The following is a 56,385-nucleotide window of genomic DNA, read 5'->3' as shown; positions in this document are numbered from 1 at the left end:
CCCCGAGGACTACAAGGCCGACGTGCTGTTCGTCTTTGAGAACGGCCGCGCGGTGCGCGTCGCACTTGTCGGATACGTTACCAAGACCAACCGCAAGCGCCTCAAGAACGCCATCTACGGCGGCAGCAAGCTGCTATATGCCCAGGTGCTCAAGGAGGACCGCGACATCGCGCTGGTCTCGAGCGACTATCGCCTGATGAACTTCAACACGTCGCTGCTCAAAACCAAGACGACCACCAACACGCAGGGCGTCCAGGCCTTTACGGCCAAGAAGGGCCGCTCGGTCACCACCGTCGGCACGACCGAGGAGATTCTTGGCGCCGGCGTCTCGGCCGAGAAGTTCACCGCGCAGAGCCTCCCCTCAGCCGGTGCCCTCATGAAGGAAAACGACATGCCGAGCCTGTTTGACTAGGTACCACGGCAACGAGACCGTTAGATACTTCGCAAAGCGACGAGGCCCGGAGCGCAACGGCATTGCGCCCGGGACTCGTCGTTTTTCTTCTCAACTATTTCTTAACGCAGATTAATTGATTTCTGCTTATTATTCTGCGTTAAAAAATGTCAGCGTCACTGCTTCGATGCCCTTTGGTCGGTCGTTAGCAAAACTTGCAAAAATTAGCAAAACTTGCAAAAATTAGCAAAACTTGCAAAGGAGACACCATGGAGTACAGCAAGAACCCCTTTACCCCGACGTTCGGAAGTATCCCTCCCTTTCTAGCGGGTCGCGAGCATATTCTGCGTGACATCAACCGTGGTTTTATCAACGGCCCGGGAGATCCAAACCTGTCGACTATTTTTACGGGCGCAAGGGGAACGGGCAAGACGGCGCTTCTCTCGCTCCTTTCAGAAACGGCGCTTGAACACGGTTGGATCGCAGCAAATGTCTCCGCCATGCCAGGCATGCTCGAAGATATTATCGAGCGAACCAAAGAAGCCGCAGATAGCTACCTCTCACAGCCTCATGCGCGCATAAACGGCGTTCAAATTGGTCCAGTGGGCATCGATTGGACATATGCTCAAGAGGTCCAGGGCAACTGGCGCACACGCATGAATGGCATCTTTAAGCAACTCGAAAAACATGACATCGGACTTCTCATTACCATCGATGAAGTCACCGTCGATCTCGAAGAAATGCTTCAATTTGCCTCTGTTTACCAGCACTTTGTACGCGAAGGTAAAAAAGTTGCCCTACTCATGGCAGGACTGCCCTACAAAGTATCGGCGTTGCTGCGTAACGATTCCGTCTCGTTCCTCAGGCGTTCCCAATATCATCAGTTAGGACGAATCACTGACGTTGAAATTGCAAACGCGTTTCGCAAAACCGTTGAGGCCGGAGGACGTTCAATCACACCAGAAGCGCTCGAGAATGCTGTGAAGGCCGTCGACGGATTCCCCTACATGATGCAGCTCGTCGGATATCGCACTTGGGATGTTTCGGAGAACTCGCCCCAAATCAGTGCATCCGATGTCCAGCAGGGTTCCCTACTCGCACGCATGGAGCTGCATGATCGCATTCTCGAAACGACCTATCGAGAGCTTTCCGATAAAGACATTGAGTTTTTACTCGCGATGCTGCCCGATTCTGGCCCCAGCAGGGTCTCGGAGATAGCCAAACGCATGGGCGTCGCCAGCAACTACGCAAGCCAATACAAACGCCGCCTTCTCGAGGACGGCGTCATCGGGGAACGTGGGCGTGGTCTCGTTGGCTTTGACATCCCCGCATTCAGGGAGTTCCTGAGCGAGAAAGTCTCCTAGCACGCGGAGATTGTCCATAAGGACATCAACGCATGGCAATCAGTAATCCTCTTGGTAAGGGAAGTAGGCTTTCCGCCAACGCTTATTGCCATGCGTTCTTCTTGTCCTTAGGCGAGCTTGCGAGCGAGCTCTCGCACCTCTTCCAACTTGGGCGAGGAGGCCATGCTGTCGCGCTCGGTCATACCGCTGATGGCGACAATGCCCTGGTCCTCCCACTTGCAGTACGCGCAGGTTGACTTGTACATAGCGATCGCCGCATCATAGACGCCCTCGCTGTGGCTATCGAGCAAAAGGGCCGTCTTGGTGAACGGGAAGCCCGTAGCACCGAAGGCGTACAGGCGGTCGATGGCGGCCTTCTCCTGCGCAGTGATATCAAACCAGTAGATAGGCGAAGCGAAGACAACCATATCGGCGCCTTTCAGTGTCTCGACCACACCGGCCATGTCGTCCTTCTGCACGCAGGCGCCCTCATGGGCAAAGCAGTACTGACACCCCAGGCAACCAGCGATCTTTTTGCCTGCAACGCGGATGACCTCGACCGTATGGCCGACCTCGCGCGCGGTCTCGGCAAACGCCTCGACCATGGTGTCGGTATTGGCGCCCTTGCGCGGGCTACCGCTCAATACAACGATATTCATAAGAATCTCCCTTCTTCATGCCGCAGGCGCGCGGCATACATTTCGTTGTAACCAAAACGGATGGAGCTATTCAGTCGTCTGTAGATCGCATCTCTCGTTCGTGTTCTCTAGACACAATCTCATTGCCTGATAACTCCTCGGCCACCTTGATTCTCTCTCCGAGAATTGAACAGCAAATCGTTGCTCGCAAAGTATCGACTGTGAGAAAATTAGCTTGAGCTTTCTCCCTGCTCGCATAAGCGTTCGCGTGAAAGAGCCTAGCCGCATCGGCCAGGCGCAATATAGATCCGCGGAAACCGGCCTACGAACAAGGAGCGTCTTATGTATGGACAGCATGTTGCACCGCAGACCCATAACAAACGGACTAGCCTGTCTATCCGCGACGTCAAGCGTCATGCAGACGCCAGAATCGCCGCCTTCGGAGTAAGCATTCTTGTGGCAGGACTGCTTTTGCTACCCTGCGCAGCACTGGCGACAGAAATGCCCGAAACCGATGTCGCAGCACCCATTACCTGCGACGAAGCCAACGCGGAAGGCAGCCTCACGGCTACCACCGTTGTCGACCATAACTATGACCTGGAGCTCCCTCCTGCCTTTATGTTGGTCCAGAATGAGGCGTTTGTATACGATTTCCCCGACAAACCCGAAGACTTCATCTACGGGCTTAACGACACCGTCCATCTCTTCAAGATCGACACCGATACCGAAAGCCTTATAAAAACCGAGAACCCCAAAGAGGCCAGCGTCTCTATTGCCCTGACCATGATTGACAATCACGTTAGAGCAACCGTAGTCTTTACAGGCAGTTACGCCGACGACCAAATCCCTTACAGGCTGGACCTCAACAGCTCAACCTACCTTGGCACACACGTTGACCGTGACTTCGACAGCGGGCAGGGGATTATGCACGAAAGGCGGCACGATTACTACATCCGTTACGTCTTCGACAGCGACGTGCACTTGATTGCAACCGATACGAGCGGTTCCAAACCCGATCCAAGTGTTAAGCCGATCCCAGAGGTTAAACCCGAACCGGAAACCAAGCCCGAGCCCACACCGCAGCCCAAGGCAGAAAAGCCCGCGGCAAATCCCGTTTCCACCAAGGCAGTAGCGGCGGTTAAACCAGCCGGGACCACCCTACCCGCGACAGGCGACAACGGTGCGATGGCAGTCGCCCTGAGTGTTGCCGGTGGTGTAGTTGTGGCAGTTGGCATTTCCGCAACAAGGCGTCGCAACCACTAGCCAGCATTTCGTACCCCGCAGACAAAGCTCTATCCCCGCTCCGATGAGCTTTACTCACCGAGAAGTTTCTTCCCCACGGAAATGAGTTTCTTTCCAACGGCCGCCTTCACGCCATCAACGCCCCGCGAAACCGTCGAAACAGACTGTGCCGAACCGCCATCGAGCTCTACCCCATCGCAAACAGTGTCGACGGCGTCTTCTGGCAACATTTTTGGTCGCCATAGCTCCGATTCGGCAGGGCCCAGTCTCCGCTCGATCTCGAGCAAGACTTGTAAGGAGTCCACAGTCAAGATCAACTACGGGAATCGTGACGAGCCGATACCGCCCGCATGCCCCCTTCGGAATAGGCGCTGAGTAGCTCCTGGGCGTGGGCGAACTCGGGCCCTCGCCTCCAACCGAGCAGGCGGTTGACCGCGAGATTTCCCTGGACGTTGTGGACGAAGAGCAGAGAGGCGTCTGCCAGCCCCAGCTCCCGGGTCGCCCGGTGAAGGCGAGGAAAAAGGGCACGAAGGGAGCGAAGAGCGTTCCGTCGGAAAGTCGGAACGCTCTGTTTGCATTTTTGGGATCGTCCCAAACCCTTGCCAGCTCTGTGGCGGATGCCGAAAGCTGCAGATCGATTATCTGCGGATTGTATTAATCCATGCCTGAATATCTTTCTCAGAAGTACGGAGCATGGATTCATCGAACTGCACATCGAGGCCCGGCTTCACGATTGCGCCTTTGCAGGCTTCCTCAAAGTCCTTCAGCGCGTGTCCCAGCCAGCCGCCATTGGTGGCAAACGGATACACGATCTTCCCGGTCAGGTCAGCCCGCTCCAGGAAACTGCGCATGGCGGGCGCAAAGGTGTACCACCAGACAGGAGAACCCAGGATGATGGCGTCGTAATCTCTCCAGCCAATGTTCAGCGGCTTCAGTTCCGGGCAATAACCCTCGGCAATCTCACGCTGCCCCTGATTGACGACTTCATCATAATCGCCATCGTAGGGAACAACCGTATCCATACGAGCAATATCCCCGCCGATTTCCCTCTGGATCATCTCGGCGATGCGCTTCGTGTTGCCTCCATAGGAGTAGTACAGAATCAAGGTTTTCATTTCACGCTTTCTCCTCATGCAAGAGGCTTTCCGCTGAACACGGGAAATGCGCTGAATTCACCATAGTTGGCGATGCGCTCCATGTTCTTGAGGGTTTCCATGTCTTCCTCGGAGATCGCGAAATCCACGTCCGCGTTGCTTTCCATGTGGGCGGGATCTGCCGTCTTGGGAAGCGCGACGGCTCCAAGCTGAAGGACATAGCGGATGCAGAGCTGGGCGGCAGATACGCCGTACTTCTCTGCCATCTTAACGATCGCCGGATTCTTCAGCGCCTCGCCGTGGGCGATGGGAGAGTATGCCTCCACTTGAATGCCCTGCGCCTTGCAGAAGTCCACCAATGCCGAATCGGTGTTGGTGATGTGCAGGAGGATCTGATTGACCATGGGCATCACGCGGCAAGAGCTCAGGAGGTTCTCAAGGTCATCTTGCAGGAAGTTGGACACGCCGATTACCTTGACCTTGCCCGCCGCCCGCGCATCCTCCAACGCACGCCAGACCTCCTTGTTCTCCTCGAAATAGCGCTTCTCCACACGGAACTCGCTCCACGGCTGGGGAGAGTGGATGATCATCTGGTCGAGGTAGCCGAGCCCCATCCTCTCCAGCGTCTCATCGATGGACTTCGCCGCATCCTCGTAGGTCTTCAGCTCTGCCGCGATCTTGCTGGCGACGAAAAGCTCTTCCCGGCGAACGCCGCAGGTGCGCACGCCCTCGCCGACGCCGCGTTCGTTTCCGTAGGCCTGCGCGGTGTCGATCAGGCGATAGCCCCGCTTTACCGCCTCGCGAACGGCTTCCGCCGCCTCGGCATCGTCGATGAACCAGGTGCCCAGTCCCAGCTTGGGAACCTGGACTCCGTTTGCCAACGGGTAGGTTTCATTCAAGATCATCGTTCTACTCCTCGCCCCAGACATCCTTTGCCATGCGGAAAACCGCCCACGCCTTGGGCCAGCCGCAGTAGAAGGCTGCATGGGTCACGACCTCCGCGATTTCTTCTTTTGTAATACCGTTCTTCTTTGCCTCCGCCAGGTGATAGCGGAAGCTCTCATCGGTAAGTCCCTGAGCCATCAGCGCGACGACGGTCACGAGGGAGCGGTCGCGGAGGCTGAGCTGCCCCTCTCGGCTCCAGACCTCTCCGAAGAGCACGTCATCGTTCAGTTCCGCGAATTTCGGGGCGAATTCGCCCAGGGCATCTCTGCCTGCCGTCTGCTTGACTGCCATGTTTCGTTCCTCCCTACAGCCTTGCGTACTCTTCATGGGATACCGGCTCGCACCACTCGTTCTCGCAATTCTCGCCGGGAACCTCCACGGCGATATGGCTGAACCAGCTGTCCTTCTTCGCTCCGTGCCAGTGCTTGACGTTGGCGGGGATCATCACGACGGAGCCCTCGTGCAGGCTGACGGCGGCCTTGCCTTCCTCCTGGTACCAGCCCTCGCCAGCCGTGCAGAGCAGGAGCTGGCCGCCTCCTTTGTCCGCGTGGTGGATATGCCAGTTGTTGCGGCATCCCGGCTCGAAGGTCACGTTGGCGGCGAACAGGCCGCCTTCCGGATCGGTCAGCGGATTCAGGAACGAATCGCCGGTGAAGTACTGGGCATAGGCGGTGTTCGCCGTTCCCGTGCCGAATGCGTTGACCTTCTCGAACTGCTCTTTTCGTTCATACCTCATAATTGAAACCTCCTGCTAAGTTTGAACTTCATGTGCATCCTAGAACTTAAAGTTAACTTTAAGTCAAGGGGATTCTGGAATAATTCGGAGGGGTTTTCAGATGGTCTATACGGTGGGGGAAATGGCGAAACTGCTGGGGGTTGCGGCGTCCACCTTACGCTACTACGACAAGGAGGGGCTGCTGCCCTTCGTGGAGCGCTCCTCCGGTGGCATTCGCATGTTCCGAGAATCGGATATCGAATGGCTGCAGGTGATCGGCTGCATGAAGAAAGCCGGGATGTCCATCAAGGACATCCGGCAGTACATTGAGATGGCGCTGCAAGGAGACGACACCATCGATTTGCGCCTTGCCATGTTCCGGCGCCAACAAGAAGTTCTGAAACAGCAGATGGCGGAATTGCAGCACACCATGGAGATGGTGGATTATAAGTGCTGGTATTACGAAACGGCGAAGGAAGCGGGTACGGTCGATGCCCCGCAGAAGATGGAGCTTGCCGAAGTCCCGGAACGCTTTCGGAAGATTCGGCAGGAGCTGCGCACTGCGCCGGGGACTGCGGCAACGATATAACAAGACTGCTTAGGCAACGGCAGTCAACCGCTTGATAATCACGGTAACTTTACCGTTCAAAAAAGTACTACCAACAAACGACCACCCCGGCTATCCGCTGTTCGCGGAAGAGCAGGGGAGCTCTTGTCGCCGGGATGGAACCTTTTCAACTCGCAGAATAGCAGAATCGCCTCGCAAGCCAGAATCAGCACGGGACGGCAGCGGGCAGAACCGCCACCGCTAAATTACCCTCACGCTGTCACTGGCAGCCCTGATTAAATATGCTAGGTATCTCGGGATAATGCTATCGGTCGCATACGCGCAAGAGTGTCCGCTGATTGCAGCCGGTTGTTCCCCTTCCTACGCCAATGGTGTGCAGACATCTTCGATATTCTTGCTCGTTCTGGCGAAAATCGCGTCTCCAGGGTTTGCCTTTTTCGATTTAGCGTATTGCTCTTCAGATCATCGTGGTGTGCTCGTAGCCGCGCTCCACGAGGAGCCGCTCGGCAACGTCGAGAATCTTCTCGACCGTCTCCTCCAGGTACTTATTGCGTGCCACGGGCACCTCCATCCTTGTTATCGCGTAAACATACCATGAGTGGCGTACGGGTCGAGAAGGGCTGGCGTCAAAAGAGCCCAACGGCCGTTACGGCTTCGTTAGAAACGCGTCCCACCATGGATGGTGAACCCGAAAGGTAAGGCGCGCGGGCACGGCGACTCGGCCCGCGCGCCCGGAAGAGAAAGGACGAACCCATGGGTTACATGCTCGAGACGCGCGGGCTCACCAAGCGCTTCGGCCGCGGCGACCAGGCGCAGGATGCCGTGGCCGACGTGAGCCTTCATATCCGCGAGGGCGAGGTGTACGGGCTGCTCGGCCCCAACGGCGCCGGCAAGTCGACAACGCTCAAGATGATCTGCGGGATGCTGCGGCCGACGGCCGGGGAGATCCTCTTTGCCGGGCACGCCTGGCGCCGCGAGGACCTCTACGCAATCGGCAGCCTCATCGAGGAGGCGCCGCTCTACCCCAACCTCACCGCGCGCGAGAACCTGCGCGTGCGCACCACGCTGCTGGGCCTTCCCGAGAGCCGCGTAGATGAGGTGCTCGCCGCCGTGGACCTCGCGGACACCGGGAAGAAGCGCGCCGGGCGCTTCTCGATGGGCATGCGGCAGCGCCTGGGGCTCGCGCTGGCGCTGATCGCCCGGCCACGCCTGCTCGTGCTCGACGAGCCCACTAACGGCCTCGACCCCATCGGCATCGAGGAGCTGCGCGACCAGATCCGCGGCTTCGCGGCGGCGGGTACGACGGTGATCGTCTCGAGCCACATCCTCTCCGAGGTGCAGCAGATGGCGGACACCATCGGCATCATCTACGGGGGGCGCCTCGCCTACGAGGATGCGCTTCGACCTGGGCAGGACCTCGAGGAACTCTTCATGAGCGTCTGCCGGGAGGGGCGTCGAGCGCGCGGGGAGGTGGCGGCATGACGGGCGAGAAAGGCGGCCTGCTCGCGGGCCTGCGCGCCGAGGCCCTGAAGTCGCGCCACGCGGCACCGGTTCGCCTGGCCGTGCTCATGGCGCTGCCGATGCCGCTGCTCGGCGCGATGCCCTACCGGGGCGTGCAGATCTTCAGCGCGTGGAACTACTGGTACGCGCTCTTCCTGCCCGTGGCTCTCTCGCTCGTGGTGGCGTGCGTCGCGCGGGCGGACGCGCGCACGCGGATGCGGGGGCTTCTGGGCCTGGGCTTCCCGCTCGGGCGCGCCTGGTGGGCCAAGGCGCTCTGGTGCCTCGCGCTCTGCACGCTCTCGAACCTCGTGGTCTTCGGCATCTACCTCGCGGGCTCGGCGTTCTCCTCGCAGGGCCTCACGGCCGCGGGCACGCTCACGATGCTCCTCTGCGCGCTCACCAACACGGTGACCGCGGCGTGGATGATCCCCGCAGGGCTCTTCCTCACGGCGCGGCTTGGCATGCTCGCGGGCATCTTCTGCCCGCTCGCCGCGCAGCTCGTGGGTGGGTTCGCCTGGTCGCTGGTGCCGCTGCCGCAGCTCTTTCCGCCGTCGGCGAGCATGGTCATCCCCACGAACTTCATCCCCGTGCTGCCGAGCGGCGAGCCACTCGCGGCGGACATGGCGCTCGGCGGGGCGCTCACGGCGGACGGCATGCTCACACTGGCGGGCCTTGCGGTCTGCGCGCTCGCGTTCGCCGCGCTCACGGCGGCGGGCGCGGCCTGGTTCGCGCGCTCCGAGGAGAGGTGATGGCCGTGACACGACTCTCCGACCCGACGCCACGCATGACTCTCCCGCGGGCCCTGCTCTCCGAGGCCCTGCGCCTGGCGCGCTCCCCGCTCACGGCGGTGCACCTCGTCTGCGGCCTGGCAGCCGGTCTTGCCTGCGGCGAGTACTTCTCCATAACCCGATGGGACCCGGCGCTGGGCGCGGACGCCTACGCCCAGTTCCTCGGCGCCCTCATGCCGCTCATGTCCGCCATCGTCTGCGGGCTCGCCGTGGACGAGGAGCGCGCTGCCGGGCGCCTCGCCAACCTCACGGCGGTCCCCTCGCGCGGGCGCGCCCTCGCGGCGAAGCTACTCGCCCTTGCGGCGCTCGGCGCGGGCGCGCTGGCCGTGGCGCTCAGCGTGTTCGGGGCCGTGCTCGCCATCGCCGGGCGCCTGCCGCTCGGGCCCGCTCCGCTTGCGGCCGCCTGGGCGGGCATCGTGCTGGGCAGCCTGCCCCTCTACGCGCTGGGGCTCGGCGTGGCCCTGCGCTTCGGCCGCAACGCCACCATCTGCGCCGGCGCGGCGGGGATGCTCCTCGCGTTCTTCTCAGTGGGCGGACTTGCGCACGGCCTCATGACCGGCGAGCTCACCGGTGCCCTGGCGACGCCCCTGAGCTGGGTGCCGCTCGCCTGGCCCGCGCGCCTGGGGTCGCTCGGGGTGGAGGCCTTCATCGACGCCGCACGCGCGGCGGGCCCTCTCCTCACGACTGCGCTCGCTGGCCTCGTGCTCACCCTGGCAACCGCCGCCGTCCTTATCGCCTGGTTCTACCGCTTCGAGGACGGGAGGGCAGATGCGTAGGAAGCCGCTCGCCGCCGTGCTCGCCCTCCTCTCCGCAGCGCTCGTCCTGGGCGGGAATGCCCTGCTCGACGCCGGCTGGGGGTCGGCGCTGCGCTCGATCGCCGACCGCGTGCTGCCCAACCCTGAGATCACCATGTGGACGCCCGCGTGTTAGCGCTACTGTAAAAACGACCATTTTGACCATCGCGCACTAGCCAATTCCACCAATGCAATCCCGCCATTTACGCCAACGCATTTTCACCATTTCCACCAACGCCGGGGCTTACGCTTCGACCGACAAGCAAGCGATGCTTTCGGGAGGAGCGGGCTGTGGCGGAGAAGAACCTGATCGGAGAGTTGGACATGTACAGGGAAGCGGGCATAAAGCCCAACTTCAGCGACATAGCGAAGCGCTACGGCAAGGACAGGCACACCGTGGCGTCGTACTGGAGGGCCGATGGCGGGCGGCCCCACGACGGGCGCGGCGACAGGGCGGGCTCGTTCGACGCGCACATCGAGGAGGTGGCCGCCAAGGCGCAGCTGCCGGGAGTCACCAAGAAGGGCATACACGAGTGGCTGCTGCACAGGTATCCCGGCGAGAGCCTGGCCGGCTACAACGCCTTCACCCAGTTCATGCGCAAGAACGGCATCTCCGTCGGGGCCTCCGGCGGCCCGGAGCCGCACCCGCGCTTCGAGACGCCGCCCGGGCTGCAGCTGCAGTTCGACTGGAAGGAGTCCGTCAAGATGGCCAACCGCGACGGCGAGCTGTTCGAGTTCAACGTGTTCGCGGCGACGCTGGGCCATTCCCGCAGGCACGTATTCATCCGGTCGGGGACCAGGACGACCGACGACCTGGTCAGGTGCATGTACGCCACGATCGCGAGGCTCGGCGGCGTGCCGCGCGAGTGGGTCACGGACAACATGTCCGCCCTGGTGACGATCAAGGGCGGCAGGCGGCTCAAGGTCCAGCGCGCATACGAGTTCGCCAGGGCCGCCGGCTTCGAGCTCAAGCTGTGCCGCCCGCGCAGCCCCCAGACCAAGGGCAAGGTCGAGTCGTCGAACCGCTTCCTGTCGCGGCTCATGGCCTACCAGGGCGACTTCGACGGCTGGGACGACATCGACGAGATCATCGCGCGGATCGAGGACGCCAGCAACTCCGAGCCCAACGAGACCACGGGGCTGCCGCCGTCGGTGCTGTTCATGGAGGAGAAGGACGCGCTGCCGCCCGTCGGCAACCTGCGCGCCCTCGAGGAGGCGATGGGCGACGTGGTGCGCGTGGCCAGGGTGCCGGCCACGATGCTGGTGAGCGCGCACGGCGAGCCCATGTCGGTGCCCAGGCGCTGCATCGGCAGGCCGGCCCGCATCGTCTGCATGCCCGGCGGCGCGATGGACTGCTACGTCGGCGGCGAGCTGGTGGCCACGCACGTGGCGGGCGGGCCCGCCTACGACCCGGCCCACTACGCCGAGGCCATGGCCGGGAAGCGCTGGTTCGGCGACGCCGCCGGCGACATCGAGGCGGCCGCCGCGGCCAACCTCGGGCTGCTCGACTCGATAGGAGGCTCGCTGTGAGCGCCGCCGTGCAGGCCAGCCCGCTCAACCGCCTGGCGGCCAACCTCGAGGAGCTGGGGCTCGAGGGCATGGCGTCGTCGGTGCCCGAGTACGTCAGGCTCGTCGCCGACGGCAGGAAGAGCCTGGTCGACGCCATGCTCGAGCTCACCGACGCCCAGATAGCCCTCAAGCGGCGCGCCGACGACGACCGCCGCACGAGGATGGCCAACTTCCCCTACATAAAGACGCTGGCCGACTTCGACTGGGGCTTCCAGCCGAGCGTGCCGCGCGGGCTCGTCGAGCAGCTGGCCACGCTCGAGTTCGTCGACCGCGGCGACAACGTCGTGCTCGTCGGCAGCCCCGGCGTCGGCAAGACCCACCTGTCGATAGCCATAGGCTACGAGGCGGTGATGGCGCGCAAGCAGGTGTACTTCGCCGACTGCTCGAGGCTGGTCGAGGACCTCAAGCACGCCTCGGCGAAGGAGGCGCTGGCGCGCAGGATGCGCTTCTACGAGCACTGCAGCCTGCTGATAATAGACGAGCTGGGCTACCTCGATATCGGGAAGGAGGGCGCCGACCTGCTGTTCCAGCTGGTGAACAGGCGCTACGCGCTCAAGCGGTCGACCATCGTCACGACCAACGTGCCGGTCGGCAGGTGGGGCGACGTGTTCGGCAGCAACGTCACGGCCTCGGCGGTCGCCGACAGGCTGTGCCACCACTGCGCGATGATCAAGATAACGGGCCGGTCGTACCGCCTGAAGGACGTGTCGATTGGCGGCGAGGACGGGAAGGAGGAGGGCGCCTAGGCGCCGAAAGCGGCGCATCCGCGTTGGCAAATCCGGCGCATCCGCGTTGGCGCGATTGGTGAAAATACGTTGGTGAAAATGGTGAAAATTATATTGACGCTAACACACCCACTTGAACACGGCGCGGAACAGCCAGACGAAAAAGCCCAGCGTGACCTTAAGCGCCGCCATGAGGAACCTACCAAGCCTCTTCATCGACGTCACCCCAATCTTCCTTGACCTTGCGGGCGCCCTCGTCGGCGCCCTCTTCCTTCTCTTCCGCGAGCAGCCTCGCCAGCCCGTCGGGCACGCCCGGGACCTCCGCCCTCCCCAGCGTGCGCTGCAGGTCCCTTATCTGCGACTTCAGCGGTTTTGAGGGAGGGCCCACGTGCTCGCGGTAGCAAGCGGAAATCGCAGCGGCATCACATAGATATCCCCGCACACGGGCGAACACCTCGTCGCCGTCGAGCAGGACGCGCCGGGCGCGCCCGAGCTCGGCCTCCGATGCCAGCATGAAGCGCCAGCCGCGGGACCTGCGCGCGGCCGGTATGCCGTCCGCGGGCGCGTCGACACGCCAGTCGTCGCGCACCTGGTGCCAGTTCGCCGTGAGCCAGAGCCCCTTCTCGGGCTCATCCCTCATCTCGAGCTCGAACTCCGTGAGCATGTTCGCGCCGGTAAACGGCGACCCCTCCGTGAACGAGAGCGTGTCGAACAGCGTCGTCCTGCCGCCCTCGTACTCTATCCTCACCATCATCTCCGGCCCCTCTCCCTGCGATGCTCCTGCTGGGCCCGCTGCCGCTCGGCGGCGAGGATTCGCTGCTGCTCGTCCTCTCGGCGGCCGTCGCGCGAGTTTCCTTCGGCAGCACCACGCCCGCGATCGTCCTCGTAGCGGGTCTTGAGCGGCATGAGCCCGTTCATCGCCATGTAGTCGCGCGCAGCCTCGAGGCGGCGGTACCCCTCGCCGCCCGCCTGGCCGCGCCGCTCGAGCGTCGACATCCTGAGACCGAACTCCTCAATGGACTCGACGTCGAACTTCGCGCAGGTCTCGAGCGCCGAGGAGAGCCTGCTCAGCTCCGAGAGGTCGTTGAGCTCGAGGGCGTGCTCGGCGGCCTCGCGGATGCGCGCGGCGCTCGCGTCCGTGGGGCGGTAAGCCCCCTCGCGCTCGAAGCGGCGGCGGAGCATCTCCTTGCCGTAGACGAACCCCAGGCGCTCGCCGGTTACCTTCTTGGACGGCTCCTCGGCCAGGCTGAACACCCAGTCGTCCCGCCGCGCCTTGGCCGAGTTGTCGGCGACGTGCACGCCCAGGGCGTCGAGGACGCCGAGGAACTCCGCCTCGTCGCGCGCCGTGGTCTTGGCGAGCGCGACGCGGGCGCGGATGTCGCCGACCCACGAGTAGCCGCCAGAGCGCATGATCTCCTTCTCGGCCCGGCCCAGGTAGATGCTCCTGCGGCTCCTGGGTCCGCCCGCACCTGCCCGCCCGCGCGCCTTCGAGGGGGATTCGGGCGCCCGGTCGTTGGAGAGACCCGACAGCCCGCGCCCGTGCGCCATGTCCTGCAGGTCTCGGTTGAGGTCCTCGGGGTGCTGGGTCTGCATGCGGTAGCCGGTGCGGAGGTTGGCGTTGTTCACGACGATGTGCGCGTGCGGTATGCCGCGGGCGTTGTCGTCGTGGTAGACGATGGCGATCTCGTGGTCGCCGAAGTGCTTGAGCGCCCACGAGCACGCGAGCTCGCGCAGCGCAGCCAGGTCGATGTCGTCGCCGGGGTCCGGCGAGAGCACGAAGTGCTTGAACGTGCGCGCGGGCTTTCCCCGCCATGGGGCGTCCGTGCCGAACGCGGCGCGCGTGGCGTCCATCTCGGCGTCCCAGGCGCAGGCCTCCTTGGCCTCGTCTCCCAGCGCGCCGGCGTCGCGCTCGTCGTAGCTCAGGTTGAACAGGTCGCGTGCGAGGGCGCGGCCTCCCTTCTCGAGGTAGCGGCGGATGCCTCCGGTCGCGCCGTGGCCGCTTATCGGCTTCAGGATCGGCATGGCGACCCCTCCACGAGCGAGTCGGCTCCGATGCGCCCGAGCTCGGCCGCCATCTCGCGGGCCGCGGCGTTCACGTCGGCGAGCTCGCGCTCGATCGTAGGGACGCTCTCCGCCACGAGGTCGCGGTCGACGCGCCCGTGGCGGGCGTGGAAGTTGATGAGGTTCATCGCGTGCACGGCCTGGTTGTAGTGATAGCCCCACTTCGTGAGCTCGCGCGACATCGCCCACAGGGCCCTGCGGTCCACGAGTATGCGGTGCTCGTCTCCCGCGTTGGCCTCCGTCGACAGAGGTATGCGCACGAGGTAGCGCAGGTACTCCGACTTGCTGAGGCCGGCGCGCTCGCACCGCTCGCAGAGCGCGTCGTAGTCGCCTCCCTCCATGCGGAACGTGACGCGGCGCTCCTTGCTTTTGGCGGCGCCGGCTTCCTCTTCCATGGCGGATTCCTTTCCTCGGGCCCGCCGCGCGGCGGGCGCGTCTCTCTAGGGGCGCGGGGGATCCCCCGCAGGCGGCGGCCCGGCTCGGGCGCCGCCTCTGGGACCGGGCCTCGCGAAAGCGGGGTCTTAAACGGCCCGCGGCATGACGGGTCCGAGGCCGCCCGGTCCCCAAGTGCTATGGACGCCCGACCGAAGTGTCGGACGCCATAGGCTACTTGCTGGATTTCGAATGCGAGGCCCTTCTTCGAACCTTCCGGGCCCCTGCGCCCGCCTCCGCGTAGGGCGCGGTCATGAGCGCCATCTCCCGCAGCAGCGAGAGGTCGGCCGCGCTCGGGCTCTCGGGCGGGCTCTCGAGGAAGTCGGCCACGAGCCTCGCTGCCTTGGAGATGCGCCCGTCGGGGCCGGCCTGTGTTTTGCCCTCGCTCCTCACGTAGTCGGAGAGCTCCCGCTTGGTGCGCCGCCAGGGCTCCATCGCGGCGTGCATCTCCGCCTGGCGCTCCTTCGGCATGCCCGCGAGCGAGCGCACCGCCTCGGCGCTGAGGTTGCCTCGGTCGGCCTCGGCGGCCCACTCGGGCGAGAGGTCCTCGGCGATACGGCGGGCCAGCCTCTCCTCGCGCGCGATGGTCTTGCCGGAGACCTTGCGGCCCGTCTGCCGCTCGATGATGGCGGCCTTCACGTCGTCGACGCGCATGCCGGAAAGCGACGGGTCCTCGGAGCGCAGGCGCACGGCGTCGCCCCTGAGCGCCTCCGTCGCGGCGGCGCGCTCGGTCACGGTGAGCGCGCGGGTGAAGTAGTTCGCGGCGTGGAGCAGCGTTACCGCCCGCTCGTCGTCGATGTCCTCTATCACGCGGCAGGGCATCCTCTCGTAGGCGGGGTCGTCCTTCGCGAGCAGCGCGTAGGCGGCCTTGCGCCGGTGCCCGGAGACCATCTGCCACGAGCCGTCGCCGACCTTTCGCACGAGCGGCAGGTCGGTGAGGCCGTCCTCGCGTATGGACTCGGCGAGCTCGGCTATGCCGGCCGGGTCCATGGAGTACGCGGCGTTCGCCGGGTGGTCGGCGATGTCGGCCACCGCGATCTCGGACACCGGGTAGCGCCCGCGGGTGCGCGACGCGCCGTCGAGAAGCCCCGTGATGGTGAAGCCCGCGGCCACCTGCCTAGGCGAGCTCACGGCATACCTCGTCTGCGAGCGCCTCGTAGTCGCGCGCGGGGCGGCTCCCCGGCTCGAAGGCCGCCACCGGCTTCCATTGCCAGCTGCCCTCGCAGACCTTGCTGCTCGCGTGGATGACCGTCTCGAACTGCTCTTCCGGGAAGAACCCGTCGAGCACGGCCGCGCCCGTGGCCTCGGCGTTGGTCATGCGGCCGGGCACGCAGGTGCGGAGAATCTTCCAGCGGGGCGTGGGCATGCGGAGCGCGTCGGCGATGGAGCGCGTCGCCTCCACGGTGAGCGCCGTGCCGCGCATCACGGTGGAGTCGAGCTTCACGGGGATGACGACCATGCCGCCCTCCGCCGCGGCGAGGTAGGCGTTGAAGGCGAGCCTGCGCATCACGGGGCTGCAGTCGATCAGGCAGGCGTCGTAGGAGCCCGAGGCGTCGTCGAGGGCGAACTTGAGTCGCTGCTCGCGCAGGAGCATCTCGTTCTGGTCGACGAGGTCGATAGTCGAGGCCACCACGTCGAGGTTCTCCCCGGCGGCGTAGGCGACCTCCTCCACGGGCGCACCGCCGTAGAGCAGCTCGACCGATGTGCGCCGCTCGGATGCGGCCCGGTCGTAGAGGCCGAAGAAGTCGGTTGCCGACGCCTGCGGGTCGAGGTCGACGAGCAGGGTCCGGAGGCCCCGGGCGGCGAAGATCGTCGTCAGGTTCACGGCGGTAGTCGTCTTGCCGACGCCGCCCTTGTAGTTGGAAATGGCTATCGTGCGCATGGGTCGCGTCCTCTCTAGCGTGTAGCGTGGGGCGCGCCTCGCCGCATCCGGTCCGGCGCGCCCCGAGTCTCGGAGCGTCGGGACAAAACCGTACGGATTTGTCCGACAAGCGGAGTGTACCACGAAAACGTACGAATATGTACGCTTTCGTGGTACAGGGACCGGATTCGGGGAAACCCGGCCCCGGGAGCCCGGGGCCGGGCGCGCCGCCTAGGAGAGCGGCTCCATCTCGCCGAAGCAGTTGACGTGGTGGCGCAGGAGCGCTCGGTTCTCCTTGACGACCATCATCGCCACCTCGTCGAAGCGGACCGGCGTGTCGGCGTAGTCGTCGCCGTTGCCGGCGAGCCACGTCGCCGCCAGCGCCTCGCGCAGCCCGCGCGCCCTGTGGGCCTCGGGGAAGCCGTCCGTCCCGATCCGGACCGTGGCGTCGACGAAGACCAGGGTTCCGTCCTCGTCCACCGCCACGAGGTCGATCCCGCCGATGCCCTCGGGCCCCTGCCAGGCCTCGTCGACGATCTCGTAGCCCTTGCGCTCGAGGAAGGCCTTGACCGCGCCCATCGCCTTTTCCTTCATGTCGTTCATGTCTTGCTCCTTAGACTCTGAGGCCCGCCCCTGTGGCGTGCCTTGCGTCGCGTGAGTCGCATGCAGCGCGGGCGCGCCGGCAAGGGAGGAAGCGAAGTCGGGCGTGGTTATAGAAATCTCCCGACGTCAGTTTTTCGCGTTGTTCGCGCGGGAGCGCATGGGGCGAAGAACCCGAAAAAGTGTCGCGGCCCTTGCTGGCCGCCCGCCGGCGTGCGACCCTGCGCGTCCAAGGAGCGCCAGGGCGGGTTTCGAGTCGGAGGGGCGGAGGCGTGCGGTATGGAATCAGGCATGGGCGCCGGGGCTTCCGGACATGGGATGCGATCTGTCGGCGATTGCTGGGGCGCTCGCGAGGGTTACGTCGGGACGTCGCGTGGAGGACGGAGGCGCGTTTCCGAGTCGCGGCGCCGCTACCCTAATCGGGACGGCCTCTCCCGTACCGCTCACGGTCGATATGCTCACGGGGCCGCTGGCGGCGAGGCGGCTCTCCATGCGGAACGGCTACGGTGCTGCGCAGCACGTCCGTCGGAAGAAGGAGGACGGCTGATGATGGGCATCAACGAGAAGGACGAGCGTCGCGAGCTGCTCGACGCGGTGGCAGATGCGGGAAGGCTGGCGAGGGGGCTGGACCAGCTGCTCGAGTCCATGGCGCACGCCGACCAGCTGGACCCTCTCGACGTCGAGGGCATACTGGCCCTGAGGTCGATAAGCGAGAGATGCGCCGAGCGCATCGAGGACGCCGCGCGCATCCTGGAGGCTGCAGAACGAGGTCTTTTATGCCGAACTCTCAACGCCGCCCGTCGAAAAGGAACGCTCCGCTCTCGGCGGGGAAGCCGTCGCGTTGCCCGCCCCGCCTCTTCGATTCTGGCAGGCGCCCGGAATTGGGGCGCCCTTGGTCAGCTTAGCCCGTTGATGGTCTCCTCGAGCTCCACCATGTAGGCGACTATCTCATCGATGCTCGGGTAGCTGCCGAACAGCATCGGCCTCATCGAGGCGTAATCGGCTGCCAGCTCGTCGAGCCTGCCCTTTGGAGGGGCGAGCCTGAGCGTGCCGGGCCTCGCGTCGGCCAGCTTGGCCCACGGCGTGCGGTAGAACTTCTCTTTGAACCTGACGACCTGTTCGAGGAGGCCAGGCTGCGCTACGGCGCGGCCGAGCACGAACGAGTGGCCGAGGCGGTACATGTCGTAGTAATGGCGGGAGTAGCGCCTGGGCATAGCCTTGCCCTCGGGCCTGTTGGCCTCCTGGTGCAGGATGGTGGCCTTCTCCCAAAACGTGCGCTCGGGACTCGCGGTGCGCACCGTGGTCGACAGCTCGGGCCCGAACGGAACCACGTCCGCCGCGTACGGGGTTATCGCCGCCTCCTCGGAGGGCGACCATGCCGCCATGGGTCCTATCTCCAGCTTGATGGTGTCGAGCGTGCCCGCCGACTCGTAGGAGCGCGGGTAGTCGAAGTACACGGTCTCCTCCTCGGCCCCGCACCTAACGGATGCTTCGGTGCCGAGGGACTCGGAGAGCGTGGCCCTGAGCTTCGGAGCAAAGGCGTCGGCCAGGAAGGCGTTCGTGCGCTCGATGCTGTCGGCCTTGAACCGCTCCTGCGCCGAGTTGCTGCGCGGCTCCCACGGTTCGTCCTCGCCGTAGCCCAGGAGTCGCCAATCGAGTATGAGGTCGATGTCCTCCGAGAAGCGCTCGATGAGCCCGAAAGCCTTCGACAGGCTCGTGCCGCCCTTGAACACCATGGACTCGGCGAAGCCGCTTCTGTGGAAAAGGTGGTCCAAGGTGTAGCACACCCAGAAGTCCTTCTCGACGACGGCCGGCGCAAGCGCCATCCTCTGCGCGGCGGCCTCGAAGACCAGCCTGCGCTCGCCGGTCGAGGCCCTAGCGATCCTGTCCATGCTTCGCCTCCCATATCTTCTTCGCGGCGTCGGCGACCCAGGAGGTGAGCCCCGCCGACTCTTCCAGGAACGCGCCGACCTGCCCTTCCGTGAGGTTGCGCGCGAGCGTTCCGATTTCCTCGTCGCCCACGTTCTCGCGTCCGAGCGCCTTGAGGGCCTGCACGATGGTGCAGGTGATCTGCGAGCAGTCGAGCAGGTCGCGGTTGGCGCGGTGCCGGAGCTCGATATCGTACGGCCCGTACTCGTAGCGCTTGTACGGACCGCTGCTGACGTAGACGAGCTTTGCGGGCACCTGCGTGTCGAGGCCCAGCGCATTGAGCGCCGCGTCGCCGGACGGTGCGACGATCCACTTGTTGGCACGGGCGACGGCGCGCACGACCTCGTCGGCGCTGGCCGGCACCTCGGTGCCCATGAGCGCGCTGCGCTCCGGCGCGTAGTAGACGCCGCGGATGGCGCGGGCGATCCCTCCCTTTGCATGCAAGCGCCCGAGCGCGTTGGCGGCATTGCGCCGGCCTGCGACGTCGGAGAAGTCGGCGGCTGTGAAGGCCCTGCCGGCGCCGAAGCTCTCTATGCGCTTAGCGATGGCCTCTGCTTCTGTCATAGCGTTCCTCCTTTTTGATGAAAATAGTATATACCTTTTTCATCAAATTGCCTCTGATTGCCTTGGTCGCCCACGCATTACGCCTGCGGCCCCTCGCCGCGCCGGCACGCGCGCGTGCGCTCGGAAGCGGTTGCGCCTCCCAATCGCGGCCCGGGATTAGCATCGAGACATCCCGAAGAGATCGTCGCTGGGCCCCTTCTCGCGCTTTGCGCGCCTTCCGGGCGGCGGTGCCTCGCCGAACCCGTTGAAGATCTCCATGACCAGGGCGAGCTGCCTTTGGAGGTCCGCATCGAGCTCATCGGCGTCGCACACGGCGAGGAGCCGCTCCGCCAGGCTCTTCATGGAGTCGCGCAGCGCCCGTTGCGTCCGCGACGACGGCCTCACCGTTATCTCGGTCCCGGTCAGCCTCGCCATGATGTAGTCCTGCCTGCTCATGCCGCTCCAGGCGGCCATGTTGGCGATCAGCTCGTACTCCTCCGGGGTGCAGCGGAACGCCATCGTCTTGCTGCGCTTGCGGGCGCTGTTCTCGCACGGCATCCTATTCGCTCCTCAGCTCGGAGAGCGCGTCGGCGATCTGCGCGCGCTTGGCGGGGAAAAGGTGCGCGTAGCGGTATGTGATGTCGATGGCCTCGTGTCCCACGCGCTCGGCGATGTCGAGGGCGGAGAAGCCCATGTTGATGAGCAGGCTCACGTGGCTGTGGCGAAGGTCGTGGATGCGTATCCGTTTGACGCCCGACGCCTTGCAGCCGCGGTCCATCTCGTGCACGAGGAAGTGCTTCGTGAAGCCGAAGAGCCGCTCGTCGGGCGCCACGTCATCGCGCATCTCGATGAACTCCGCCATCTCGTCGCGGAGGAACGCGGGCATCTTGATCGTACGCACCGATTTGCGCGTCTTCGGCTTCGTGACCACGTCCTCGCCGCGCAGGCGCTGGTAGGACTTGTTTATGCGCAGCTCCGACGTCTCCATCAGGAAGTCCGAGGGCGTGAGCGCCATGAGCTCGCCGCAGCGTATGCCCATCCAGTAGAGCACCTCGAAAGCGTAGAAGGCGAGTGGTTTGTCGGAGATGGCCTCCGAGAAGCGGAGGTACTCGTCCTTGGTCCAGAACTGCATCTCGCCAGCCTCCTTGCTGCCCATCTTGTCCACCTTGTGAACGGGGTTCTTCTCCAGGTTGTAGTAGCGCTCGGCGTGGTTGAAGATGGCGTTTAGCTGGTTGTTGATGATCCTCAGGTAAGTGGGCTTGAAGCCGTCGCCGTCCGCCCTTGTTGATCCAGTGAGGGAGTTCTGCCACCTGACGATGTCGACGGGCCGTATGTCGCACATGCGCATGTCGCCGAAGAACGGCAGGAGCTTGCTCTGGATGATGTTCTCCTTGGTGAGCCAGGTGTGCTCGCGGACCCTCGGCCTCACCTCCGCCTCGTAGACCTTGCAGAAGTCGGCGAAGGTCATGTCCATGGCGTCGTCCTTGAGGGCCTTGAAGTTCTTCTCCCACAGAAGCGCCTCGAGTTCGGTCTGGAAACCTTTCTTCGTCTTGTGCCGCTTGGCCCCGCGCGCGTCGCGGTAGTAGAACTGCACGTAGAAGAGCCCCGTCTTCTTGTCCTTATAGGCTGGCATCGTCCACCTCCGGGAAGTAGCGGGCATCGAACAGGTCGCTGCGGACGCGTCCGCGGATCACCACGCGCCCGAGGGCCTCCTGCTCCTTGTTCATTTGGCGGATGACCTCGTAGGCGCTGCCTTTCTTGATCTTCAGGCGCTCCGCCACCTCGTCGGCGGTGAGCATGCTCGGCCTCGGTGTCTTTGCCACCGGCTGTTCCATCTTGGACCTCCTATCTATCCGTACGTATGCGTACGCTCGTATTCCCGAGAATAATCGTACGTATCTGTACTGTCAATAGAATTGCGTACAAACTCGTACGCTGATAGAATGGTCGCCGACGAAATCTATAGGAGGGCACATGGCGACAGGCGACAACATTCGGCGGCATCGCAAGGCGAAGGGCTTTACGCAGGCCCAGCTCGCCGATGCCGTAGGGCTCACCGAGGGTGCGATCAGGCACTACGAGAGCGGCATCCGCGCGGTTAAGCCCGAGCTGCTCGAGAAGATCGCGAAGGCGCTCGAGGTCTCCGAGGGCGCGCTCAAGGACTACGGCGTCGAGACGTCTCGAGACCTCATGGCCCTGCTGCTGCAGCTTGAGGAGGGCTACGGTCTCGTCCCCAGCGAGGACGGCATGGGCCTGACGGTCGACCCCAGGGCGCCGCATGCCCCCAAGCTCGCGCAGTCGATCAAAACCTGGGCCGAAAAGCGTGCCGAGCTCGAACGCGGCGAACTCGACGAGGACGCTTACGCCGGCTGGAAGGCCTCTTTCTGACATCTTCCCAGGTGAATTGACGTTTTCTTGCGAACAGCCTCCGGTTCTCCGGAGGCTGTTCCATTATTCCCGTATGAAATCGGCACCCCTGAAGCCCCGTTCGAGGAATAATTGCGCGCTAAAATACAGCAAGATACACGGCGTTATTCGGCGGCATTCGGGGTTGTCGAAACTGCGGAAACCGATTTCCGCGTTTCTTTATTCCCGTTTGTTGACCTGGGCAAATACAATTGAAAAGGGTTTGAATCCGCCTCGCAGTTTCAACTCAGTTTCGACCGTTCGAAACCGGCCTTCGGGGGACCCGAATTGTGAATTATTCCCGCAGGGCCTAATTATTCCCGTACCGCCGAGTACTCCGCTGTACCGCCCAGTAGGGATAGACGGGAATAATTGGATCGTTTTCCCAGGTAGAGATGCAAAAAGAAAGCCCTCGAACCAGAGGGTTCGAGGGCTGTTATTCCCACTATTTCGCTGGTGGCTTCGTCCTGCGGCGATGCCGAAACAGTATCAGGCGGTACTCGGCAGCACCAAAACGCGAGTTCAGAAGCCAGTTCCCGTTATTCCCACTCGATCGTCGCGGGCGGCTTGGACGTGATGTCGTAGCACACGCGGTTGGCGCCGGGAACCTCGGCAACGATGCGGCCGGAGATGCGGGCCAGCACGTCGTAGGGCAGTTTGGCCCAGTCGGCGGTCATGGCATCGCTGGACTCGACGGCACGCAGGATGATCGGGCGCTGATAGGTGCGCTCGTCGCCCATAACGCCGACGGACTTAATGTCGGGCAGGACCGCAAAATACTGCCAGCAGCTGTGCTCGGAGTTGCGCTCACCGGTCTGCTCAAACAGGCGCTGGTTGTAGGCGTCGAGCTCCTCGCGCACGATGGCGTCGGCGTTCTTGAGGATCTCGAGCTTTTCCTTGTCGACCGCGCCGATGATGCGGATGGCCAGACCCGGGCCCGGGAAAGGCTGACGGAACACGATGTGACCCGGCAGGCCAAGCGCCAGACCAAGTGCGCGGACCTCGTCCTTAAAGAAGTGGTCGAGCGGCTCGATAAGGTCGAAGTGCACGCCCTCGGGGAACGGGATCAGGTTGTGGTGGCTCTTGATGGTGGCCGTCTTGCCGCCCGTCTTGCGAGCGCCGGACTCGATGATGTCGGGGTAGATGGTACCCTGAGCCAGGTACTTGACCGGCTTGCCATCGGTCTCAAGCTGCTGCGCCACGGCGAAGAACTCTTTCCAGAACTGCGTACCGATGATGCGGCGCTTCTCCTCGGGCTCGGTCACGCCGGCCAGAAGCTCGGCATAGCGGTCCTCGGCGTGGACGTGGATAAAGTCGACATCGAACTGCTTGGTGAAGACCTCCTCCACCTGCTCGGGCTCGCCCTTGCGCAGCAGACCGTGGTTGATGAACACGCAGGTCATCTGCTTGCCCACGGCGCGAGCGCCCAGCGCAGCCACGACGGAGGAGTCGACGCCACCGGACAGGGCCAGAATCACGCGGTCGTCGCCGACCTTCTCGCGGAACTCGGCCGTCATGGTCTCGACCAGGTTGTCCATACTCCAGTTGGGCTCCAGGCCGCAGATCTCAAACAGGAAGTTGCTCAGCAGCTGCTGACCGTACTCGGAGTGCTTGACCTCGGGGTGGAACTGCGTGGTGAAGATCTTGCGCTCGGGGCACTCCATGGCGGCAACCGGGCACACGTCGGTGCTGGCGGTAACGGTAAAGCCCTCGGGCACCTCGGACACGGCGTCGCGGTGGCTCATCCACACGGTCTGCTCCATAGGCGTGGAGTTAAAGAGCTTGGCGCCAGCCGTGCGCGTGATAGTGGCGCGGCCGTACTCGCCCACCTCGGAGTGGCCGACCTTGCCGCCGAGCGTCACGGCCGTGATCTGATGGCCGTAGCAAAAGCCCAGGACGGGAAGGCCCAGGTCAAAGATGGCGGGATCGATGGACGGAGCGTCCTCGGCATACACGGAAGCCGGGCCGCCGGAAAGGATGAGCGCAGAGGCGTTCATCTCGCGAATCTCGTCGGCCGAGATGTCGCAGGGGACGATCTCGGAATACACGTTGAGGTCGCGGACGCGACGGGCAATGAGCTGACCGTACTGCGCACCAAAGTCGAGTACGAGGACCTTTGCGGAAGCCTTTTGATCCATGGTTTCCCCCTCTTGTTGGCGGGGAGCCGGTGCCCACCCGCGTGAATGAACGAAAATAACCTCCATAGTGTACACGTTATATGGGGTTTCTCGCCCCTCGCAGCCATCAGCGCACGGCAAACGCACGACCTGGGCCCCTATTTGACGGCAATTGAAGTGTTACCAAACGTTACAGATGATGTAATACGTTTGAACATTGGACGCCCTGTGCCACAATACTGCCGAACGACTCCGCCCTTGCGGCGGCAAATACGATAGGAATACCAGCATGAAGCGCATCCTTCTCATCGCCACGGGCGGCACCATCGCATCGACCGAGGACGGCAACGGCCTCTCCCCCGCCCTGACCGGTGAGGAGCTCGCCCAGAGCGTCCCCGAGATCTCGGGCCTCTGCGAGCTCGACGTGGTGCAGCCCATGAACATCGACAGCACCAATATGCGCCCGAGCGACTGGATGCGTATCCGCGACGTCATCGTCAAGGGCTATGCCGACCACGACGGCTTCGTGATTCTGCACGGCACCGACACCATGAGCTACACCGCGGCAGCACTTTCCTACCTGATTCAGGACAGCCCCAAGCCCATCGTGCTCACCGGCTCGCAAAAGCCCATGGGCAACCCTTTTACTGATGCCAAACTCAACCTGTACCAGAGCCTGCTCTATGCGCTCGACGAGCACTCGCACGACGTATCGATCGTGTTTGGCGGCGTCGCCATTGCCGGCACGCGAGCCCGCAAGCAGCGCACCATGAGCTTTAACGCGTTCATTAGCGTCAACTATCCGCCCATTGCCTACATCCGCAACGACCGCATCGTGCGCAACGGGCTCCACGGCACTCATCAGGGCGAAAACCCGGTGCGTTTCTACGACAGCATCGACCCGCGCGTATTTGTACTCAAGCTTACGCCCGGCGTAAACCCGGGCATCCTCGACGCCCTTGCCGATAGCTACGATGCTGTAATCCTTGAGACCTTTGGCATTGGCGGTATTCCCGAGTTTGGCGAGTCCGGCGATTCGTTCCAAGAGGCAATTTTCCGCTGGGTCGATTCGGGTCGAACCGTCGTTATGACCACGCAGGTCCCCGAAGAGGGCCTAGATCTGGGCGTTTATGAGGTCGGCCGTGCTTACGCCGATCATCCGGGCATTCTGCGCGGCGACGACATGACCACCGAGACGCTCGTGGCCAAGACCATGTGGGCACTCGGCCAGTCACGTGATGCCACCGAAATCCAGCGCCTGTTCTACAGCCAAGTCAACCACGACCGCATCCCGATGGCGTAATCCCTAAGGCAGCTCCACTTATCGCAGCCTTAAACGACAGGTGGTCCCCCTCGGGCCGTGCAAAAATCGGAGTATTCTGCAATTTCTCCTCCGGACGCATAGAATCGGCCGATTATTAGACGAACTTTTAGGACGAAGGGTCCGTTTAGTAAATATTTATTCCTCATTTTTATTTAGCGTGTGGATTATCTACTGTCAAAAAGGCAAAGCCAGCCGCTCGAGCTACCATCTACGGCCGAACTGGTGCTGAATACTCGCGATTTTGCACATCGCAACCAGGGGGACCCGCCCAAAGAGCGTCAAATACAGCGGGGGAACGCCCTATTCGATACCCTCGAGAAGTTCTGACACCGTCATGCCGAGTGCGGGTGCGATCTTAAATAGAACCTTGAGCGTGAAATTTGCCGTCCCATCTTCGATTCGGTCGAGGTAGGGTCGGCTGATTCCTGTCGCCACACAAAAATCAACCTTGGAGATACCAAGGTCCCTGCGTGTCTCTTCGACCCGCCTGCCAAGAATCTGTTTCGCACGTTCGTCCATGCAGCCGAGTTTGAAATGGAGCCGAACATAAACGTAAACTATAGTTTACGTTTTGCCGAATACACAGGAGTTTTCTATGTCGGGTTCTTCGGTCCGCATGTACCGAGCCACGCTTCGCACAAACAGCGCACCGCCCAAGCTCGTCGTCGTTGAAGCAGAATGCCTTTCGCCCGATGAGCGCACAGCATTTGCATTGCTATCAAGTCGCGTCGCCGCTGTTCTGGTCCCTTGCTCGGCGCAAGGTGAACTTGCCATCCAATGCCAAGCGCACAGCTGCTCGCTCAATCAGGCTGCCGTAATCGCAACCAGCCAACGCGGTCTGCCCCTTCTCCTGGAAGCCGGCATCGCACTCGCCCTTCGCGGTGCCGGATACGAGAACGAGGCCGCCGCCGACATGGTCTTTAAACCACGATCGAGCGGCGGCCTCGCAGCAGCCATTGAATATATGTGCAGGCTCGTTGCCTAAAAGGACAAGCTAGAAACCAAGGCCAAAGCCCGTTCCGGTAATCGCCGAGTACATAAAGTAAACGTTGACCACGTTGAGGAACACACCCGTGATGCAACCGTTGCGCAGGTAGCGCTCGCACACGATGCGAGCCATGGCGGCGGAGTCATCATTGTTTTTAGCCTGGCGTCCCGCCGTAAAGTACGTCGCCACGCTCAGCAGCAGGTTGAGCACCGGCAGTGCCAGCAACTCGTAGCTCTTGCCCCAGCGCGTCGCCTCGCCGGCGGCATTAAACTTCGTTGCCACCTCGGGACCAATGCTGGGGATCACAAACGCCGCTACCACCAGCGGAAGCACTGCAAGCACCAGCAGCGCGATGCCCATGTAGCCGGCTTTTTTTCCATATTTAAACATGCGCGTCGTCCTTACACGTTAAAGCGGAAGTGCACGACGTCGCCATCGGCCATGACATAGTCCTTGCCCTCAATACGCAGCTTGCCGGCGGCCTTTGCGCCCTGCTCGCCGCCGAGCTCGATGTAGTCGTCGTAGCCAATGACCTCGGCCTTAATAAAGCCGCGCTCAAAGTCGGTGTGGATGACACCGGCGGCCTGCGGGGCGGTCGCGCCCTGACGCACCGTCCAGGCCTTGACCTCCATCTCGCCGGCCGTAAAGAACGACTGCAGGCCAAGCAGCTTGTAGGCGGCCTGCGCGAGCACGTCCAGACCGGGCTGCTCCAGGCCCAGGCTCTCCAGGTAGTCGGCAGCGTCCTCGGGATCGAGCTCGGAAAGCTCGGCCTCGATCTTGGCGCAGATGGGCAGCGGCTTAACACCATCGATGGGCGCCAGATCGTCGTTGAGCATATCCTCGTCCACGTTGGCCACATACAGGATGGGCTTCATGGTGAGCAGGAACAGGCCCTTGGCGGCGGCACGCTCCTCATCGGTCATCTCCATGGATGCGGCGCGCTTGCCCTCGTTGAGCCAGGCAAGCAGGCGCTTAGCGACCTCGAACTTGGGCATGAGCTCCTTGTCGCGCTTGGCCTCCTTCTCGAGCTTGGGCAGCTGCTTCTCAAGCGTGCCCATGTCGGCCAGGATGAGCTCGGTCATGATGGTGTCGGCATCGCCGGCGGGATCGACGAACTCGCCCGTGCGGCCCACCTCACGCATGACGTTGGGATCCTTAAAGTAGCGCACGACCTCGCAGATGGCATCGGTCTCGCGGATGTTTGCCAAGAACTGGTTGCCCAGGCCCTCGCCTTCGTTGGCGCCCTTCACCAGGCCCGCGATGTCGACGAACTCGACCGTCGCCGGCACAATGCGGCCCGGGTTGACGATGTCGGCGAGCTTTTGCAGGCGGCTATCGGGCACGTCGACGATACCCACGTTGGGGTCGATCGTGGCGAACGGGTAGTTGGCGGCAAGGCCGGTCTTTTTGGTAAGCGCGGTGAACAGCGTCGACTTGCCCACGTTGGGCAGGCCCACGATACCGATGGAAAGGGACACGACAGCTCCTTTTGGTACAGGTACTTCAAACTGCATAAGTATAGCGCCGCCGCAGCATCCGGGCGAATCCGGACGCCGCGGCGGCGCAAATGAAGCAGAGATGTGTGAGGGTTCGAGACAGTAGTCCTTACTTAAGCTCAGGCCAGAAATCCTTGTTGGCCTCGATGAGCTCGTCCAGGATCTGCTTAGCAACGCTTGCCGAAGGAATGGTCTTGGAGAGCGTGAGCGCCTGCCAGAGCTTCTGGTAGCTGCCCTCGACCCAAGCCTGGACAACGAGCTTCTCGACGGAAACCTGCTGCTCCATCAGGCCCTTCTGGAACTGCGGAATCGGGCCCTGGCAGATCTTCTCAAAGCCGTTGGAACCGACGATGCAAGGCACCTCGACCATGGCCGTCGGGTCGAAGTTGGGCACAGCGCCATCGTTGGGGACGATCAGCAGGAAGCGCTCGAGCGTGTTCTCGGCCAGTGCGCAGGCAAGGTCGACGATGTAGTTGGCATGTACATCCGGCTCAAAGCCGCCGTCCTTGGCAGTACCCTTGGCGATGATGTCGCGGCAAGCGCCAAAGACCTTCTTCTCGCGGCCGTCCATAACCTCATTGGCGCGAGTGTAGTTGGGGTCAGACGTCTCGACGACATAGTCCGGGTACAGGTAATACTTGAGGTAGGTATTGGGAATCGTCTCGGGATCGACAGCATAGACATCCTTGGCCTTGCCGAAGGTGTGAATCCAGCTCTCCTCGACATGCTGCTCCTTACCGGCCTCGTGCTCGATGCCGTCCAGGTAGCCGTTCTTAGCCATGTGCTCCTTAATCTGCGGCATGAGGTCGTTGCCGTCCTTGTCGTAGATCTTGCTCCACCAACCAAAGTGGTTGAGGCCGTAGTAGCTATACTGCAGCTCGCGACGATCCTTGATGCCGCACATACGGCTCATCTTATCCATGAGGTCAATCGGCATGTCGCAGATGTTGATGATGCGGCTGTTGGGGCGCAGCACGCGGCAGGCCTCGGCGACGATGGCCGCGGGGTTGGAGTAGTTGAGCATCCAGGCGTTGGGGCTGTACTTCTCCATGTAGTCGAGGATCTCGATGACACCACCGATGGAGCGCATGCCGTAGGCGATACCGCCGGCACCGCAGGTCTCTTGACCAACGCAGCCGTACTTGAGAGGAATCTTCTCGTCGAGCTCACGCATGGCGTACAGGCCGACGCGGATGTGAGCAAGGACGAAATCGGTCCCGGTGAATGCGGTCTCGGGGTCGGTGGTGTAGCTAAACTCAACCTCGGGGGCGTTCTCGTGGAAGTAGATCTCGCAGGCCTTGGCCACGGTCTCCTGGCGCTCGGCGTTGTTATCGTAGAAGGTCACCTTGTTGACCGGAAAGCGGTCGCGCTCCTCAAGCAGCATCAGAGCGATGCCCGGGGTGAAGGTAGAGCCACCGCCGGCAATGGTCACGGCATAGTTTTTCTTGGACATGATGTCCTCCTCATTCTGGCCGCTTGCTCAATCCATCCCCGTACGCGGCCTGCACGGTTTGGAATTGTTACCTAGAAGTGGAGTTTTTTATCTCTAGAATCGGCCTTGCGGTGCATACCGGCTCTGCAAGGCCGATTGTTTCGATGGACGATGGTTTACAGAAGAGTCTCGAACTTCAGAAGACTCTCGAACTTCTCGCGAACCTGCGGGACGCTAAGGCCGACGATGACCTGGATTGACTGACCTTGGACCACCAAGCCATGCGTACCGATCGCCTTGAAGGAAGCCTCGGGTGCAACGACGCTCTTGTCCTTGACGTTAACGCGCAGACGGGTAGCGCAGTTCGTTACATCGATGATGTTATCCGTGCCACCGAGCAGATCGAGGATGTTCTCGGCAAGCACCAAGCGCTCATCATCTTTACTCTGGGCGGCCGATTTGCCAGCAGCAGCACCGCCCTGCTTTTGCTTGTAGTCGGCCTTGGACTTGAGCTCGACCTCAACATCGTCATCCTCGCGACCGGGGGTCTTAAAGTCGAACTTGACGATCAGGAAACGGAAGACCACAACCCAAAGAGCGGTAAAGCACAGACCGACAAGGATGGAGATGGCGTACTGCAGACCGTGTGCGGCCCAAAGGGGCAGCCAGTCCCACGAGAGCATCGAGATGATGCCGCCGTCGAAGATACCCACGACGCCAAGGAGGTTTTGAGCCATGCAGCCAAGCGCTCCGAGCACGCAGTGGACGACGAACAGGCCGGGCGCGATGAACAGGAAGGTGAAGTCAAGCGGCTCGGTAATACCGCAAAGCATAGCGGTAAGGGTGACGGGAATGAGCAGAGCCTTGACGCGCTGCTTGCGCTCGGGTTTGGCGGTCATATAAAACGCAATGGCAACGCCAAGCGAGCCGAAGACCTTAGTCCAACCAGGGCAGGTATAGGCAGCCCAGGGTGCGGCATCCTTAAGAGCAATGCTCGGATCGGCAGCCAGTTGGGGCAGGATGTTGGCCCAAGCAGCAAAGATGCCGCCGTTGACCGCCGCGTTGTCGTAATAGAACGGCGTATAGATAAAGTGGTGCAGGCCTGTAGGGATCAGCACGCGCTCGAAGAAAGCAAAGACGCCAACGCCGAACGTACCGGCGGAAAGGATGAATCCCTGGAAGGCGGAGATAGCAGCCTGAACATGCGGCCACACCAGGCAGGCGATAAGAGCGACCGGAACCATAACGAAGAAACCGATCATATAGATGAACACAGAGCCCGAGAACACGCCCAGCCACTCAGGAAGTTCGGTGTCGAAGAACTTGTTATGCAGCATCGTGGCGATACCAGAGATAATAAGCGCGCCCATGATGCCCATGTCAAGCGTTTTGATGCTTGCGATAGTGGCAAGACCAGTACCGCTGCCCGCCTCGACAGAATAGTCGACACCAAAGACAGGGCCCCACTGCCCCAAGATTGTGCTTACAAAGTAGTTGAAGGTAAGGTAGATGGCCAAAGCCTCCATGCAGCAGCGAGCGTTCTGCTTGTTCGCGAGCGAGATTGGCAACGCTACGCAAAACAGCAACGGCATCTGGTTAAAGAGCGTCCAACCACCCTGGAGCAGCACATTCCAGCAATCAAACCAAAGATGGCCCGCAGTGGCCATCTCGCCAAAGATCGCCTCGGTGGTAAACAACGTACCCAGGCCGACGACGATTCCGGAAAATGCGAAAAGAATTGCAGGCGTGTACATTGCACCGCCGAAACGTTGTATCTTTTGCATCATGACGGGGAATCCCCCTCTCTTCATTCGGAGCGACTGCGGTTTTGGCTTCACTCGAGACCGCAGACGCGCCGTTTGCGTGTACCTCGTGCAATAGGACGGGTGGGCCCGCTTCCCTGACTTCTTGCGCTTCTATTTTTTTCATATCGCTTATCTAGACAAGTTAGCATAAATACTACGGTCGGTAAACGGTTGATTATTGGCCGTAAACGGTATATGTCCAGTATTTCGCCTGTTAAATCTGACATAGCTGATGGCTGCATAAAAAATTTCTTTTCTACTTGTCTAGATGTGCTTGTCTATATCTATAGACATACCTATACTTCATTACAACATTCACCGCTACGTTAAGGAGTCACCATGAAAAGCGCGGTCTTCTATGGAAAGCACGATCTCAGGGTCGAGGATTCGACAAAACCGACCGTGGGCAAGCGTGACGTTCTGATCAACGTCAAAGCTTGCGGCGTCTGCGGCACCGACGTGCATATCTATGAAGGCGACAAGGGTGCAGCCGACGTTACCCCGCCCACGATCCTTGGTCATGAGTTTGCGGGCGTTGTCGAGGCCGTGGGCAGCGATGTCACCGGCTTTAAACCGGGCGATCGCGTGTGCATCGACCCAAACCATCCCTGCGGCTGCTGCGAACCCTGCCGCGACGGAATCAACCACTACTGCGAGCATATGACCGGTTACGGCACCACCGTTAACGGCGGCTTTGCCGAGTACTGCTCCGTCGATATGCAGCAAGTCTACAAGTTGGGCGATCACACCAGCTTTGAGCAGGGCGCCATGACCGAGCCCGTCGCCTGCTGCCTGCACGGCATCGATATGTGCAACATCAAGCCCGGCAGCACAGTTGTCGTTATCGGCGGTGGCATGATCGGTCTGCTCATGATGCAGCTCGCCAAAAACGCCGGCGCCACCAAGGTCGTCTTGCTCGAGCCTGTCGAAGGCAAGCGCGAGGTTGCGCTCAAACTCGGCGCCGACCTGGCAATTGATTCCATCCACGAGGATGTCCCGGCCCGCCTGAAGCAGGAGGGCGTCGGCAACGTCGATGTCGTTATCGAGTGTGTTGGCAAGCCCGTCACCATCGAGCAGGCCATCCAGATTGCCGGCCACAAGGCTACGGTCATGATGTTCGGCCTCACCAAGCCCGATGAGACAATCACCGTCAAGCCCTTCGAGGTCTTCCAGAAGGAGCTTGTGCTTACCTCGTCCTACATCAACCCTTATACGCAGCGTCGCGCGCTCGAGCTCATCGACTCTGGCAGGCTCGACGTATCCTCGATGGTCGCCAAGGTGGCTTCCCTCGACGAACTCGGCGCCATCCTGTCAGACCCAGCTCTGCGTGCCATGGGTAAATATATAATCGACCCCAGCAAGTAAATCGATCGACACCTGCGCGAGCGGTCCTCATCCACCGCTCGCGCACTCAGCTCTAGGAGACCGTCGTGGCGCGAGCCATCTTCCAAACTATTTATGACAACGTGAAGCAGTCGATTGACGACGGCACTTACGCCTATCAGAGTTATCTGCCTTCGGAGACTGAGCTCACGCAGCTGTTTGACTGTTCGCGTATGACGGTCCGTCGCGCCATCTCGATGCTTGCGGCAGATGGTTACGTGCTCCCCCAGCAAGGCAAAGGCATGCGCGTCATTCGCAACATCAGTGACGAGAAGAGTCGTGGTGGTGGCGGCGGACTCGAGACCTTTAAGGAAATCGCGGCCAGCCGAGGCTTTGAGCTCAAAACGGTTACTACTGTCTTTGAGCTCCTCGTCTGCAACAAGGCGCTCTCCAAGATTACCGGGTTTCCTGAAGGCTGTGAGCTCACGCGTGCCAAACGCATCCGTTATGCAGACGGACGGGCCGTGTGCTCCGACGACTCCTATTACCTAAGCTCACAGGTACCGGGGCTGACACCCGAGATTGTCAACGACTCGATCTATCGTTACCTCGAAGAAGATCTTGGCATTAAGATTGCCACGGGCAAACGCGATGTAACGATTGAGCATCCCACGCCCGAAGATGCGCGTGTGCTCGATCTCGACGACTTTAACGCACTCGCCGTTATACGCGGACAGACCTACAACGCCGACGGCATCCTTATGGAATACATCGAGACAAAGCAGGTTCCCAGCTTCTTTTTACTCCACGAAACGGTCACCCGCCGCAATAACGGCAGCGAGACCCATCAGAGCAGCATGAGCTAACCATCTATTAGTTGCGGTGGAATAGTTCCTAGAATGGCCAGCTTAAGGGCAAAACAGGAACTATTCCACCGCAACTTTTTTGGCCGGCGGGGCAGCACCTGTCCCACCGGCCATCATGTACGCTCTTTTAGCTACTCCGCGAGCTTTTCTACCTGATCGAGCATCTTGTCAAGCTTGGCCTTTGCCTCGGCCTTGACCTTCTCAGCTTCTTCGTGAGCCTTGGCCTTCTGGGCAGCCTTTTCCTCGGCCTCGGGATCGACGACCACCAGATTGGACGCGTCATGCTCAACCAACTTGAGTGCATGCTCGGGGCACACCTTGACGCAGGCACCGCAGCCCAAGCAATACGTCGACTCCAACGCAAAGCGGCCGCTTCCCACCAAATCGCAGGCGAACGTGGGGCATACGTTGACACACTCGCCACATGACGTGCACTTGTCAAAATCGCACTCCGGCGTGTTCACCTGCATGTTCTGGGCAAGCTCGGGGTGGTTTTGCAGCGTCGAGAGCACCAGCTGCCGCCCGTGCGTGAGCGAACGGCGACGTTTGGTCGTCGTGGTGCCGCACATGGTGTTGAGCGTGCGCTCCAGCTGGGTAATCTGATGGCGATGGGCCTTGAGCTTTTGCGTCACCGAGGCCAGCGCCGCCGTCGCCGGATTGAGCTTGGTCACCGTCAGGCCCGTGGTGCGGGCAATCTTTTCCATGTACTCCTTGCGTTCGTACTCGCGAAGCTTATGGCACTTGAGGCTCTTGGGGTCGACCTCCAAGCCCATACCCATGCCGGACCACTCCTCGGCCTTCGCAATCGCCTCGCCCAGAATATCCTCACCGCCGGTGTTGCGGCATTTATCGCACACGCCCAGCGGCAGGTACACACTCACGTTGGGATAGTCCGCCAGTACCGAGAACCAAGTCTCGGCCGTAATATCGCCCACGCAGGCAACGACGACCTCGTTTTCGCGCGGCATGCGCTTGAGGGCGCGCGTGCAGGTGACGTAGGCGGTCTCGTGGCTCGTAGCGGCAGAGACGATATCGTCATACAGGTTTTTAGGCGCCAGGCGCGGCGAGATAATCGCCTCGGTCGGGCAGGCAGCGGCGCACAGACCGCACTTGCGGCAGGAGTCGAGGATCTCAATGGCGTCTTCCTCGACCTCGATAGCGTTGACCGGGCACACGTCCATGCACGCGGTACAGCCGCTCTTTTCGTTTTTGCAGGTCAGGCACGGAATGGTATTGCCGCGCGGGCGCTCCTTGTAGTCGGCAGGATTCCACTGCGGCGCCGACGGATCGAGTGCATCGGTCACGCCGCCAAGCGGGTTTTTAAGAAAGTCGAAACCCTTGCTGATCTCGATAATGTCATCAAACAGATCGTGTTCCTGCGCCATGCGCGGCCCCTCCCTGAGCAGTGCAAACAAGCAAGAGATAATGATACGCTATCGGCCCGTGCCTCGGGCAAATTACACGCGGAGCACCTTTGAGGCAAATAGTCTATGGCTTATCTCCGCCTCGATTGCACAAGGTCAATCAAGCGCCAAGCTATGCCTCGCACATGAGCTGCACGAGCTTTTGTTTGGTCACCTTGGCCTGCTCGTTGGCCATATTGCGCTCGTTTCTAAAGACCGCATTTGCAACACCCTGCAAATCGGCATCGGAAATCTCGCTGCACGGACCGTCCATCGAAGCCGCCGTGGGGCATACGCACAACGGCAACTCGGCATAAAACGCAACGGCCTTGGCGATATCGAGCATCTTGCCGCCGCCAATACCCACTACCATGTCGCAATACTCGGCCTGGGCTTCCTTAGCCATTTCGACAACGACCTCTTCCGTACACGGACCGTCATAAATCTTAAAGAACGGCTCGCTTAGATCTTCGTCCAGAAATCCATCGACGATCTGCCTGCACAGCCGATCCTCGGTGCCCTGGTCAAACAAGACATAGGCAGCGCAGCCCAACCATGACAAATATCTGCCTTGACGCGACAGTTCGCCCGGCCCCTGAACATACCGGCCGGGACCGCCGTAAACCATAGGAAGCGCCATACGAGAATCCGTCCTTCATCAAACAACGATTGGTGCAAAGTAACCTGACCCCTTTGCACCATAGCAAAAAGGGGCAAAGCCATCTGTTGGCTTTGCCCCTTCCTTAGCTTGATTTACTCATCCATGAGATAGTAGTGACCCAGTGCGTCGGCACCCAGAATGGCGTTTGCAACCATCTCGGGCGTCACCTCAAACGGCATGTTGCACATGGTGTCCTCGGGCGCGCAGGCGGCCTCGGCAACAATCATGGCCTTCTCGCGCGTAAGCTCGGCAACGCCAAGTTCCTTCATCGTGACCGGCAGACCCAGCTCAATGCAGAAGCCCAAGACTTCCTCGAGTTTCTCAGTCGGGACATCCTCGAGTACCAGCTGGACGATGGTGCCGAAGGCGACCTTCTCGCCGTGATACATGCTGTGGCACTCGGGCAGCATCGTCAAGCCATTATGGATGGCATGGGCCGCAGCGAGACCCGAGCTCTCAAAGCCAATGCCCGAAAGCAGCGTATTGGCCTCGATGATATGCTCGACGGCAGGCGTGAGCGCACCCTTCTCCAGCGCAACCTTGGCCTTGACGCCATCGGCCATAAGCGTCTCGTAGCAGAGCTTGGCGAGCGCCAGACCAGCCATGCCGCCCTTGCCGCCAGCGCAGGTGCCGCCGTCGGCATCGTGCGTCGCCTGGGCCTCGAAGTAGGTTGCGAGCGCATCGCCCATACCGGAAACCGTCAGGCGCACCGGGCTCGCCGCGATAACCGTCGTATCCATCAGGACGATATTGGGGTTTGCCTTAAGGAAGAGGTACTTATCGAACTGGCCGTCATCGGTGTAAAGCACCGAAAGTGCCGAGCACGGTGCATCGGTCGAGGCAATGGTGGGGCAAATGATAACCGGGGACTCCAGGTAATAGGCGACGGCCTTCGCGGTGTCGAGGATCTTGCCGCCACCGACGCCGACGACGATATCGCAACCGTTGTCGCGAGCGAGCGCAACCAGGCGATCGACCTCGCCCTTGGAGCACTCGCCGTTAAAGTCCTCAAACAGCAGCTCGGCCTTGGCCTCGGCAAAGCCGCCCTCGATCTTGGCACCGACGCGCTTCTTGCCCGAAGGCGTCACGATGACGAGGGCCTTAGCGCCGAGCGGCTCGACATAGGAGCCGAGCTTGGCGAGCTCGTCCGGACCCTGGATGTACTTGCTGGGGCTATTGAAAATTGCAGCCATAACTATCCCATTCTCTAAAAAAGAAAGGGGCTCCGTACGGATACGTGCGGAGCCCCTCGTTACGATAACAAGAGTCGATTAGAAATCGATGTCGGTGTCGTAGTAGCAGGCCTTGAGGATCTTCTCGAAGTCGGCAGCCTTGGTCTCACGCGGGTTCTCGGGCGTGCAGGCGTCCTGCTCGGCGTTCGCGGCGATCTCGGGCAGCTTGGCGAGGAACTCCTCCTCGGAAACCATCTGCGGGTTCTCAGCGTCGACCTTCACGCCACCATTCGCGTAATCCTTGATGGACTGCGGAATGTTGAGCTGGTCGTTGAGGTCGCGGATCTTCTGGACGAGCGCAGCGATGAGCTCCTCGTTGGTCTCGCCGGGAAGGTGCAGGATCTCCTTGGCCACGTAAGCGTAACGCTCGGCAGCACGGGGATCCTTGGAGTTCCACTGGATGACCTTGCCCAGGTACATGGCGTTAGCGGCACCGTGGATGATGTGGCCGTTCTCGAAGGCAGCACCGGTCTTGTGAGCCATGGAGTGAACGATGCCGAGCAGGCCCGAGGAGAAGGCGATACCGGCGATGCACTGAGCCTCGTGCATGTGCTGACGGGCCTCATGGTCGCCAGCATAGGACTTGGGCAGCCACTCGACGATCTCGCGGATGCCGTGCAGAGCGTTGGCGTCGGTGAACATAGAGGCGCAGGTGGAAACGTAGGCCTCCATGCAGTGGGTCAGAGCGTCCATGCCGGTATGAGCGCACAGCTTGGCGGGCATGGTGTAGGTGAGCTCGGGGTCGACGATGGCGACATCAGGGGTGATGTTGAAGTCGGCCAGCGGGTACTTGATGCCCTTGGCGTAGTCGGTGATGACGGAGAAGGCAGTGACCTCGGTAGCGGTGCCGGAGGTAGAGGAGATGGCGCAGAAGTGAGCCTTCTGACGCAGCTCGGGGAAGCTGAACGGCTGGATGATGTTATCGAAGGACTCCTCGGGATACTCGTAGAAGACCCACATGGCCTTAGCGGCATCGATGGGCGAGCCGCCGCCGATGGCGATAATCCAGTCGGGCTCGAACTCGCGCATGGCCTCGGCGCCCTTCATGACCGTCTCGATGGACGGGTCGGACTCGACGCCCTCGAACAGCTTGACCTCGAAACCGCCTTCCTTAAGGTCGGCCTCAACGTCCTGCAGGAACCCGCCGCGGCGCATAGAGCTGCCGCCAGAAACGATGATGGCCTTCTTGCCCTTGAGGTTCTTCACCTCGTGGCGAGCGCCCTCACCAAAGTACAGATCGCGAGGATTGGTAAAACGTCCCATACTGTGCCTCCTAAACAAGCCCCTCTTAGACTTGCGTATATAACGGAGCACCCAATTGGCTCCGTTAGGACCGGTTTGCGCGTTGCCGGCGATGGCAATGCACGATGTCCAAACGTCTCAACGCTCAGACAAACATTATTTTACCGTTCTGGTTGGTCAGTTATTCACCTAAAGCCGACAATGATGAAACGTTTTTTCTATCCCTGAAGACTCTTGTGGGGCATTCGTACCCCAAGCTGGGCAAACGTTTTATCAAGGTTGACTACATATCCCGGGCAGGGCTGTGCCCCTCAAAAATGTGCCCCGTTCGCCGCCAAAAATCGACCGTTTACGGCACTGTGATACCACCCGCGCACCCGAGGTGCCGACATTTGTGCGACATCCGTCTTCGTGGTGCAAAGGTGCAAGTCCAAGTGCGGCACCCCCGGTGTGCCACATGCGGGTAAACTAGAACTTTATATAGAGACATTTGAACCCTAACCGCAGCAAAGGAGGCCCCATGGCATTCGATCCCATTCAAGAGGATTGCCATCGCCTCGTTCTTGAGGCCTTGCGCCGCAACAATATTCCACTCACCGACGGCCCCGCCGTAGAGCGTCTGATGGAGCAATTCACCCGCAACCCCGCACCGCTCATCGTGCACGATCGCGACCGCGCCGGGCACCTCATCGCCAAGGTCGTCGAAGCTGTCGACTACCGCATCCCCTTTATCCCCGACGACGCCCAGGCAGAGCAAGAAGAGGCAGCCGCCGAGAACATGCTCCGCGAGGCAGCCGCGCTCGATCCGGCCAACTGGGATGCCCAGCGCATGCTGACGGCGCTCACAGCCGAATCCAACGAGGAATACGTGCAGTATCTGGTGTCCAAGTGCGACGAGGTGGAGCACGACCTGGCGCTCAAGATTGCCTCGGCGCAGGACCCCTACGAGCGTGAGGCCGCAGGCGACCTGACCCGCCGTCCCTACCTGCGCTGGCTTGCTGCCTTGGCATCGCGCGCGCTCATTAGCGGCCGCTACCGCATGTCGCTGGATGCCGCGAATCGCAGCCTGGACTTTGCACCCAACGACCCCGCTGGCGTCCGTCATACCGCGATGCTTGCCATGGCAAAGCTCGAATACCCCGCCGAGGAGCTCAAGCGCTTTCGCTCTGCCCACTCCGTACCGCACCTCGCGAATACCCCGCTGCGCCGCCGTCCCAAGGATGCAGAGCGCGACTTGGACCCGTGGACGCTCATCGCGCTGATGAGCGCAGCCTGGCGCGAGCTGGATTACGAGGGCGCCGAGCACTACCTGCGCATCCTGGTGCGCTCATGCCCGCACGCAGCCGAGGCGCTCTACTTCCAAACCGAGTTTCCCGATGGCGTCTATGCCCGCGTCAACGTAGGTCCGGGCTCCACCGATGAGCTTGTCCTTGCCCTGTCCGAGGCGACGCCGGTGCTGCAGGAGGGCCTAGGCGCGCCCGACAACGCCAGCTTTGCCGCCTGGGTCGCCACCAACGACATCGTGCGCTCCCAGATCGACGAGCGCATCCTACGCGCGGCCGAGCAGGGATTGCCGTTTAAGGGAGGAGACCTCTAATGGATCCGAGCGTCTACATCCCCGCCTACCTGGAGCGCACCTATCTGGCGTCGCACCCCGAACTCACCGATGCAGCACGCGAGCTTGTCCATAACGACATCAGCGCAAACCCTCACAAGTATGCGCAGACCGAGCATGCCCAGGCGCTGCTGTCCTATGCCGGCGTTCATCGTCATTTGCTTGACGAGCTTCGTCGCATCGAAGACATGGGCAGCGACGAGGAGTTTGAGCAGACGCGCAACCGTCTGTTCGACGATATGCGCGATGAGCTGCTCAAGATCGTCCGCGTCGATGCACTTGCCGTCGATGCGCAGTTGCTCGCCATCATCCTGGCGGACACGCCCGTCGATGCTTGCCTGGGCGACCTGATGAAGCTCGAGGCGAGCACGGCCGACTACCTGCAACAGAGCGTGCCCGGGTTTGATATGGAGGCTCCGCACTACTGGGCCAATAGTGTTTTGGCCGACGGTGTCACCGCAGCAGACCTTACCGTGAGCGAGCCGGCGCTTATTGGCTGGCTTCACACGCTCGAGGCCATCTCGCAGCTGTGCATGGCGAGCGCTCGTTACCGTGCTGCTGCCAACTACGCCCGCCGCGTCCTTAAGGCAGAAGGTTATCCCACCCGAGCTGCCGGCACCGTGTTGCTCGCCCTCGCCCGCTTGGAAGACCAGGACGGCTTTTTTGCCCTGGCACATCAGCTCGAGGAACAGATGGGGGCAGACGCACTCGAAAACTCTCCTTGGTACCTGCTCGCCCGCACGATCCTGCTGTTCAAAACAAACAAGATGCGCCCGGCGACGCGCGCGCTGCGTGAGTTCGCTAACCGTTGCGAGGGCGGCGCGTTCTTCTTGCTGAATCCGGTGTACCAGACGCCGTACCTTCCCTGCCGACCCGAGCCACGCGACCCCTGGGACCTCTCGCACCAGGCGGTTTGGGAAGCCGACGGCATTATCTCGGACACCCCCGACTTTGCCCCCTGGGCCAACGCCTGCGAAGACGTATCGCAGCTTGCCCAGGAATTTGCGCGCCGCTACGGCTTTTAGCGACGCGATCGCCCCGACCATGTCATCTATGTTAGGAACGGCTTCATGAACTTCCGCTCATCTCTCGCCTGCACCTCGAGCGATATCGCCCGCTGGGGACTGCGCTCCATCCTCAAGCGCCAGGGCGGCGTGCTTCCCGGCCGCATCGCTATGAAGATCGACCCCGGGCTGCTAAGCGACCTCGCGAGCCTGGTCGACCGCAGCGTAGTGATCACCGGCACTAATGGCAAGACCACCACCTCCAACCTCATCGCCGACGCCGTTGCTGCCAGCGGTGCTACCGTGGTGTGCAACCGTGCCGGCAACAATATGGAGCCTGGTGTGGTGGGCGCACTGCTCGAAGCGCGCAGCGGCCTCAAGCGAGCCGGCGGCGGCAAGCGCGTGGGCGTCTTTGAGTGCGACGAGCTCTACACCGTACGCGTTCTGCCCAAGCTCAAGCCGACGTACTTCGTGCTGCTCAACCTGTTCCGCGACCAGCTAGATCGCTATGGCGAGATCGATCACACCCAGGAGGTCATCGCCCACGCGCTGGAGCTTTCGCCGGCAACGACGCTCATCTACAACGCCGACGACCCGCTGTGCGCCTCGATTGCCGCGCGCGTTCCCAATGCGAGTATTGCCTTTGGCATCGACGGCGCCACCGACACCGAGTCCGACCGCATTAGCGACTCGCGCTTTTGCTCGCAGTGCAACGCCCCGTTGGAGTACGACTATGTGCAGTATGGTCAACTCGGCGCCTACCATTGCCCCTCGTGCGGTTGGGCACGCCCCGCACTGGTCCGCCGTGTGACGGGCGTGGAGCTTGGCTGCGACGGCTACGGCTTTGACCTGGTCTTTGGATCTGCGCCCGACGCGGCTGCCGCACACATCGCCACACGCTACAACGGCCTGTACATGGTCTACAACGTTGCCGCCGCCTTCTTTGCGGCGCGCGAGCTGGGCGTAGACGCCGCACGCCTGCAGCCCACGCTCGACGCCTACGTGCCAGCAGGTGGTCGCATGGGCCGTTGGAATATCGCCGGCCGTACCGTCGAGGCAAACCTGGCCAAGAATCCCGTGGGCTTCGATCGCCAGATCCAGTCCATTAAAACAGCAGGTGGCAGGCTCTGCGCCTTTTTCCTGAACGACAACGATGCCGATGGCCACGATGTCTCGTGGATCTACGACGTCGACTTTGAGCGCATCGCCGATACAACGGGGCTTGTCGCCTTTGCCGGCGGCACGCGTGCACATGATATGCAGGTACGCCTCAAGTACGCCGGCATTGACGCCGTCATCATCTCGAATATCGAGCAGGCGATCGGTGCCGTTGCGGATGAAGCCGCCGGCGACACTTTCTATGCCGTTGCCAACTACACGGCCTTTCCGCCGCTGGTCAAAGAACTCGATGGGCTGAAGGGTGCCGATGCAGCCACGGTTGCTGCCCGCGCTGCAACGTGTGCCGATGGCAGTGCCGTCCCCGTCGGCATCGCGCCAGTCGAGCTTTCGCGCCCGCTGCGCATCGTATACCTGTATCCCGATGCCCTTAACCTCTACGGCGACGGCGGCAACGTCATCGCCCTCGAGCGCCGCTGCGCCTGGCGTGGCATTCCCGTGCGCGTGGACGAGGTCCGTATGGGCGAAACGCTTGATTTGACCGATGCCGATATCGTCATGATGGGCGGTGGCTCCGACCGCGACCAGCTAGCCGTGGCACACGAGCTGCTCGCTCAAAAAGACAAGGTCGCATCCTATGTTGAGGATGGCGGTTCGCTGCTCGCCATCTGCGGCAGCTATCAGCTGCTCGGCCGTTCGTACTATATGGGTGAGAATCGCATTGAGGGTCTGGGGGTCATTGCCGCCGAAACCGTACGCGGCTCCGACCGCCTGATCGGCAACGTAGCCGTCAAAACCGACCTGGCACCCGAGCCCTTTGTGGGATTCGAGAACCATGGCGGCCGCACGCTTTTGGACGCCGATGCCACGCCGCTCGGAACGTCCGTCGTCACGGGCACCGGCAACAACGGCGATGATGGTCTTGAGGGCCTCATCTACAAGGGCGTCATCGGCACGTACCTGCACGGACCGGCACTGCCCAAGAACCCCGAACTCGCCGACTGGCTCATTACCCACGCCCTCGAGCGCCGTGGCGACGCGCAGGCCACAGCCCTGCTGCCGCTCACGCCCCTCGACGACACCTACGAGCACGCCGCCCACGACGCGGCCATGAAGCTCCTCCCCTAGCACCTCACAACCACAAAGGGGACAGGCACCTTTGTGGTGGTTTTGACCCATCCCAGCGGTCTGTCTCAATCTGTAACATCTAGACCGTTAAAAGTCGTCTTACTGTTACAGAATGAGATGTTCGTCCCGACGTCTGCCTTTTGTCTCGATCTGTAACACATAGAGCCGATTTGCCCGCCCAGATGTTACAGATTGAGATATTTGAAAATCGGAATAGAAGCCTACTCCTTTGTGGTGGTTTTCCAGTTTGCCAACGATATACGCGCCGGCAAAAAAGTCTGCTATACTCTTTCCCGCTGTCCCCATCGTCTAGCGGCCAAGGACGCCACCCTTTCAAGGTGGATATCGCGGGTTCGAATCCCGCTGGGGGCACCACAAAATCTGAGAAGCCCGTTACCAATTCGGTGGCGGGCTTTTTGCTACCCATGCGCCGGGATTCGAACCCGACAGGGTGCGGAGCTGAGGAAACGCGAAGCGTTTTCCAGCGCAGCACGCAAGGAGCGAAGCGACGCGGCGAAAGCGGGCGGCGTCAGCCGCACGCGGACATCCCGCTGGGGGCACCATTTGAATTGAAGAGCCCGTTACCCTCGCGGTAGCGGGCTTTTTGCTATCCATGTACCGGGATTCGAACCCGACAGGGTGCGGATCCCGACCCATCGGCGGCAAAACGGGCTTCAAAGCGTCCTTCGCAAACAAAAACCGGGGCCCGCACGATGCGGACCCCGGCTCAATGCCGTGACGATATGTCAGTTACGCTCTACACGTAGAACAGGATGTCGTCGTAGGTCGGGACCGGCCAGTAGTCGGCTGCCACGATCTCTTCCATGGCGTCCACGGCGGCGCGCAGCGTATCCATAGCGGGAACGACCTCGTGTGCATACACATTGGCCTGCTCCTGACCATCGAGGGCTTCGGCCTTCTGATGCACGGCGTCGAGCGCCTTGATGGAGTCGTTGATGGTGGTGATACCGTTGCAGAGCTTGTTGAGCGTGTTCTGCTCGCACTGCATGGCGGCCTCGGCACCGGCGGCACGAATAGTCTCAAGGCCCTTAGCGACCTTGGTGGCATAGGCGGTAATGACCGGGCGATAGGTACGACGCGCCTCGCGAACCATCGTGGTAGCCTCGATGTTCATGAGCTTGTTGTACTTCTCGAGCTTGCAGTCGTAGCGGCACTGAGCCTCGGCCTTGGTCAGGACACCCGTCTCCTCGAAGAGCGCGATAGCCTTATCGGAAACAAAGGCGGGCAGGGCATCGGCCGTGGTCTTGTTGTTGGCAAGGCCTCGCTTCTCGGCCTCAATGGGCCACTCGTCGGAGTAACCGTCGCCGGAGAACAGGATGCGCTGGTGATCGGTCAACACCTTCTTGCAGTACTCGAGCGCGGCATCCTGGAACTCATCCTCGGGCGTACCCTCAAGCGCGTCGGCGAAGGACTTGAGCGACTTGGCCACGGCGGCATCGAGCACCAGGTTGGAGTCGGAGACGTTCTGCTCGGAGCCGCAGGCACGGAACTCGAACTTGTTGCCGGTGAAGGCGAACGGGGAGGTGCGGTTGCGGTCGGTGTTGTCCTGCATCAGCTTGGGCAGGGTATCGGCGCCCAGGTCGAGCACGCCGCGCGTGGCATGGACGGAAGCCTTGCCATCGATGATCTTCTCGACGACCTCGGTAAGCTGGTCGCCCAGGAAGATGGACATAATCGCCGGAGGAGCCTCGTTGGCGCCCAGACGATGGTCGTTGCCGGCCGAGGCAACAGAGGCACGCAGGAGCTCCTGATAGTTATCGACGGCCTCGATCACCGCGGTGAGGAAGACGATGAACTGCAGGTTGTCGAGCGGGGTGTCGCCCGGATCGAGCAGGTTCTCGGACTCGGTGCCAAGCGACCAGTTGTTGTGCTTGCCCGAACCATTGATGCCCTCAAAGGGCTTCTCGTGCAGCAGGCAGACCAAGTCGTGGCGGGAGGCGATGAGCTTCATCTTCTCCATCATGACCAGGTTCTGGTCGATGGCCTCGTTGACCTCGCCGTAGACGGGGGCGAGCTCATGCTGGCAAGGTGCGACCTCGTTGTGCTTGGTCTTGGCGGGAATGCCAAGCGCCCACAGTTCATCGTCCAGGTCCTTCATATAGGCCGAGACGGTGGGGCGGATAGCGCCAAAGTAGTGCTCCTCGAGCTCCTGGCCCTTGCATGGAGCAGCACCAAAGAGGGTGCGGCCGGTGATGACCAGGTCCTTGCGCTTGCGGTAAGCGTCCTTCTTGATCAGGAAGTACTCCTGCTCGTCGCCCACGGAAGGAACGACCTTCTTGGGGGTCTTACCGAACAGCGCCAAAACGCGCTTAGACTCACGCGAGAGCGCGGTCATGGAGCGCAGCAGCGGGGTCTTCTTGTCCAGGGCCTCGCCCGTGTAGGAGCAGAAAGCCGTGGGGATACACAGGACATCGTCCTTGATAAAGGCGGGGCTGGTGGGATCCCAAGCGGTGTAGCCACGGGCCTCGAAGGTGGCGCGCAGGCCGCCGTTGGGGAAGCTGGAAGCGTCCGGCTCGCCCTGGATGAGGTTCTTGCCCGTAAACTTGGTAATGGCGGTGCCGTCGTGGTTGGGCTCCAAGAAGCTGTCGTGCTTCTCGGAAGTAATGCCCGAAAGCGGCTGGAACCAGTGCGCGTAGTGCGTCGCGCCCTTGGAGATGGCCCAGACCTTCATGGCATGGGCAACGGCGTTGGCCACATCCAGGTCGAGCGGCTCACCGCCCTCGAGGGTTGCAGCAAGGCGCTTCCAAATGTCCTTGGGGAGGTAGTCCTTCATGACTTCCTCAGAGAACACCATGGTCCCGAAGCGGTCAGTAAGTTCGGCCATACGGAACTCCCTTCGTATCGGCACCGCGTGAGAAGCGGTGTTGATTACTAACGAACGAGTCATAGCTTAGACTCGCCGTGTTTCCGCGACATTACCGTTATGTTGCTGTCGCGAAACCAATCAATGAGGTTACCCTATCGAGGCGGCGTTGCCACCCTCAACAGCCAATCAACTGCATAAATTGCAGACCTCTCTCCATGGTTTAAGGGTAGTCAATTTGGGATGGAGCTCTATTAACTGGTATTTTGCATCAGATACCAGTCTTTATAGTCCGTGCCTAGATTAGCCGCTCTGTTATAGAGAAAGCCGATAGCAAGGCATCTTTGATTGGTATCCTCAAATAGCGAGTGAAACTCCACCGTGGCACAGTGGTGCTGTAGAATCCTTACAACACATCACACTATTACGTATCTAGAGGAGCACGATATGCGCGTCGACGAGGTTTTTAAGCAGGCAGCATCCCAGGGCACCGCGCCCATTTCGTTTGAGATGTTCCCGCCCAAGGGCGAGCTGACCCTCGACACGGCTCGCGAAGTGGCAGGCAATCTGTGCAAGCTTTCGCCGAGCTTTGTCTCGGTCACCTGCTCGGCCGGCGGCTCGGGCAACGGTGCCGCCACCGCCCCCATCGCGCATATGATTACGAGCGAATTCGACACGCCCTCGGTGGCACACCTTACCTGCGTGGGCCGGTCGCACGCCGATATCGCCGCCAAGATCGACGAGTATCGCACCGCCGGCGTGGAAAACATCCTGGCCCTGCGTGGCGATCTCCCTGCCGGCGCGACCGAGGACGACAAGCCCGCCTCGGACTACGCCTACGCCCGCGACCTCATCCCCGAGCTCGTCGACGCCGGCTTTTGCGTGGGCGCCGCAGCCTACCCCGAGGGCCACATTGCCTGTGAGGATCTCAACCTCTCGGTCGAACACCTCAAGCAAAAACAGGACGCTGGCGCGAGCTTCTTTGTGACGCAGCTCTTCTTTGATAACGAGTGCTTCTATCGCTTCCGCGAGCTTGCCGACAAGGCCGGTATCACCGTACCCATTACCGCGGGCATCATGCCGTTTATGGGCAAGTCGCAGATCAGCCGCATGGTCTTTATGTGCGGCGCGTCGCTGCCCTCCCCCGTCATCAAGATTCTCGCCAAGTACGAGAACGACCCCGAGAGCCTGCAGGCAGCCGGTGTAGATTATGCCGCCCGCCAGCTTTGCGACCTCAAGGAGCACGGCGCCGACGGTCTGCACCTGTACACTATGAACCGTCCTGCGATCGCCGCGACCATTATGGAGCGCCTGGGGTAATGGAAAAACCGCACATCGATACAACCGCTGTCGAAGTGCCGGCCGACCTTGCGTCGCCGGCGCTTTACCGTGTCGATGCCGCGCACCATCCCCGTGTCGACCGTGCCGAGATGCTGCGGTATCTGGGTTACGGCGGCCAGCAGATTGAGCCCGAACTGTCACGACGTATTGAGCTTGTCGTTGAACGTCTGGAACTGGACATTGAGCCCCGTGGCGTGCGCCGCGTATTTGCCATCGATGCCACGGGCGTCGACGAACAGGGCGAGCCCAGCATCCGTCTGGTTGGCACCAACGTTGAGCTGCGAGGTCGCGATATCTATCGACATCTCAAAGATGCCCGCTTTGCCGCGCTCATGGCATGCACCCTCGGCATGGACGCCGAGCGTCGTCTGCGCACCACGGGAGCCCAACATCCCCTGGAGGGCGCCGTGCTCGACGCCGCGTGCTCCGCTTACGTGGAAGCCGCCGTTGAGCAAATGGACCAGCAGGTCAAGACGGACGCCGCCGTTCATGGGCTCGCCGGCAACTGGCGCTTTAGTCCCGGCTATGGCGACTGCCCGCTCTCGGCCCAGCGCTCGATTGTCAATGCGCTCAACGCCACGCGGCTCATCGGCCTGACCGTCACGCCCACCAGCCTGCTCATGCCCACCAAGAGCGTGACCGCGGTAATTGGTCTGTTCGACGGCGAAGTCCACGACGCCCAGAGCCGCCCCACCTGCAATATCTGCCGCATGCGCGAGCACTGCCGCTTCCGCGCCGCCCACACCACCTGCTATTCCAGCCATTAGGAGCCCTCGATGTTTACTCCGCTTATCACTCATGATTCTGACGGCACTGCATTGGCGGCACCCGTTGATGCCGCACGTCGCAACGGTGCCACGTACAAGACGCGCACGATCGACGATCTGCGCATTAAGGACGATCGCCTGCGCGCCGCCATCGAGGGCACGGGACACCTGCTGTTCGACGGCGGCATGGGCACCATGTTGCAGGCCGCTGGCATGAAGGCGGGCGCCCTGCCCGAGCTGCTCAACTTTGAGGAGCCCCAGGTTATCACTGATATCCAACGTCAATATGTCGAGGCCGGCTGCGACGTGATTACCGCCAACACCTTTGGCGCCAACGCCCACAAGCTCGACGGCGCCGCCACCGTGGCAGATGTCTTTGCTGCCGCTGTCGCCTGTGCCCGCGCGGCCGGCGCCCGCTACGTCGCCGGCGACATCGGCCCCATCGGCGCGTTGCTTCGCCCCTTGGGTACCCTCAGCTTCGACGAGGCCTATGACCTCTTTGCCGAGGAGGTGCGCGCCGGCGTCGCCGCGGGCGTGGACCTCTTTATTATCGAGACCATGACCGACCTTGCCGAGATCAAGGCGGCTGTCCTCGCCTGCCGCGAGAACTCCGACCTGCCCGTCTTTGCCACCATGACCTTCGAGGAAGACGGTCGCACCTTCCTGGGCACGAGTCCCGAGGTGGCCGCCATCACGCTCGACGCCATCGGTGCCGACGTTTTGGGCATCAACTGCAGCCAAGGACCGGCCGAGCTCCGAGGACTCGCCGCACGTATGCTCACCGTTACCGACAAGCCCGTTATGGTGCAGGCCAACGCAGGACTGCCCCATGTGGACGACGACGGCAACACCGTCTTTGATATCCAGGCCCCCGAATACGCCGAGGCCGTCGCCGGCATGATCGCCGACGGCGTGAGCGTCGTGGGCGGCTGCTGCGGCACCACGCCGGCGCACATGGCGGCCCTGCGCACGCTTATCGACAACCACACGCCCAGCCCGCGCCGCCGCAAGCCCAGCATGTCGGTCACGAGCGCCCAAACGGTCGTGGACCTTCCCTGCGACGGCCACAAGATCGCCGTCATCGGCGAGCGCATCAACCCCACCGGTAAAAAGCGCCTGCAGCAGGCCCTGCGCGACGGCGACCTGGACTACGTCGTGAGCCAGGGCATCAGCCAGCAGGAACAGGGCGCCGACATCCTGGACGTCAACGTGGGCCTACCCGAGATCGACGAGGTCAAGATTATCCAACAGGCCACCGAGCAGCTCCAAGGCTCCACGCTGCTGCCGCTGCAGATCGACTCCACCGATCCCGCCGCCGTCGAGGCCGCCGTGCGCCGCTATGCCGGCAAGCCCATCATCAACTCGGTCAATGGCAAGCAGCAGATCATGGATGAGATCTTTCCGCTGGTCGCCCACTACGGCACCAACGTCGTCGGCCTTACGCTCGACGAAGGCGGCATCCCCGATACCGCCGAGGCTCGCTTCGCCATCGCCGAGCGCATCGTGGCCGGGGCTGCCCGCTACGGCATCGGACCGGACCGCATCCTCATCGACTGCCTGGTCATGACCGCCTCGACCAATCAACGCCAGGCCGAGCAGATCCTGCGCGCCATGTCCCTGTGCAAGGAGCGTCTGGGCGTCAAATGCGCACTCGGCGTGTCGAACATCAGCTTTGGCCTGCCCGCTCGCCCGCTGCTGGGTTCGGTCTTTTTGGCCGCCGCCTTTGGCGCGGGCCTGGACGCCCCCATCATGAACCCGGGCTCCAAGCGCTTTATGGATACCGTCTACAGCTATCGCGTCCTGAGCGTTGAGGACGAGGGCTCGACCGGATACATCGAGCGCTACGCCGGCTGGACCGATCCGTACAAGATCGCCGCAAACCCGGCAGCGGCTCAGGCCGCATCGAGTGATGCCGCGCCTGCCGCGGGCACCGCCGGCGCCGACGGCAACGACGACCCCATCCGCCACATGGTCGTCTCGGGCCGCAAAGGCGAGATCGCTGCCGAAACCGAGCGTCTGCTGGCAGACCACGACGCCATGGACCTCATCAACAATCACTTTATCCCCGCCCTCGACGAGGTTGGCGTCCTCTTTGACCAGGGCAAGTTCTTCTTGCCGCAGCTCATGGCCTCGGCCGAAGCCGCACGCGTGGGCTTCGACACCATCAAGCGCCTGATGCCCGCCGGCGAGATTGCCGACAAGGGCAAGATCTGCGTGGCCACCGTCAAGGGCGACATCCACGATATTGGCAAGAACATCGTCAAAATGCTGCTCGACAACTACGGCTACACCGTCTTTGACCTGGGCCGCGACGTCGATCCGCAGGAGGTACTCAAGACCGTCAAGGAGCGCGATATCAAACTCGTCGGCCTCTCGGCGCTTATGACCACCACCGTCGTCGCCATGGAAGAGACCATCAAGTTGCTCCATGCCGAGGTTCCGGGCGTCAAGATCATCGTGGGCGGCGCCGTGCTCACCCCCGAATACGCCAAGCAGATCGGTGCGGACTACTACGCCAAGGACGCCGCCGAAAGCGCTCGTATCGCCGAAGAGGTCTTTGGGCAGTAACACAACGGAAACAACCGAGCACCAAAACGTGCCGCATGCGCCACTTGGCACGTGCGGCACGTTAGAATAGATAAGACTATGCTCGTTTTGGCAGATAGGAGCGCAAGGATGGCGATCACGCCCGCAGAAATCGCGGAAACCCGCGGCATGGTTGAGGAGCAGAACCTCGACATCAGGACCATCACCATGGGTGTTTCGCTCATGGGTTGCGGCGACGAGAACCTCGACCGCATGTGCACGAAGATCTACGACCACGTGACGCACACGGCTGAGCATCTGGTCGAGACCGCCGAGAACCTCGAGCGCGAGTACGGTATCCCCATCGTCAACAAGCGTGTTTCCGTCACCCCGGTGGCGCAGATCGCCGCGTGCTGCAAGGATGAGGACCTCACCCCCATCGCGCATGCCCTCGACCGCGCGGCCGAGACGCTCGGCATCGATTACCTGGGCGGCTTCTCCGCGCTCGTCCAGAAGGGCATCGGCGACGCCGACCGCCGCGTCATCCAGTCCATCCCCCAGGCGCTCGCCACCACGAGCCGCGTCTGCTCCAGCGTCAACGTCGCCAGCCTGCGCGCCGGTATCAACATGGATGCCGTGCTCATGGCCGCCCAGACCATCATCGATGCCGCCAAGCTCACGGCCGACCAGGACTCCGTCGGCGCCTCCAAATTTGTCTGCTTTGCCAACATGGTCGAGGACTCCCCGTTTATGGCGGGCGCCGTTCACGGCGGTGGCGAGGCCGACGCCGTCATCAACGTAGGCGTCTCGGGCCCCGGCGTTATGGCCGCAGCCCTGGAGACGCTGCCCGACTCCGCATCGATGATGGAAGTCGCCGAGAAGATTAAGCAGACCGCCTTTAAGATCACCCGCGCCGGCGAGCTCATGAGCCGCGAGGCCGCCCATCGTCTGGGTGTCGAGAAGGGCATTGTCGACCTGTCGCTGGCTCCCACGCCTGCCATCGGCGACTCCGTTGCCCGTATCCTCGAGATCATCGGCGTGGGCACCTGCGGCGGCCCGGGCACGACCTGCGCGCTCGCCATGCTCAACGATGCCGTCAAGAAGGGCGGTGTCATGGCCAGCTCCAGCGTGGGCGGTCTCTCCGGCGCTTTCATCCCCGTGTCCGAGGATGCCGGCATGATCGCCGCCGTCGAGGCCGGTGCGCTTTCGCTCGAGAAGCTCGAGGCCATGACCTGCGTGTGCTCCGTTGGCCTGGACATGATCGCCATCCCCGGCGACACTCCAGTCGAGACCATCGCCGGCATCATCGCCGACGAGATGGCCATCGGCGTCATCAACAACAAGACCACGGCCGTCCGCGTGATTCCTGCCATCGGCAAGGGCGTGGGCGACTGCGTCGAGTACGGCGGCCTGTTTGGCCGTGCGCCCATCATGCCGGTGAACCCCAACGCCGGCACCGTGCTTGCCCACCGTGGTGGACGCTTCCCGGCACCGCTGAACTCGCTCAAGAACTAGCTGAGGGGTTCGGGCGAGGAGCCCCGGGGAGGGCAAATATATAAGGTCGCCTGCTCGGACAGTCCTGACTCGCACGGAGAGCACATTAAGTGCTCTCCGGCTCGTGCGGAACTCGCGATCGACCTTATATATTTGCCCTCCCCGGGGCTCCCGCACAACGGGACCTCGGTTGGGTTCTATCCCTTTGGCAGTCGCTTCGCTTCTGCCCTACTTTGCTGGTATGGCGGTTTGGCGTTGGATCGGTTCTTTCTGATATATGCTTGTTGCGGCTCTTCTTTTGGGAGGAGTCGCTTTTTTGTTGTGAGGGAGATGGCCCGTGGCTGATGGTGTAATTCAATCTGAGCTGCTTGCTGCGGATTGGAATGGCGAATGGATGCGTCTGCAGGCCGCTCGGCATCGGGCTGATGATTCTTTTGAATGGGATAAGCGGGCTCGGCATTTTCGGCCGCTTGAAACTGCCCCGTATGCCCGGGACTTTATGAAGCTGTTGGCGTTAAAGCCTGGTGAATCCGTGCTTGATATGGGGTGTGGGGCTGGGTCGATTGCTATTCCGCTTGCTCAGGCTGGGCATCCTGTGATTGCGGCTGATTTCTCCCCTGCCATGTTGGGCACGCTTGATGCCGGCATTGAGTACTATGGGCTCGAGGACCTGATTACGCCGCTTGAGCTTGCTTGGGACGATGATTGGGATTTGGTTGGGCCGGTTGCCAAGACTGTGGATGTTGCCTTTGCCAGTCGTTCCGTCACCACAAATGACCTAAAAGGCGCGCTTGCCAAGCTCGATCGTACGGCTCGTCGGCGTTGTGCTGTCACGATGGTCGCCAACTCCAGCCCACGCTATGATCTGCACTTGATGAACGCTATCGGCGCCTCGGTTACCTGCAGTAATGGCTTTGTGTATGCTTTTAATATCCTCATTCAGATGGGTGCGTTGCCGCAGGTTACGTACTTTGAATCGCCTCGTCGCGATACCTTCGATAACCTCGAGGCAGGCGTGACGGACTTCTCCCGTATGCTCGAGCGTGGCAACGAGGATAAGATCGACCGCCTGCGCGACTACATCGCCCAACACATGATTGAGAACCCCCATGCCGGTGAGCCGGGCTCCAAGGGCGTGCCGCAGGGGCGCTATATGCTCGATCATGTCCGTAAGGTTCGTTGGGCGTTTATTGCATGGGAGCCGGTCTCTGCACCCCGCTCATAGCCTGTTCGCAGCCCGCACCGCCCACTCACTCGGCATCCGCATTCTTTTTGAACTGGGCAAACGCGCTCCACACCGCGCCGTTCCTGCGCTATCGTGGGACAGCTCACGTAGATTAAGGCCCCGTCGCGGGGCGCCCCATACATAGAAAGCGAGAACCCATGGCACTGACAGGAGCCCAGGTCAAGCAGCTTCGCAGCATGGCCCATCACCTCAACCCCGCCATCATCATCGGCAAGTCCGATGTCAACGAGGGCACCGTCGAGCAGACGGTCGCCTACCTGGAGAAGCACGAGCTCGTTAAGTGCTCCGTGCTCGATGGCTCCAGTCTTTCCGCCCGCGAGGCCGCCGAAGAGCTCGCTGAGCGCTGCCACGCCGAGGTCGTCCAGGTCATCGGCCGCAAGTTCTCGCTGTATCGCGAGTCTTCGCGCAAGGACATCGAGAAGATCAAGCTCGTCTAAGAGCCAATGATCCGGCGAGCCAACACATAGCAAGCTTACGGGTGCCCAAGTACTTCGGGCGCCCGTTTTTTATCGCTCGACCAGCACGCGATTGAGCCGCCCCTCCACCAAGCGCTCGTATAGACGCCGCGTCTCGGGCTCGGGCACGCCATTGACCTGCTCCCTCAGATGGTGCATATGCCCGCTGTACAGCTCGACGATATCGCGCCGCCGCCCCGCCGCACTGTAGACGTGCATGGCGCAGCGCACCATATCCTCACGCGCCGTTTCCTGCCGAAGCCCCGACTCCGCCAGCCAAATCGCCGACTGCAGATCGTTTTCTTCTAGAGCGGCATTTGCTCCCTTAATCATGCAATCGATGTACTTTGACTGCATGATGCGTCGCATACGCAAAAAGTAGGTGGGATTACAGCCATTGGGAACATACAGCGGTCCGGCATAAAGCTGCTCAATCTTAAGGCACAACTCGACCAGATGGGGCCCGCGCGCACCCGTGCGATTTCCCAAAATCTCGCGGCTTATCTGGTCAAACAGCCGTACATCGGTCTTGACGTAGTCACCGTTGAGTCCGATGCATTCATTTTGGATGAGCACACACGACTTGCCATCCGGCGTCGGCCCCAAAGCCGACCGCAAGCGCGATATCGTCGAGTACAGGTTATTGCGGGCGCTATTGAACTCGGCATGGGGCCACAGCTCCATGGCCAGCGTCTCACGATCGACGAGCGCATCCATGCCCAGCGCAAGCCGCTCGGCAAGCGTCGCCGCCTTCTTGCGGCGCCACATTTTGTCCGTGATGGGAAACCCGTCGCGCTCGGCGCGAAACGCACCAAACATGCGAATCTCGATATGGTCGATGGTATCAACGGCTTCAACCTCGCCGGCCTGGAACAGGCGCTCGCCCTCCCCTTCCAAATCGTTGCGCAGCGAGTACCGCGACAGTTCGCGCACGGGAAGCTTCTTGCGTATCCTGCCCGCCGGCTCGCCCAGACAATGCATGGCAAGGCGCGCAAAGAGCCGATACGATGGCTTTAGAATCCCCGCACGATTCATGGACATCCAGGCCGCAAGGTCGCTATCTCGGCCCGCACAGGCCAAATGCAGCGCCACCATCCAGGCTTCTGCGCCACCAACCTGCGTCTGGCTTATATCGAGCAACTCCGCTTCCTCGCGCACCGAAACCATCGAGGTGTTACGCAGATATGCCGCGCGTTCCAGCAGCAATGCGTTATCGCGCATGTACGCAATCGACTCCTCGGCAAGTTTAAGCACTTGGACCGCACGGAACTTTGCATTGACCGGCCGTCCCTCTGCCAGCGACTGCCAGCCTTCTAGCAACAGGCCAAACAGCTGAATCTGGTTGTCGCGCATGCGCACGGCAAAACGATCGAGCTCGTTGAACGCCGCATCGTCGGTTACCGGCAAGCCGGAAAGGAGCCGCCGTGCCGCCAACACCATGCGCACCCAGATAGCCATCGCCTTAAGCCCACGTACGTCGAGCGCCTCCCGCACCACCGTCATCTCGTCGTCGCGCTCGTCGGTTCCCGAAAACGACCCGTCAAAGAGCTCCACCAGCATGCTATCGGCCCGTATAACAATCCCCGCGATGTCGAGCTCGCAGTCGTAGGCCTTGCTCGTTTTGAGCTGCTGTAGAACGCCGCCGTCATCTCCCCGTTCGGTCAGGCATCGCTTGACCTCGATATGCGCAGACAACATGTCGAGTGCGGTGTGGGACGTCTCTATTTCTGGCACGGCCAGGTTCGTAGGAAGCCCAAGCCCGTTGTCCCCATAGCAAACAGCCGTCAGTGTCTGGGCCACCCTCCATGAAACAGGGTCTATTTCGCAGGCCGCCCGTTCGCCCCCGCGCTCGATGACCGATGCCATATAGCGAGCGAGCTTTGTATTAGACACACTGACCGCTGCCAGATATACGCCGAGTGCCTCGGCAGGCGTTGGCTCTGGAGCCGGATCGTCGGCATCGATCGTGCCCAGCGCTGCTCGGCAGATATCGGCCCCGTGCCCCGTCAGAGCAAGATCGACCCCATACTGTCCAGCAAGTTCAAGGACCGCTTCACGGTCCAAAAAGGCGTCCGCCAGGCCCATCGCCGCATCGCATCTACCCGCCTTAAGCAAAATCCGGGCCGCCCTCGGAACAAGTTCGGGGCGAGCCTCGGCCACCAACTTACGCAAGCGCAAGCGTCCGTTATCCTCCGTGCCCAGACACGTAAAACTCCGCTCGGCGGGGTCCAAGCCAAAGATCGGGTAGTCGCGTACAAAGTAGGACTGGTCGACCATCGACAACCTCACCCCACAAGCCTCGAGTTCTGCGATATTGCCCTCGCCCATCAAAACCATGAGGCATGCCACGCAAAACAGCGCATTATTGTCGAGCGAAGCCAGATCGACAAGTGCCGCGCCATATACGTTGACAATCTCGTTTTCGAGCAGACCGGCTACGTCGCCTTGGCCATACAGACCCGTCTGCAATGCCGAAACGAGCTCGGGCACGCCCTGCGTGAGCTGATAAAAGTCGAGCGATGTGCTGATCGAAAACGCCGATGCCCACGCCGAATACTCATAGGCATGCACCTTGAGCATCTGCGCATTGATCTTAACCGAATCGCCCAGCCCGTGAATCAGCTGACGATTTGAAGGACGGCAGGAAATAAAGACCCCTACCCCCATAGCTGAACTGCCTCCCATTTCTTGGACATGAGAAATGGGAGGCTTTTTATGCGTGTCGACTTGAGGGTGAAGCACGACATCGTGGCCAGGAAGGCGGCGATCGGGCTCTTCGAGCGAGGCCACGGCTCCGAGTCGGCGGCGAAGGCGCTGTCGGTCCCGCGCGACACCG

General features: G+C 61.7%; 54 protein-coding genes and 1 tRNA gene (1 of these 55 only partly in view). 26 read left to right on the top strand and 29 right to left on the bottom strand.

Going from position 1 to position 56,385, the window contains the following annotated elements:
• On the top strand, positions 1-412 hold the end of the coding sequence (locus GDJ93_RS09845; RefSeq protein WP_152068651.1) for a DNA gyrase subunit A. Its footprint begins 1,829 nt before the window's first position; 412 of the gene's 2,241 nt are visible here — the last part of the coding sequence; the start codon falls outside the window, past its left edge; its stop codon occupies positions 410-412.
• A 248-nt stretch (positions 413-660) separates the two neighbouring features.
• A complete protein-coding gene (locus GDJ93_RS09840) occupies positions 661-1,755 on the top strand; it encodes a DUF8462 domain-containing protein (protein WP_152068650.1) in 1,095 nt (364 codons plus the stop codon).
• A gap of 107 nt (positions 1,756-1,862) precedes the next feature.
• On the opposite strand, the gene GDJ93_RS09835 is transcribed toward GDJ93_RS09840, so the two are convergent.
• Positions 1,863-2,393: a flavodoxin family protein gene (locus tag GDJ93_RS09835; protein ID WP_152068649.1), complete on the bottom strand. Its 531-nt coding sequence runs from the start codon at positions 2,391-2,393 to the stop codon at positions 1,863-1,865.
• Positions 2,394-2,714: 321 nt separating this feature from the next.
• Between GDJ93_RS09835 and GDJ93_RS09830 the strand changes: the two genes are divergently transcribed.
• Positions 2,715-3,635, top strand: coding sequence for an LPXTG cell wall anchor domain-containing protein (locus GDJ93_RS09830; RefSeq protein WP_152068648.1), 921 nt, complete (start codon positions 2,715-2,717; stop codon positions 3,633-3,635).
• A gap of 617 nt (positions 3,636-4,252) precedes the next feature.
• On the opposite strand, the gene GDJ93_RS09825 is transcribed toward GDJ93_RS09830, so the two are convergent.
• The 4 genes from GDJ93_RS09825 to GDJ93_RS09810 are packed head-to-tail and all read right to left on the bottom strand — an operon-like array spanning position 4,253 to position 6,389.
• A complete protein-coding gene (locus GDJ93_RS09825) occupies positions 4,253-4,729 on the bottom strand; it encodes a flavodoxin (protein WP_226812589.1) in 477 nt (158 codons plus the stop codon).
• A 14-nt stretch (positions 4,730-4,743) separates the two neighbouring features.
• Positions 4,744-5,613, bottom strand: a complete 870-nt coding sequence (locus GDJ93_RS09820; RefSeq protein WP_193221525.1) for an aldo/keto reductase — start codon at positions 5,611-5,613, stop codon at positions 4,744-4,746.
• 4 nt (positions 5,614-5,617) lie between these two features.
• The gene (locus GDJ93_RS09815; RefSeq protein ID WP_152068646.1) at positions 5,618-5,944 is read right to left on the bottom strand and encodes a carboxymuconolactone decarboxylase family protein; all 327 of its coding nucleotides are present in this window, start codon (positions 5,942-5,944) and stop codon (positions 5,618-5,620) included.
• Positions 5,945-5,957: 13 nt separating this feature from the next.
• A complete protein-coding gene (locus GDJ93_RS09810; protein ID WP_152068645.1) occupies positions 5,958-6,389 on the bottom strand; it encodes a cupin domain-containing protein in 432 nt (143 codons plus the stop codon).
• 100 nt (positions 6,390-6,489) lie between these two features.
• On the opposite strand from GDJ93_RS09810, the gene GDJ93_RS09805 reads away from it, so the two are divergent.
• Positions 6,490-6,957, top strand: a complete 468-nt coding sequence (locus GDJ93_RS09805) for a MerR family transcriptional regulator (protein WP_006234618.1) — start codon at positions 6,490-6,492, stop codon at positions 6,955-6,957.
• 436 nt (positions 6,958-7,393) lie between these two features.
• On the opposite strand, the gene GDJ93_RS10040 is transcribed toward GDJ93_RS09805, so the two are convergent.
• A complete protein-coding gene (locus tag GDJ93_RS10040; protein WP_216596234.1) occupies positions 7,394-7,495 on the bottom strand; it encodes a TetR/AcrR family transcriptional regulator in 102 nt (33 codons plus the stop codon).
• A gap of 194 nt (positions 7,496-7,689) precedes the next feature.
• Here GDJ93_RS10040 and GDJ93_RS09800 point away from each other — a divergent pair, with 194 nt between their 5' ends.
• From GDJ93_RS09800 to istB, 6 genes are all read left to right on the top strand, one after another.
• The gene (locus GDJ93_RS09800; protein ID WP_035136943.1) at positions 7,690-8,418 is read left to right on the top strand and encodes a lantibiotic protection ABC transporter ATP-binding protein; all 729 of its coding nucleotides are present in this window, start codon (positions 7,690-7,692) and stop codon (positions 8,416-8,418) included.
• A complete protein-coding gene (locus GDJ93_RS09795) occupies positions 8,415-9,185 on the top strand; it encodes an ABC-2 family transporter permease (protein WP_152068644.1) in 771 nt (256 codons plus the stop codon). Before GDJ93_RS09800 ends, GDJ93_RS09795 begins: the two co-directional genes overlap by 4 nt.
• Positions 9,185-10,000: an ABC-2 family transporter permease gene (locus GDJ93_RS09790; RefSeq protein WP_152068643.1), complete on the top strand. Its 816-nt coding sequence runs from the start codon at positions 9,185-9,187 to the stop codon at positions 9,998-10,000. The genes GDJ93_RS09795 and GDJ93_RS09790 overlap by 1 nt, the downstream gene beginning before the upstream one ends.
• Positions 9,993-10,154: a hypothetical protein gene (locus GDJ93_RS10035; RefSeq protein ID WP_193221524.1), complete on the top strand. Its 162-nt coding sequence runs from the start codon at positions 9,993-9,995 to the stop codon at positions 10,152-10,154. The genes GDJ93_RS09790 and GDJ93_RS10035 overlap by 8 nt, the downstream gene beginning before the upstream one ends.
• 155 nt (positions 10,155-10,309) lie before the next feature.
• Positions 10,310-11,548: an IS21 family transposase gene (istA, locus tag GDJ93_RS09785; protein WP_152068642.1), complete on the top strand. Its 1,239-nt coding sequence runs from the start codon at positions 10,310-10,312 to the stop codon at positions 11,546-11,548.
• A complete protein-coding gene (gene istB, locus GDJ93_RS09780) occupies positions 11,545-12,333 on the top strand; it encodes an IS21-like element helper ATPase IstB (protein WP_152068641.1) in 789 nt (262 codons plus the stop codon). Before istA ends, istB begins: the two co-directional genes overlap by 4 nt.
• Positions 12,334-12,511: 178 nt before the next feature.
• Here istB and GDJ93_RS09775 read toward each other — a convergent pair whose 3' ends face one another.
• From GDJ93_RS09775 to GDJ93_RS09750, 6 genes are all read right to left on the bottom strand, one after another.
• Positions 12,512-13,066 carry a hypothetical protein gene (locus tag GDJ93_RS09775; RefSeq protein WP_152068640.1) on the bottom strand — a complete coding sequence of 185 codons (555 nt, stop codon included), beginning with the start codon at positions 13,064-13,066 and terminating at the stop codon, positions 12,512-12,514.
• Complete coding sequence (locus GDJ93_RS09770) at positions 13,063-14,334, bottom strand: relaxase/mobilization nuclease domain-containing protein (protein ID WP_152068639.1); 1,272 nt, start codon at positions 14,332-14,334, stop codon at positions 13,063-13,065. Before GDJ93_RS09770 ends, GDJ93_RS09775 begins: the two co-directional genes overlap by 4 nt.
• The gene (locus GDJ93_RS09765) at positions 14,322-14,768 is read right to left on the bottom strand and encodes a CopG family transcriptional regulator (RefSeq protein WP_152068638.1); all 447 of its coding nucleotides are present in this window, start codon (positions 14,766-14,768) and stop codon (positions 14,322-14,324) included. The genes GDJ93_RS09770 and GDJ93_RS09765 overlap by 13 nt, the downstream gene beginning before the upstream one ends.
• A 211-nt stretch (positions 14,769-14,979) precedes the next feature.
• Positions 14,980-15,936, bottom strand: a complete 957-nt coding sequence (locus GDJ93_RS09760; RefSeq protein ID WP_152068637.1) for a ParB/RepB/Spo0J family partition protein — start codon at positions 15,934-15,936, stop codon at positions 14,980-14,982.
• Positions 15,923-16,687: a ParA family protein gene (locus GDJ93_RS09755; RefSeq protein ID WP_152068636.1), complete on the bottom strand. Its 765-nt coding sequence runs from the start codon at positions 16,685-16,687 to the stop codon at positions 15,923-15,925. The genes GDJ93_RS09760 and GDJ93_RS09755 overlap by 14 nt, the downstream gene beginning before the upstream one ends.
• 210 nt (positions 16,688-16,897) lie before the next feature.
• Positions 16,898-17,269, bottom strand: a complete 372-nt coding sequence (locus GDJ93_RS09750; protein WP_152068635.1) for a YraN family protein — start codon at positions 17,267-17,269, stop codon at positions 16,898-16,900.
• A 543-nt stretch (positions 17,270-17,812) separates the two neighbouring features.
• On the opposite strand from GDJ93_RS09750, the gene GDJ93_RS10175 reads away from it, so the two are divergent.
• On the top strand, positions 17,813-18,205 hold the full coding sequence (locus tag GDJ93_RS10175; RefSeq protein ID WP_226812587.1) for a hypothetical protein: 393 nt from the start codon (positions 17,813-17,815) through the stop codon (positions 18,203-18,205).
• On the opposite strand, the gene GDJ93_RS09740 is transcribed toward GDJ93_RS10175, so the two are convergent.
• The 5 genes from GDJ93_RS09740 to GDJ93_RS09720 form a co-directional block, all read right to left on the bottom strand.
• A complete protein-coding gene (locus GDJ93_RS09740; protein ID WP_152068634.1) occupies positions 18,163-19,158 on the bottom strand; it encodes a nucleotidyl transferase AbiEii/AbiGii toxin family protein in 996 nt (331 codons plus the stop codon). The genes GDJ93_RS10175 and GDJ93_RS09740 overlap by 43 nt on opposite strands.
• Positions 19,142-19,759, bottom strand: coding sequence for a DUF6088 family protein (locus GDJ93_RS09735; RefSeq protein WP_152068633.1), 618 nt, complete (start codon positions 19,757-19,759; stop codon positions 19,142-19,144). The genes GDJ93_RS09740 and GDJ93_RS09735 overlap by 17 nt, the downstream gene beginning before the upstream one ends.
• 156 nt (positions 19,760-19,915) lie before the next feature.
• Entirely contained in the window at positions 19,916-20,296 is a 381-nt protein-coding gene (locus tag GDJ93_RS10030; protein WP_193221523.1) for a plasmid mobilization protein, read from the bottom strand.
• 1 nt (position 20,297) lies between these two features.
• Complete coding sequence (locus GDJ93_RS09725) at positions 20,298-21,371, bottom strand: site-specific integrase (protein ID WP_152068632.1); 1,074 nt, start codon at positions 21,369-21,371, stop codon at positions 20,298-20,300.
• A complete protein-coding gene (locus tag GDJ93_RS09720; protein ID WP_226812586.1) occupies positions 21,358-21,561 on the bottom strand; it encodes a hypothetical protein in 204 nt (67 codons plus the stop codon). Before GDJ93_RS09720 ends, GDJ93_RS09725 begins: the two co-directional genes overlap by 14 nt.
• Positions 21,562-21,712: 151 nt before the next feature.
• Here GDJ93_RS09720 and GDJ93_RS09715 point away from each other — a divergent pair, with 151 nt between their 5' ends.
• Positions 21,713-22,126, top strand: coding sequence for a helix-turn-helix domain-containing protein (locus tag GDJ93_RS09715; protein ID WP_152068630.1), 414 nt, complete (start codon positions 21,713-21,715; stop codon positions 22,124-22,126).
• Positions 22,127-22,683: 557 nt separating this feature from the next.
• On the opposite strand, the gene guaA is transcribed toward GDJ93_RS09715, so the two are convergent.
• Positions 22,684-24,282, bottom strand: coding sequence for a glutamine-hydrolyzing GMP synthase (gene guaA / locus GDJ93_RS09710; RefSeq protein WP_152068629.1), 1,599 nt, complete (start codon positions 24,280-24,282; stop codon positions 22,684-22,686).
• A 268-nt stretch (positions 24,283-24,550) separates the two neighbouring features.
• Between guaA and GDJ93_RS09705 the strand changes: the two genes are divergently transcribed.
• Positions 24,551-25,564 carry an asparaginase gene (locus GDJ93_RS09705; RefSeq protein WP_152068628.1) on the top strand — a complete coding sequence of 338 codons (1,014 nt, stop codon included), beginning with the start codon at positions 24,551-24,553 and terminating at the stop codon, positions 25,562-25,564.
• Between the two features lie 321 nt (positions 25,565-25,885).
• On the opposite strand, the gene GDJ93_RS10365 is transcribed toward GDJ93_RS09705, so the two are convergent.
• Positions 25,886-26,104: a helix-turn-helix domain-containing protein gene (locus GDJ93_RS10365; protein WP_035136926.1), complete on the bottom strand. Its 219-nt coding sequence runs from the start codon at positions 26,102-26,104 to the stop codon at positions 25,886-25,888.
• A gap of 76 nt (positions 26,105-26,180) precedes the next feature.
• Here GDJ93_RS10365 and GDJ93_RS09695 point away from each other — a divergent pair, with 76 nt between their 5' ends.
• Positions 26,181-26,570, top strand: coding sequence for a hypothetical protein (locus GDJ93_RS09695; protein ID WP_152068627.1), 390 nt, complete (start codon positions 26,181-26,183; stop codon positions 26,568-26,570).
• A gap of 9 nt (positions 26,571-26,579) precedes the next feature.
• Here the strand turns inward: GDJ93_RS09695 and GDJ93_RS09690 are convergent, their stop codons facing one another.
• The 4 genes from GDJ93_RS09690 to GDJ93_RS09675 form a co-directional block, all read right to left on the bottom strand.
• Complete coding sequence (locus GDJ93_RS09690) at positions 26,580-26,963, bottom strand: DUF1648 domain-containing protein (RefSeq protein WP_152068626.1); 384 nt, start codon at positions 26,961-26,963, stop codon at positions 26,580-26,582.
• Between the two features lie 11 nt (positions 26,964-26,974).
• The gene (ychF, locus tag GDJ93_RS09685; RefSeq protein ID WP_035136922.1) at positions 26,975-28,051 is read right to left on the bottom strand and encodes a redox-regulated ATPase YchF; all 1,077 of its coding nucleotides are present in this window, start codon (positions 28,049-28,051) and stop codon (positions 26,975-26,977) included.
• Between the two features lie 127 nt (positions 28,052-28,178).
• Entirely contained in the window at positions 28,179-29,522 is a 1,344-nt protein-coding gene (locus GDJ93_RS09680; RefSeq protein WP_117848085.1) for a 6-phospho-alpha-glucosidase, read from the bottom strand.
• A gap of 155 nt (positions 29,523-29,677) precedes the next feature.
• Positions 29,678-31,288 (bottom strand): alpha-glucoside-specific PTS transporter subunit IIBC, encoded by a 1,611-nt coding sequence (locus tag GDJ93_RS09675; RefSeq protein WP_152068625.1) that lies wholly within the window; start codon positions 31,286-31,288, stop codon positions 29,678-29,680.
• 357 nt (positions 31,289-31,645) lie between these two features.
• On the opposite strand from GDJ93_RS09675, the gene GDJ93_RS09670 reads away from it, so the two are divergent.
• On the top strand, positions 31,646-32,671 hold the full coding sequence (locus GDJ93_RS09670; protein ID WP_152068624.1) for a zinc-dependent alcohol dehydrogenase family protein: 1,026 nt from the start codon (positions 31,646-31,648) through the stop codon (positions 32,669-32,671).
• A 65-nt stretch (positions 32,672-32,736) separates the two neighbouring features.
• Positions 32,737-33,495 (top strand): GntR family transcriptional regulator, encoded by a 759-nt coding sequence (locus tag GDJ93_RS09665; RefSeq protein ID WP_152068623.1) that lies wholly within the window; start codon positions 32,737-32,739, stop codon positions 33,493-33,495.
• Between the two features lie 131 nt (positions 33,496-33,626).
• On the opposite strand, the gene GDJ93_RS09660 is transcribed toward GDJ93_RS09665, so the two are convergent.
• The 4 genes from GDJ93_RS09660 to GDJ93_RS09645 form a co-directional block, all read right to left on the bottom strand.
• Positions 33,627-34,880, bottom strand: coding sequence for a 4Fe-4S binding protein (locus GDJ93_RS09660; RefSeq protein WP_152068622.1), 1,254 nt, complete (start codon positions 34,878-34,880; stop codon positions 33,627-33,629).
• Between the two features lie 151 nt (positions 34,881-35,031).
• Positions 35,032-35,526, bottom strand: coding sequence for an iron-containing alcohol dehydrogenase (locus GDJ93_RS09655; protein ID WP_226812594.1), 495 nt, complete (start codon positions 35,524-35,526; stop codon positions 35,032-35,034).
• A 125-nt stretch (positions 35,527-35,651) separates the two neighbouring features.
• Positions 35,652-36,752: a glycerol dehydrogenase gene (locus GDJ93_RS09650; RefSeq protein ID WP_152068620.1), complete on the bottom strand. Its 1,101-nt coding sequence runs from the start codon at positions 36,750-36,752 to the stop codon at positions 35,652-35,654.
• 78 nt (positions 36,753-36,830) lie between these two features.
• Positions 36,831-38,054 (bottom strand): iron-containing alcohol dehydrogenase, encoded by a 1,224-nt coding sequence (locus GDJ93_RS09645; RefSeq protein WP_035136916.1) that lies wholly within the window; start codon positions 38,052-38,054, stop codon positions 36,831-36,833.
• A gap of 499 nt (positions 38,055-38,553) precedes the next feature.
• Here GDJ93_RS09645 and GDJ93_RS09640 point away from each other — a divergent pair, with 499 nt between their 5' ends.
• From GDJ93_RS09640 to GDJ93_RS09620, 4 genes are all read left to right on the top strand, one after another.
• Positions 38,554-39,630, top strand: coding sequence for a tetratricopeptide repeat protein (locus GDJ93_RS09640; protein WP_152068619.1), 1,077 nt, complete (start codon positions 38,554-38,556; stop codon positions 39,628-39,630).
• On the top strand, positions 39,630-40,673 hold the full coding sequence (locus tag GDJ93_RS09635) for a hypothetical protein (RefSeq protein WP_152068618.1): 1,044 nt from the start codon (positions 39,630-39,632) through the stop codon (positions 40,671-40,673). Before GDJ93_RS09640 ends, GDJ93_RS09635 begins: the two co-directional genes overlap by 1 nt.
• Before the next feature lie 45 nt (positions 40,674-40,718).
• A complete protein-coding gene (locus GDJ93_RS10170; RefSeq protein WP_226812584.1) occupies positions 40,719-42,896 on the top strand; it encodes a MurT ligase domain-containing protein in 2,178 nt (725 codons plus the stop codon).
• A gap of 298 nt (positions 42,897-43,194) precedes the next feature.
• Positions 43,195-43,271 (top strand) — tRNA-Glu (locus tag GDJ93_RS09620).
• A 382-nt stretch (positions 43,272-43,653) separates the two neighbouring features.
• On the opposite strand, the gene GDJ93_RS09615 is transcribed toward GDJ93_RS09620, so the two are convergent.
• Positions 43,654-45,741, bottom strand: coding sequence for a glutamine synthetase III family protein (locus tag GDJ93_RS09615; RefSeq protein WP_152068617.1), 2,088 nt, complete (start codon positions 45,739-45,741; stop codon positions 43,654-43,656).
• Positions 45,742-46,167: 426 nt separating this feature from the next.
• Here GDJ93_RS09615 and GDJ93_RS09610 point away from each other — a divergent pair, with 426 nt between their 5' ends.
• The 6 genes from GDJ93_RS09610 to GDJ93_RS09585 all read left to right on the top strand — a co-directional run bounded on the left by GDJ93_RS09610 (position 46,168) and on the right by GDJ93_RS09585 (position 53,531).
• Complete coding sequence (locus tag GDJ93_RS09610) at positions 46,168-47,040, top strand: methylenetetrahydrofolate reductase (protein ID WP_006234684.1); 873 nt, start codon at positions 46,168-46,170, stop codon at positions 47,038-47,040.
• Complete coding sequence (locus GDJ93_RS09605) at positions 47,040-47,828, top strand: hypothetical protein (protein WP_152068616.1); 789 nt, start codon at positions 47,040-47,042, stop codon at positions 47,826-47,828. The genes GDJ93_RS09610 and GDJ93_RS09605 overlap by 1 nt, the downstream gene beginning before the upstream one ends.
• Positions 47,829-47,837: 9 nt before the next feature.
• Complete coding sequence (locus tag GDJ93_RS09600; RefSeq protein ID WP_193221522.1) at positions 47,838-50,396, top strand: homocysteine S-methyltransferase family protein; 2,559 nt, start codon at positions 47,838-47,840, stop codon at positions 50,394-50,396.
• Positions 50,397-50,504: 108 nt separating this feature from the next.
• On the top strand, positions 50,505-51,869 hold the full coding sequence (locus GDJ93_RS09595) for a PFL family protein (protein WP_035136908.1): 1,365 nt from the start codon (positions 50,505-50,507) through the stop codon (positions 51,867-51,869).
• Between the two features lie 373 nt (positions 51,870-52,242).
• Entirely contained in the window at positions 52,243-53,073 is an 831-nt protein-coding gene (locus GDJ93_RS09590) for a methyltransferase domain-containing protein (RefSeq protein ID WP_370739734.1), read from the top strand.
• A gap of 158 nt (positions 53,074-53,231) precedes the next feature.
• Positions 53,232-53,531 carry a YhbY family RNA-binding protein gene (locus tag GDJ93_RS09585; protein WP_006234690.1) on the top strand — a complete coding sequence of 100 codons (300 nt, stop codon included), beginning with the start codon at positions 53,232-53,234 and terminating at the stop codon, positions 53,529-53,531.
• A gap of 69 nt (positions 53,532-53,600) precedes the next feature.
• Here the strand turns inward: GDJ93_RS09585 and GDJ93_RS09580 are convergent, their stop codons facing one another.
• On the bottom strand, positions 53,601-56,216 hold the full coding sequence (locus GDJ93_RS09580; protein WP_193221521.1) for an AfsR/SARP family transcriptional regulator: 2,616 nt from the start codon (positions 56,214-56,216) through the stop codon (positions 53,601-53,603).
• Positions 56,217-56,385 lie beyond the last annotated feature (169 nt).

This window comes from Collinsella aerofaciens, from assembly GCF_902501475.1.
In the GTDB taxonomy this organism is placed as follows: domain Bacteria; phylum Actinomycetota; class Coriobacteriia; order Coriobacteriales; family Coriobacteriaceae; genus Collinsella; species Collinsella aerofaciens_AL.
The sequence above is the reverse complement of the archived record's forward strand: the minus strand, read 5'-3'. Positions and strand labels throughout refer to the sequence as shown.

Excerpts from the sequence above, each read along its gene's own strand:
- GDJ93_RS09840 (WP_152068650.1), top strand. The coding sequence starts at position 661 with ATGGAGTACAGCAAGAACCCCTTTACCCCGACGTTCGGAAGTATCCCT.
- GDJ93_RS09835 (WP_152068649.1), bottom strand. The coding sequence starts at position 2,393 with ATGAATATCGTTGTATTGAGCGGTAGCCCGCGCAAGGGCGCCAATACC.
- GDJ93_RS09830 (WP_152068648.1), top strand. The coding sequence starts at position 2,715 with ATGTATGGACAGCATGTTGCACCGCAGACCCATAACAAACGGACTAGC.
- GDJ93_RS09825 (WP_226812589.1), bottom strand. The coding sequence starts at position 4,729 with ATGAAAACCTTGATTCTGTACTACTCCTATGGAGGCAACACGAAGCGC.
- GDJ93_RS09820 (WP_193221525.1), bottom strand. The coding sequence starts at position 5,613 with ATGATCTTGAATGAAACCTACCCGTTGGCAAACGGAGTCCAGGTTCCC.
- GDJ93_RS09815 (WP_152068646.1), bottom strand. The coding sequence starts at position 5,944 with ATGGCAGTCAAGCAGACGGCAGGCAGAGATGCCCTGGGCGAATTCGCC.
- GDJ93_RS09810 (WP_152068645.1), bottom strand. The coding sequence starts at position 6,389 with ATGAGGTATGAACGAAAAGAGCAGTTCGAGAAGGTCAACGCATTCGGC.
- GDJ93_RS09805 (WP_006234618.1), top strand. The coding sequence starts at position 6,490 with ATGGTCTATACGGTGGGGGAAATGGCGAAACTGCTGGGGGTTGCGGCG.
- GDJ93_RS09800 (WP_035136943.1), top strand. The coding sequence starts at position 7,690 with ATGGGTTACATGCTCGAGACGCGCGGGCTCACCAAGCGCTTCGGCCGC.
- GDJ93_RS09795 (WP_152068644.1), top strand. The coding sequence starts at position 8,415 with ATGACGGGCGAGAAAGGCGGCCTGCTCGCGGGCCTGCGCGCCGAGGCC.
- GDJ93_RS09790 (WP_152068643.1), top strand. The coding sequence starts at position 9,185 with ATGGCCGTGACACGACTCTCCGACCCGACGCCACGCATGACTCTCCCG.
- GDJ93_RS10035 (WP_193221524.1), top strand. The coding sequence starts at position 9,993 with ATGCGTAGGAAGCCGCTCGCCGCCGTGCTCGCCCTCCTCTCCGCAGCG.
- GDJ93_RS09775 (WP_152068640.1), bottom strand. The coding sequence starts at position 13,066 with ATGATGGTGAGGATAGAGTACGAGGGCGGCAGGACGACGCTGTTCGAC.
- GDJ93_RS09770 (WP_152068639.1), bottom strand. The coding sequence starts at position 14,334 with ATGCCGATCCTGAAGCCGATAAGCGGCCACGGCGCGACCGGAGGCATC.
- GDJ93_RS09765 (WP_152068638.1), bottom strand. The coding sequence starts at position 14,768 with ATGGAAGAGGAAGCCGGCGCCGCCAAAAGCAAGGAGCGCCGCGTCACG.
- GDJ93_RS09755 (WP_152068636.1), bottom strand. The coding sequence starts at position 16,687 with ATGCGCACGATAGCCATTTCCAACTACAAGGGCGGCGTCGGCAAGACG.
- GDJ93_RS09750 (WP_152068635.1), bottom strand. The coding sequence starts at position 17,269 with ATGAACGACATGAAGGAAAAGGCGATGGGCGCGGTCAAGGCCTTCCTC.
- GDJ93_RS10175 (WP_226812587.1), top strand. The coding sequence starts at position 17,813 with ATGATGGGCATCAACGAGAAGGACGAGCGTCGCGAGCTGCTCGACGCG.
- GDJ93_RS09740 (WP_152068634.1), bottom strand. The coding sequence starts at position 19,158 with ATGGACAGGATCGCTAGGGCCTCGACCGGCGAGCGCAGGCTGGTCTTC.
- GDJ93_RS09735 (WP_152068633.1), bottom strand. The coding sequence starts at position 19,759 with ATGACAGAAGCAGAGGCCATCGCTAAGCGCATAGAGAGCTTCGGCGCC.
- GDJ93_RS10030 (WP_193221523.1), bottom strand. The coding sequence starts at position 20,296 with ATGCCGTGCGAGAACAGCGCCCGCAAGCGCAGCAAGACGATGGCGTTC.
- GDJ93_RS09725 (WP_152068632.1), bottom strand. The coding sequence starts at position 21,371 with ATGCCAGCCTATAAGGACAAGAAGACGGGGCTCTTCTACGTGCAGTTC.
- GDJ93_RS09715 (WP_152068630.1), top strand. The coding sequence starts at position 21,713 with ATGGCGACAGGCGACAACATTCGGCGGCATCGCAAGGCGAAGGGCTTT.
- guaA (WP_152068629.1), bottom strand. The coding sequence starts at position 24,282 with ATGGATCAAAAGGCTTCCGCAAAGGTCCTCGTACTCGACTTTGGTGCG.
- GDJ93_RS09705 (WP_152068628.1), top strand. The coding sequence starts at position 24,551 with ATGAAGCGCATCCTTCTCATCGCCACGGGCGGCACCATCGCATCGACC.
- GDJ93_RS10365 (WP_035136926.1), bottom strand. The coding sequence starts at position 26,104 with ATGGACGAACGTGCGAAACAGATTCTTGGCAGGCGGGTCGAAGAGACA.
- GDJ93_RS09695 (WP_152068627.1), top strand. The coding sequence starts at position 26,181 with ATGTCGGGTTCTTCGGTCCGCATGTACCGAGCCACGCTTCGCACAAAC.
- GDJ93_RS09690 (WP_152068626.1), bottom strand. The coding sequence starts at position 26,963 with ATGTTTAAATATGGAAAAAAAGCCGGCTACATGGGCATCGCGCTGCTG.
- GDJ93_RS09680 (WP_117848085.1), bottom strand. The coding sequence starts at position 29,522 with ATGTCCAAGAAAAACTATGCCGTGACCATTGCCGGCGGTGGCTCTACC.
- GDJ93_RS09675 (WP_152068625.1), bottom strand. The coding sequence starts at position 31,288 with ATGATGCAAAAGATACAACGTTTCGGCGGTGCAATGTACACGCCTGCA.
- GDJ93_RS09670 (WP_152068624.1), top strand. The coding sequence starts at position 31,646 with ATGAAAAGCGCGGTCTTCTATGGAAAGCACGATCTCAGGGTCGAGGAT.
- GDJ93_RS09660 (WP_152068622.1), bottom strand. The coding sequence starts at position 34,880 with ATGGCGCAGGAACACGATCTGTTTGATGACATTATCGAGATCAGCAAG.
- GDJ93_RS09655 (WP_226812594.1), bottom strand. The coding sequence starts at position 35,526 with ATGGTTTACGGCGGTCCCGGCCGGTATGTTCAGGGGCCGGGCGAACTG.
- GDJ93_RS09650 (WP_152068620.1), bottom strand. The coding sequence starts at position 36,752 with ATGGCTGCAATTTTCAATAGCCCCAGCAAGTACATCCAGGGTCCGGAC.
- GDJ93_RS09645 (WP_035136916.1), bottom strand. The coding sequence starts at position 38,054 with ATGGGACGTTTTACCAATCCTCGCGATCTGTACTTTGGTGAGGGCGCT.
- GDJ93_RS09640 (WP_152068619.1), top strand. The coding sequence starts at position 38,554 with ATGGCATTCGATCCCATTCAAGAGGATTGCCATCGCCTCGTTCTTGAG.
- GDJ93_RS09635 (WP_152068618.1), top strand. The coding sequence starts at position 39,630 with ATGGATCCGAGCGTCTACATCCCCGCCTACCTGGAGCGCACCTATCTG.
- GDJ93_RS10170 (WP_226812584.1), top strand. The coding sequence starts at position 40,719 with ATGAACTTCCGCTCATCTCTCGCCTGCACCTCGAGCGATATCGCCCGC.
- GDJ93_RS09615 (WP_152068617.1), bottom strand. The coding sequence starts at position 45,741 with ATGGCCGAACTTACTGACCGCTTCGGGACCATGGTGTTCTCTGAGGAA.
- GDJ93_RS09610 (WP_006234684.1), top strand. The coding sequence starts at position 46,168 with ATGCGCGTCGACGAGGTTTTTAAGCAGGCAGCATCCCAGGGCACCGCG.
- GDJ93_RS09605 (WP_152068616.1), top strand. The coding sequence starts at position 47,040 with ATGGAAAAACCGCACATCGATACAACCGCTGTCGAAGTGCCGGCCGAC.
- GDJ93_RS09600 (WP_193221522.1), top strand. The coding sequence starts at position 47,838 with ATGTTTACTCCGCTTATCACTCATGATTCTGACGGCACTGCATTGGCG.
- GDJ93_RS09595 (WP_035136908.1), top strand. The coding sequence starts at position 50,505 with ATGGCGATCACGCCCGCAGAAATCGCGGAAACCCGCGGCATGGTTGAG.
- GDJ93_RS09590 (WP_370739734.1), top strand. The coding sequence starts at position 52,243 with ATGCGTCTGCAGGCCGCTCGGCATCGGGCTGATGATTCTTTTGAATGG.
- GDJ93_RS09585 (WP_006234690.1), top strand. The coding sequence starts at position 53,232 with ATGGCACTGACAGGAGCCCAGGTCAAGCAGCTTCGCAGCATGGCCCAT.
- GDJ93_RS09580 (WP_193221521.1), bottom strand. The coding sequence starts at position 56,216 with ATGGGGGTAGGGGTCTTTATTTCCTGCCGTCCTTCAAATCGTCAGCTG.